The following is a 57,671-nucleotide window of genomic DNA, read 5'->3' on the forward strand; positions in this document are numbered from 1 at the left end:
ATGATAATTTAAGCTTTTCTCTCATTTCTAAGACTACTACTTTTCTCTTTCAAAACCTAACTTACCTTGATATTTTACTGATTTAATTTTAGTTATAATCCTAATTTTTTTCAATTAAATATTCTATCTTAAGTAATTACTCCTTTTTTGAGTGCAACCTCATTAGAAAAAATTACTTTTTTTATTAAGAATATTTTTTTTTGTTCATTAAATATATCGACTAACAATTTCCTTAAGGATATCCCACGGTAATATTGCTTAAAATACGATTTTTAGGTTGAAAAAAATCAATAATTAGTGTTTTCACTTAAGACAAAAATACTAACTTTTTGATATTACAAAATTACTCCCGGAACTTTACAAAGTTCCATGTAGAGCTAGATAGTAAATTAAATAATTGCTTGTTCTTAAAACACAAATCAAGTAGTTAAATTATTTCAATTAATTCTGAATTTTAACTACATGATTAGGCTAACTTTTCGAGCAATATTTAATTACTAAAAACTGGAGTTGACAAGGGAAATTATCCCTATTTTTCAACTACTGTCGTTTAAATTTACAACACAACAAACCATGGCTACTACACTTCCTTCTGCTCAAGACCAATATATGCTCGAATTGATCAACAGAGATCGAGCAGCTCCTCAAGCAGCAGCAGATCGTTATCTAGATGGAATAAATGGAAGAGATGGAGACCTAAATCAAGGAGTTCCCGAACAAGATACAATCTCCACTGATGCAAAACAACCTTTAGCATTTAATCTGAACCTGAATACTGCTGCTGAAGGTCACGCTCAATGGTTACTAGATGAGAACAAATTTCAACACTCAGGAGAAGGTGGTACAAACTCCAGACAACGTATGCAAGCTGCGGGGTATACATTCACAAACCCCTCTGGTAATGGGGAAAACCTTGCTTGGTTTGGAACAACAGGTTTTGTAGACTTCACCGGATTTGTGAGGAAAAACTACGAAAACTTGTTTATTGACAAAGACTACCCTAATAGAGGTCATCGTGTAAGTCTGATGAACCCTAACTTCCAGGAAATAGGAATTTCTTCACTACAAGGCCTGTTTACTTCTGGTGGCAGAACTTTTAACGCAGTGATGAGTGCCCAAAACTTTGCCTATTCTGACGCGGGCGGCCCATTTATTACAGGTGTTGCCTACACTGATGCAGTTAATAATGACGATTTCTATACAGTTGGTGAAGGAATAGGCGGCATAACAGTTACAGCAGTTGATACTGCCAATAGTGCTAATACTTTCACAACTACTACTTGGGATGCAGGTGGTTATAGTTTAGATGTAAGTCCAAATGCGACTTACGATGTTACCTTCTCTGGGGATCTTGATGGGGATGGTCAGGCAGATGATACAGCAACTTATCAAGTTACTGTTGGTTCCGAAAACGTTAAACAAGATGTAGTTAGCGACAACTTACCTCCATCTACTCCCACCAATAATCCTCCCACCGCAGTACAAATAGATAACAATTCTATTGCTGAAAATAGTGTTAATAATACAGTGGTAGGTAATTTAACTACTGATGACCCTGATGCTGGGGATACTCACAGTTATCAATTGTTAGATGATGCTGATGGTCGTTTTGGTTTAGATGGAGACCAAATAGTTGTTTCTGATAGTTCTGGATTGGATTTTGAAAGTGATGCGAATCATAATATTACTGTGCGAACTACTGATGCTGGGGGTGANTTGGTCGGTGGTCGGTGGTCGGTGGTAGGGGTTAAGTATTAGGTAAATTATTAATTGTTAGTTATTAATTATTAATTATTTACCGAAAAATTGTGGTTTAAAGCTTCCCCTTTTAAGGAGAAAATAAAGAAAAATTTTCCTTTGAGTCAATCCTATCCGTTTTGAAGGAAAGGTAATTATTAATTATTAATTATTATAGTTATTCTGAATAATATTGGGACACTAAGAGACGCAATAATCTCGAATAATATCATCAATGGATTTATCTTTTCCTTCGTACATTCTTTTCTTTTTTAATGCACCAAAGTCGTGTTCTATATCATTTAAATCTGGAGAGTATTTAGGGAGAAATATAACTTCATGTCCTTGGCTATTGACTAATTCCCTAATCAGCGTTTTTCTGTGAATTGGTGCATTGTCCATTATTAGGACTGATTTTTGCTCAAGTGATGGTAATAAATATTGTTCTAGCCATCCGGAGAATCCAACAGCATTTAAGCTTCCTTCAAAAATCATTGGGGCTATTTATACTTTTTTTATTTTTCTTCTTCCTGCCACCAAGTTTTCTCTTTTTTTTCTTTTGCCTTGTTTGTCCCCTCTGACTTTTTTCCCTCTTTTTGACCAGGCTTGCTAGACATTCTTGAACTGACTCAAATCCACTCTCGTCAATATATACAAGGCTTTATATACCATAATTTTTGATCGATTCTCTCAGTAATTTATAGTACTTTATTCTTTCAAGTCTATTTCTTTGTCGATACCTTAATTCTTTTTTTTTGTGTGATTTTCATTTGATGCAACGCATAACCAATTGAACTAATATTAACTCCAAACTTAACAGCGCGATCGCACAATCTAAAATCTGGATTTTCTTTCACATCTTGTTCTAATGCCTGCCAATCTAGTTTTCGCCGACGTCTTGTGACTTTTGTCGGTTTTAAATCCACTCTTGCTAGCCACCGATATATTGTAGAACGTCCCACTTTATAGATTCTGGCAGCCGATAAAATACTTCCTCCGTGTTCAATATAATCAATGACTCTTGTTCGTAAATCTAGACTGTAAGACATTCTTTAAATGATTTATTCTGGTTTATATTTTACTCTTTATATTGTACCACTCTTATTCATAATGACTATAATTATTAATTGTAGAAGAGCCAGTTTATTTGTAATATTCTTTTTTAAATTTGGTATGATACATTGAAATTGTGAATAATATTAATAGACATCTCCACCAAATGAGGGAGTAGGGAGTAAGGAATAGAGAGTAGGGGGAAATAATTGATTTTATTTTTTATTATTAGAGATGTCTAATGACTTTGGATAAATCTAGAATTTAATCTATCAAAAATAAAAGCGCGAACAAAAAACTTTTTCCTTCTACTACTGTTTGTTCTTCTTTCTTCCCTCCTGAGGACTGAGGAGTGAGGAGTGAGGACTCAATAATAATGACTTTGGATAAATCTAGAATTTAATCTATCAAAAATAAAAGCGCGAACAAAAAACTTTCTCCTTCTACTACTGTTTGTTCTTCTTTCTTCCCTCCTGAGGACTGAGGAGTGAGGAGTGAAGACTCAATAATTAAGATTAGTATCATATACTAATTCACCAATACCTAATTATTTTTGATGAAAAAACTGATTACTACACTAACACCTGAGCAAGAAGCTCTGATTCGAGTGTATCGAAAAAAGTGGCATACAATAGCACATTCTACCCAACCTATTAATCGTCAAAAAGCTACTAAAGCGATTCAGTTAGCCTACAATTTAATGGGCGATCCAAATCCAGAGATTCTTTTTTGTGAAAGCCCCTATGCAGCTTTTAACACTCTGCTTAGTGTAATTTGGCAGCGATGGGAAAGCAAAGATGACTATGGTCATCGTCACATTTTCGGAGATAGATGGCAACTTTTGAGAGAACAACTAAAGTTGCAAATTACCGATAAATTATGTGAAGAAATAGATAGCAAAATTCGGGAAGATACTGATAGTTCATTAACAGAAGAGTCATTAAAACCAGAGGAACTTTGGAGTCATATTCTTTACTCTCAAATAGAAGAAAAATGGCAAGAAATAATTTCTGAAATTTCCATTAAGTTGTTGTGCTTGTGGAGTTATCCTATTCCCACAGAATTATGGAGTAGTTATGTCGCTTGGATAGATTTTTGTATTTCTGTTATTAATTGTGATTATAATTCAAATGACTGGCAAGTATTAGAGTCTATTGTCAGAAACTGTGGTTGGATATATCCTTTGAGACATCTGTGTATTATTTGCGATCGCCCTAGAAAGTTATTCTTGGATGATGAATATCGCCCCCACGCTGAAGGCAAACCAGCAATTGAATTTGCTGATGGTTATAGTTTATATGCTAATCATGGTGTGAGACTACCAGAAGAATATGGAATATTATCTCCCCAAAAATGGGAAGCAAAATGGCTTTTGTCTACAAAAAATGCTGAACTCAGACGAGTCTTAATTCAAGAAATTGGTTATGAGAAAATTTGCCAAGATTTACAAACTTTAGAAATAGATACATGGCAAGAATATACTCTCTTAAGAATAGATGATGATGCCGATATTGAGCCAATATTAATCTTAAAAATGATTTGTCCAAGCACGGGAAATATTCATACTTTAAGGGTACCTCCTGATATACACTCGGCGAAAGAAGCTATTAGTTGGGTAAATTGGGGAATTTATCCAGAAGAATTTTATATACAAACTTAGCAATATCATCTAATTGACATCCTCTGCGGTCTGAAAGCACTCCCCTATAGATTATGCAACGCCTTTAATGTCTCCAGGGGTTAAAACACCCTGGATTCTAAGTGGATGTGATGGGTGCGGACGCTATTGCCACGCAAAACACTGCTTACGATATTTTTTAGTCAGATTATCCAACCCATATCGCTGTGGAAGCATCAACACTTCCCTAGCAACCTTGGCTAAATCTAAACTTAGCTGTGCTGCTACTTTTTCCGTCAGGCTATATGGCCATTTGCGTTCCGCAAAGCTCCGAATGGCGCCCCTACAATATAGACTCTTATCTTTAACACTGAATAATATCATGTCCGGTAGCATCGGTATTGTATAGCAAAGGTAGGCAACAGCTCCGGAAGGCAGGAAGGCTTAAGACAAGAAAAAAACTTAAATTCCCTGTAGATATCCACGCTAACTTTTACACAAACGATTGCCTTCGGACATGATATAACACCGATGCTACCGGGTTTGATATTAGGGCATGAGCAAAACTACGAAGCCCTATTATAACTGTTTTACCGTAAGCGTAGCTCCCCCGAAGGGGGCACATGATATAAAAATTGCACTGAGGTAAGTTGCTAACACTACATTAATTTTTTGCCGATCTATTTGATTTAAAATTAATTAAATTATTCAGAATTCCAAACCAAAAAGGCGCTCCCTGAGAAATCGCAATAATACTTATAATCCATCCTGTAACGGCTTTAATAATATAAGAAAAACTCAAGGGTGTAAACTGTTCTTTGAGTGGTTGTGAAAAATTCCATCCAATTGGCAAATTATCAATTCCATCCAAAGCCATAAAAGTTGTAGCGAATTGTTCTTGAATACAAGTTTGAAATTCGGTATCCTCATTGACCTGCGAACATGAATTTGATTCAGAATTTGAGACTATTACTTCCGTTATTTTATTACTTAGAGTTGAGGTAATTTCGCTTTTTGATAAATTATCGATAATGTTTACTGTGTCAATATTGAACATCAAAACAACTATTACAGATAATATAATAGAAATGTATTGCCTTTTTTGATCGTAAATTTCTAAAGCATATTCTATTGACATATCATACCAAGATTGAAGTTGTTGATCTAAATATTTAAGTTGCTCTCCTTTTTACAAATTGCAGGAGGTGTCCAATAGCTAAAAGTCTGATATTATCGTCAATTTATCAAGACTTACGCACGAGGTACGAAAAAGTAGCATTTGAGATTGCTTCCCTATGGGTCGCAATGACGGAAATAGGTTCTACTGTGTAAGTCCTAAACTTACTATTATAACTTAATTATTGGTCTTTATCAAACTACAAATTGTCAAACTAAAAGGCAGGCAAAATGCCTACCTCAAACAAGATTTTATTGTTTAATTACTGTTTAATTACAACTAAGATAATATTGCCATAGCACTACTAATCAAAGTCTGAAAATTATCCGCAACAACAGTAGTAATTCCACGAGTAAAAGGTAAACTGTCAATCACCATTACTAAACACAATAACATCATGTAGTAGATGGAATATTTGAATAGCGATCGCGCTACATCTCTATTAGAAGGCTCTTTTAATAATAGCCAAGCTTTCTGGATAAAGACTCCACCAAGGAGAGTTGCTAATATTGCATAAACAGCTCCACTCGCGTGCAACGGATAAACTAGCAACAAAGTCATCGGAACCAAAATCAGAGTGTAAACCCAAATTTGTTTGGCTGTTTCCTCATCTCCTTCAATCACAGGTAACATTGGCACGCCAACTTCTTTATATTCATCGCGAATATAGATTGCCAAAGCCCAAAAATGAGGTGGAGTCCAAATAAAGATGATGGCAAACAACAACCAAGCTGCCCAACTCAGCTCCCCTGTCACCGCGGCCCAACCTACTAATGGGGGAATAGCACCAGCAGCACCGCCAATTACAATATTTTGTACGCTGTGACGTTTTAACCAATGGGTGTAAATACCAACATAAAAAACTATTCCAGACATTGCCAACAGTGCTGCTAGTAAATTAGCAAATACTGTGAGCAAAGTAAATGATGTAGCTGCTAGAATGAATGCAAAAATTAAAGCATCGCGAGGTTTGACTCTCCCAGAAGGAATAGGACGCCAGCGAGTACGCTCCATAATATAGTCAATATCGCTGTCATAGATGCAGTTGATAGCGTTAGCTGAACCAGAAGCTAATGCACCACCTATTAATGTCACGAATAATAGAAGGGGAGAGACTTCTCCTTTTGCTCCCAACCACATTCCGGCTGCTGTTGTAATCAGTAGCAGTAGAATAATTCTAGGTTTTGTTAGTTGATAATAGCTTTTGAGTACTTGTAAGATATTATCATGGCGTCGTGGAAGACGATGAGAAATAACTTCTTGCATAGATTCTTAGTTTGTTAATTTTGTGTTTTAACTGATTTTTGTTTCCGTAGTCTAAAGTTTATGAGCAAATAAAAACGGATATTAGTACCAGTTAATTTGTGGTGTTAGTCAGTTTGAAAAATTTAGTCCGGTTGAATATTTATACAGCACATTTCGGGCAAACAATCTACAGCTCACAAATGGTAAAGTTATTGTAGGTCCGGCATCTTGCCCGCTAGTTATGTTCCTCACCGATAGCTGACAGTGTTGTAAACGGACACTAAATACAGTGAGGACACAATTCGGAGCTTGGCGCTAGCCAATGCCATTCGCCCCTACATAGTTTTCAAGGTGAATTTGCGTAAGTCCTGTAATCTAATAACTCATAAAAGAGGGGTATATTACTGTATCCATGTTAACAATTAACTAGCTTTTAGCATTTCCTGACGGAATGCTCCGCAAACAGCTATCAGCTTTTATAGGTCTGGGTTTAAATCCCCAGTCTATAAACCGTAAGGTTTAGAAAAGGGTTTCAATCCCCTTCTAAACGTTTACTCCTGACTGCTGAGTACTGAGTGCTGACCGCTTTTTTAAGCTTTTGCAAATTGTCGATCGCGTAAAGCAATAACAGTAAACGCTACTAAAGTTCCCAGTAATGCTGCTCCTACGGCTTGATGAGATACGGTTAATAACTCAATTTGTAGACGTAACCGGAAGGTCATAACTCCCAAACCTATCTGAGCTAATACTAATAAACCAGCCCAGTTTGCTAACTTTCGCAGCAGCGGATGTAAGGCAGAGGTGCGCCACGCCATTACTACCAATATTAATGTTGCTAAAGTCGGAGGAACAACACCAGCAATATGACTATTCATTATTTTACAAAGTTCCGCCACTCCAAAACATTGATGCAACGCCCACTGAGAAGCAACTAACCCACCGAGTAAACTTTGTAAATAAACTAAAATTGCAGCAGTTAATCCTATCCAAGGTAGTTTACCAACATTGCCCGTACCTGTGTATGGCATCATTGATATACCTATAACTAATAGAGTCATAAAATATAGCAAAGCAGTACCAAGGTGAGCGGTGACAATATCAAAGCGTAACAGTTCTGTAACAGTTAATCCACCGAGTACGCCTTGAAAAACTATTAGTCCTAGAGCAAAGGTGGATGCCCAAGGTAGCCAACCTGGTAATTCTTGTCTATGCCACCATGATAAGCCCATAAGAGCGATCGCGCCAAAGCCAATTAAGCTGGCATCTAGTCGATGAAACCACTCTAAAAATACTTGTAGATTCATCTGTGCCATTGGTACTAATTTACCATAACACAAGGGCCAGTCAGGACAGGCTAAACCAGCATTCATAACCCTGGTAGCACTGCCAATAGCCATTAGTAGTAGGGTCGCTATACATAGTTTCCAAACCAACCCACGAATGCGATCGCGTGCTGGAGACTGAGAGGGAATAATTGTATTGTTATTTAAAACAGAATTGGCCATAGGATTTTTATTGGCTTGAATCTAAAATCTTGCTAAATTATTGAAGTAGCAGTCAGCACTCAGCTATTAGCAATCAGCTTCTAGTTGCTTGTCTGATGGAGGATAAAATCCCTATTAACAGGCAGCACGGGCTTTTTAACATATAGTTAGGTAGTTAGGTGAATTAAACCCTCAAATTTTTAGCTGATAGCTGTTTGCGGAGCATTCCGGTACGGAAATGCTAAATGCTGATAGCTAGTTAACATCTGACAATTATTAATGCGTCTGATTTTTGTTACTATAAGGGATACTATCTGAAGATTTGTTGTGCTTTAGAAAGTTTTCTGATTTTAATTTTCTTTACAGTTTACTGTTCTATTTGTTACTAATTTTCCCGAAATTTCATTCTTAACTTTTTCTTTAATTTCTAATAAATTAATAAATTCAAAGTATGCAATTTAAGAGTACATATTCAATGTAACTTTATTTATACAAACTGTGGGGTAATTTTTGAGGAAAATAGTTAAAATAGTATAAACTTTCTCCAGAGAAATGTAGGAAAAACTAAGATAATCTATAATTTTTATAAACAGTAACAATTGTATCTAAATTATGAGTAGGCACTTAGTTTAACTTATATAGTTGAGTATGACAAAAAGTCAAACAATCCTCTAGGTAGACTAGGGTTTTTCAAGCTGACAGAGATTTTAACGCTGCTGTCAACTTCAAATAACTGTTTGTATCAGTAGCTTGAGTTTCAAGCGAATTTAAGCCTGCTCTTGAAGATAAGTTGCAGACTGCGGTCAGTGGTCTTCTGGGAAGCAGGAAGCTAGCTCCAAAGCTCATGCAATTCCGGTGTGGGTAAGTTTGGATAAGTTTAGTAGAACGGGAGAAAGACTAAGTTAAAGAGGTAATATATATATGGAAGAAAAAGAAAAAATACCAGTCTCAGTAATCACCCTAGTAGTTGGTATAATAGTTACCATAATTAGCGTGTGGTTAGGTCAAAATCATGGTCTATTACCAGAGCAAGCATCAGTACAAGCTCCTCTGGTGGATGGTTTTTTTGATGTCATGTTTACTATAGCAGCAGCTTTATTTCTAGTGGTAGAAGGAACAATCGTCTTCTCTGCAATTAAATTTCGTAGACGTGAAGGAGATGATAGTGATGGCGCTCCCTTTAGGGAAAATTTACCATTAGAAATATTTTGGACGGCAATTCCATCCATAATTGTGATTGGTCTTGGTATCTACAGTGTAGATGTATATAGACAGATGGGTGGATTCGACCCAGCAGGAACAAAAGTAGCTCATGTTTCTTCATCCGAACTTCAAACAGTGAAGCCAGGTTCAGCTCTGGCAGCTCCCCTAATAGCAGACGCTGAAGGAATGGAGTCAGAAGAAGTAGCTACAAAAGAAGGGAGCAAATATGGCTTTGGAGCAGCTCCTGAAGCAGGAGCAAACCCGGCAGATGTAGTCGTTGATATCACAGGAATTCAGTATGGATGGCTGATGACCTATCCCGAAAGTGGTGTTTTAGCAGGGGAACTCCATATTCCTGTCAACAAGGATATACAAATCAACCTTTCTGCTGATGATGTTATTCATGCTTTCTGGATACCTGCTTTCCGTTTGAAGCAAGATGCAATTCCTGGTAAAAAGACCCAACTCCGGTTCGTAGCTACTAAAACTGGAGAATATCCAGTATATTGTGCAGAACTTTGCGGTGCTTACCACGGAGCGATGAGAACACAAGTAATTGTTGAAACTCAAGAAGAGTATGAAGCTTGGATAAAAGAAAATACTTTTGCCGAGCAACCACAGTTGAATCAAGCTGTAGCAGTAAATACTGCTGATTTATCAGAATCGGAGTATCTTAGCCCTTATGCTAATGAAATGGGTATCGATTCCGAAACATTAAATCAAATTCACCCAAACTAGACTAGAACTACTATTAGCTATGGCGGGCAGTTTGCTCCGCAACGCTAGCGCGAACGTCCGTGACAGCCTGTGGACTGGATAACGCCGACGTTGCCAGGTTGAAGCAGGAATAGAACAGATTGTTTAGAGAAAATCATAGATTTATATAGATAATCGTAGGTTTCTAAGAACGGAAGAGTTGGGGAGGAGTCAGCTCCAAAGGTAAAAAAAAATGAGTTCAACCTCCCCAACTTTACAAAAAGGCGGTGGGTCTCATCGTCTCTGTCTGCAGAGGGTTAAGTGGTTGCACTCCCTATGTTTCGCTCCGCGACATGTAACGCGCAGCGTTGCGCCAGCAAAACAGAAAGCCCTATCCGTGAGGTTGGGAAACCTACATCATAATCTTTGATTTGATGTAGGAGAACTTCACTAATTAATTCGTAATTGTCAAAAGAATTTACAGATGACACAAACACAAATTCCTTTAGAAACCAAACCACAACCGGAAAAAGCACATCCGGAGGCATGGAAATGGTATCACTACTTCGGCTATAACATAGACCACAAGGTAATCGGCATTCAATATCTGGTTACCGCCTTCATCTTTTATCTCGTCGGTGGTCTCATGGCCATGGCTATGCGTGCGGAACTCTACACGCCAGATGCAGACTTTCTCGACCCAAATGTTTACAACTCCTTCCTGACAAATCACGGCACGATTATGATTTTCCTATGGATCGTGCCTGCTGCCATTGGAGGTTTTGGCAACTATCTGGTCCCCCTAATGGTGGGAGCTAGAGACATGGCATTTCCTAACCTCAATGCGATCGCCTTCTGGCTCAACCCAGTTGCTGGAGTATTCTTAATTGCTAGTTTGGCTTTTGGAGGGGCACAAAGCGGATGGACAGCTTATCCACCACTCAGCCTTATTACTAATAACATCGGACAAACTTTTTGGATTCTCTGCATCGTATTAGTGGGAACTTCCTCCATAATGGGTGCGCTAAACTTTATCGTCACCATCCTCAAAATGAAAGTTCCTAGTATGAAGTGGGAACAACTACCTCTATTCTGCTGGGCAATCTTAGCTACTTCCGTTTTGGCACTATGCTCAACTCCTGTCTTAGCAGCAGGTTTAGTACTTTTATTATTTGATATCAACTTTGGCACCGGCTTCTTTAAACCAGAGATGGGCGGTGATGTGGTCATCTACCAGCACTTATTCTGGTTCTATTCTCACCCTGCAGTTTATCTGATGATTCTGCCAATTTTTGGCATTCTTTCAGAGGTTATTCCCGTTCATGCACGCAAAGGCATATTTGGTTATAAAGCGATCGCCTACTCCAGTCTCGCTATTTGCGTAGTAGGTTTGTTTGTATGGGTACACCATATGTTCACCAGTGGAACTCCTCCTTGGATGCGGATGTTCTTCACCATCTCAACTCTAATTGTGGCAGTTCCCACCGGAGTCAAAATCTTTAGTTGGGTAGCCACTCTCTGGGGCGGAAAAATCCGCTATACAAGTGGGATGCTGTTTGCCATTGGTCTATTAGCAATGTTCGTTATGGGTGGACTAAGTGGTGTAACTATGGGAACAGCTCCCTTCGACGTTCATGTCCATGACAGTTATTATGTAGTAGCTCACTTCCATTACGTTTTATTTGGTGGTTCAGTATTTGGTCTATATGCAGGTATCTATCACTGGTTCCCCAAAATGACAGGTCGGATGTACAACGAAACCTGGGGTCGGGTTCACTTTGTCCTGACTTTAATTGGTACAAACCTCACTTTCTTACCCATGCACCAATTGGGTTTACAAGGAATGCCACGTCGTATTGCTATGTATGACCCTCAGTTTGAAGCTATTAACCACATCTGTACTTATGGATCAATTATTCTTGGCCTGTCTGTAATTCCATTCTTCATCAACATGGTTTGGAGTTGGATGTACGGACCAAAAGCTGATGGTAATCCTTGGGGCGGTTTATCCTTGGAGTGGACAACTAGCTCACCTCCTATAATCGAAAACTGGGAAGTGTTGCCAGTAGTTACTTATGGTCCTTATGATTTTGGCTCTAAGAAGACTCTTGGTATTCGAGAGCGCTTCAAGCTAATTTCACAAGGAAGTTCTAAAGTAAAGGAAACAGGGGTACCTGTATCTGAAGCTGAGTCTTCATCCTTTAACGATGATTCTCAGAATTAACTAGCTATCAGCTATCAGCTACGGAATTGAATATAAGTAGGTAGGTGAGAAAATTTACAACTATGTCATTGCGACGGTAACAGCGTGGAAGGAAGCAATCTCAAGGGTTTTGACGGCATAAACATTTTGTTACATAGTGACGTTTATTCACGCCTACCTACTTAAGGAAATATTATTTCTTTTCTCTTGGTCGATTAGATATGGCGAGGTCTCCTCGCCATCCCACCTCTAGTTGTGGTCATGTACAAGATATGCCATTAAATCTCAGAACTTTTGATTGCCCTGATTGTGGCATATCTATAGACCGCGTATGAGATGCAAGTATTAATTTAAGAAAGCGAGTGCTAATTGGCGAGGTTTCCTCAGAATGTAAGACGCACTCAAGACATGCGGTCGGCTTGACCGTTGATGCCTGTGGACGGAGTGCTGCCGACAGTTCCGGTGGAAGCAGGAAGTAAACATTAAAATATCACGCTATGTGACGTTTTATATCGGTTTTATGAAGCAGTTCATGGGCAATATCAAATCCGGATAATTACTATACCCAAGTCATTGCGACTGTAACGGAGTGGAAGGAAGCAATCTCCTCAACCCCTGAGATTGCTTCCTATCGTCGCAATGACGACTGTTCAACCGGATTTTATATAAGTCCTGAGATATAAACTTTCAGAAATTATTTTTGTTTATTTTAGGTACAAGAAATTATGCAAGGTTCAACAATTGAAACAACTAATAATTTAGTTGATACTTCCGTCCAATCTGCGTCAGCAGAGGCAGGCCATCACGAAGAACATCAGGATTTACGAGTTTTTGGATTAATCACATTTCTTGCTTCTGAATCTTTGATGTTTGGGGGACTATTTGCTGCTTATTTAATTTACCGAGCAAATGCCGGGGTTTGGCCTCCTGAAGAAACAGAGGTAGAGTTGTTACTGCCAACCATCAACACTATTATTCTGGTTTCTAGTAGTTTTGTGATTCACAAAGGCGATACTGCAATCAAAAAGAACGATCTCTCAGGAATGCGTCTATGGTATATAGTTACCGCCGCCATGGGTATTATCTTTTTAGGCGGTCAGGTTTATGAGTACATGACTCTAGGTTATGGCCTGACTACTAATGTGTTTTCCAATTGTTTTTATGTGATGACTGGTTTCCACGGTCTACACGTTTTTGTTGGCGTTCTACTTATTCTCGGTGTATTGTGGCGTTCTCGTCGTGCTGGTCATTACAATGGAGAAAAGCACGTTGGTATTGAGATGGCAGAAATATATTGGCACTTTGTTGATATTATCTGGATTGTTTTATTCACTTTGCTTTACATTTTGACTCAGATTTAAAGAAGCACCTCAGCGGTCAGCAATCAGCTATCGGCTTCTCTGGCGCGCCTTTTCAAATAAGCGTGGGGTACTTAAACCCTTGAAATTTTAGCGCTCCAGCTAAATGCTGTTTGCGGAACATTCCGGAACGGAAAAGCTAATAGCTAGTTAATGTCTACGCGAAGGAGTTTACTGTCGCTACACTTGCGTTGCATTTGAAAAATTATACACCATTTGTAGGGGTTAACGGCCGTTAACCCCTACTATATTTTGTGGTTATATAGAATCCGGGGTTATACAGTTTCTCTCAAGAATAATTCGACCTATTTTCCAAGTGTGTAAATAAATTATGAACTTTCCCAACATCAACAGAAAAACTATCACATTTTTTCTTTAAAAGTTTAGCTAAAGTAACACAACGGACGACTGTCATCTCCCCTGATTTTTCACTATCTATGCCTTCTTTCCCAACGTCTCTGAAGGCAACTCCCCAAACATGGTTTTGTAATCTCTAGTAAAATGACATGGACTGTAAAAGCCAAATTCACTGGCGAGGATAGCGATCGTACAACTTTCTGGATCGCTTGCCTTCAGGTGTCGTCGCACTGCATTGAGTCGTTGCACCTTGAGATAACGCATCGGACTCAAGCCAAATAAGTCCTGAAAACCATAAGATAAGGCACGACTGCTAGATCCTAAATTTTCAGCTAGTTGTTTTAAAGTCAAAGGTGTTTCCAAGTGTGCTAACATTTTTTGCTCTGCTTGGGCAATCAACTTTGCTCTTCGGGAAGGTTTGAGGAAAGACTTGGAATTTAACTTGATGGGAATGTGACTAATCAACAAAGGAACTAAATCATCAGTAATGAGTTTCTCAATATGAGGGTTTTGAAACCAAGTCGGTTGGTGTACTGCTAACCAAAATACTTGTTTCAGATAATCTTTAATTTCTTGAATCCCAGTTAGAGGTAAATTCACATGATTTTTTCTCCGGAAATTATCGTCTAGATCGTGGCGCTGTAGTTGGTCTGCATAAGTATGAAAAGTTTGAATAGGTATAGAAATTTGTGTCACCGTTCCACCTTGAGGAAATATTATGTCTGCTTCGATGTTATTCAAAGCAAAAACAGTCCTTTTAGGTTTTATAGGGTGACGGAAGGAGTAATATTCCTTTTCATTCTCAGACCAAACTATCGCAAAAGAGATGCATCCCTTTGTACCATCACCCGAAAATTGAATCCCTTGGTTCACCTGATTACATACGAAAAATATGTCACCAACCTGAATCGACAAAAACTCAGCTTGAACAGAACCGGGAGTGAGTTGTATTATTTCCTTATTTTTATAGTTAGAAAACTCTTTGAAATGCTCCACATATGTAAATGATTTGGAGATAATCTTCGGATTGCCTATCCCAGGATCATCTTGAGTCTGGGTAGTTTTACTATTTTTTATATTCATCAATCAACTTACTTTTACATCACTCCATCAAAAAAAAACAATCAAAGAAAATATAAGTAAAACTAATATCAACTTCAACTTAGTTATTTAATTTGTATAACTGAGAAAGTTTCAATTTTTGATTATCCACAGAGATAGACTACCACTAAACTAATCTTCAAGTCTTTGAATTACTCTGTTGTGCTACGGAGTGGGTATGAAATATCCTAATTAGATTTTCGATTAATAAATTCAAAGAAGTCCAATTCAGTCCAGGTGATAGGGTTCCGATGCAGCGATCGGGACTCTACAACCCCTCCCAAGGCCATCCAGATTGTGTTTTGGGAGGTGCTCAAAAGTGTTCAGGACTTACGCAGTGCCGCTATATATAGCTTATAAATTGGTAGTAACTCTGGATATACCCAATACATTTAGTGTAGCTGCCTAATTCCTGATGTTTCTAACCCCTTTTATGAGGTTTTATCGATGTTTTTCAACAGTATTTTTAACCAGATTTGCAGGATGTTTGCGGTGTTTGCGATCGCACTCTCCCTCTTCCTTAATACTGCCATTTCATCGGCAATAGCCCAAACTGCCGAACCAGAGACGTTCAACGTGTGGGTTGCCGGCGACGCACACATAACTACGGACAGCCTGTATGGCATTGAATCCCTGAAGCTGGCCTTACGACAGTCGGAAGGTTACTGGTCGCCCTTCTTTGTAGAAGAAGAGAAAGACGGGGTGTTTCTCCCGGTTCCCGCCATCAATTGGGACATCATGCTCAACCTTGGCGACTATAGTTCTTCGGGGTTCTTCCCCAACGATGAGGAGGGTCGCATGGTTGTAGACCAGTACAAGGCCTTGACAAAGCACTACCGTGAAGACGTTTATAGCGTCATCGGCAACCATGATGCCAACTATTACGACCAAGGCCCTGGTTCCTGGTTCAGCAAATGGATCGATCCCCTGGGTGAGAACACAGAATTTTCGGGTGTCAATCCTGAGCTGCGTCGCTTTCCAGTTACAGGAACTTGGGAACATTACAAGTTTGAAGCAGGTAATGTCCTGTTTCTGATGCTAGCTGACCGAAACGATGTGTCCAATCCAGTCGGTCGGGGCAACAGTGAAGACCATGAGTTTGGAGGATTCCCCTCTGGTGCTGTGACACGTGATACATTTAACTGGTGGAAGCAACAAATTGAAGATAACCCAGAAAAGATCATTATCACCGCGCACCATCACGCTCTCAAGGGCACAACCACGACATCAGGTTTCGATGACCCCAGTATTCACCCAGGCGATGGGATTGGAGGCTATCTGGCTTACATTATCGAGAACGAGAATCCAGAGGAATTCCAGTGTACGGTATACACTGACTCGCCTGGGCTTGAGGACCCCGACTACCCCTGTGAGGAAATCATCGGTCTCGGGCCTTTCGAGCAATATCTTGAGGATTATTATCAGGAGCACGGAGAACCCGCCATCGACCTGTGGCTGGGTGCTCATTCCCATAGCTATCCAGGAGAAGTTGTTAATGGCAAAGGGATGACTGCAAAACGTTGGGGTGTCACCTTCCTTCAGGTGGGGGGTCTGACTCATTACTATTCCGCAGGTGTGCCCTTGAGCCGATGGCTCGGCTTCACTGATGGCAGTCAGTCGTTGGATATCCGCATGTATATTCATCGGGCTCCTTATTACTCCTTCATTAATCCAGAGGTAGCGGAGGAGGAAGATATTCCTCTTCCCTATACCGATGTTCCCAAAGGAGCCATTAAGGAAAATGGCTGGTATGAGCAGCCGGAAACATACACGATCCAGTTGCGTCGTAAATTCGAGGCACCAGACCCAGATACCAGACCTGCAAAAACTTGAAGGTCTGATTTATAGAAAATCATAGATTTATATAGATAATCATAGGTTTATAAGAATGGCAAAGCCCGCCTCAACTGATGCAAGGAACTCACTAGCTGTTTTATACAGCCCAAATCTGAGGTTCTTGTTTGATCATTCCTAATAGCGAAGGAAGGAGTTAGGTGGGCAATACCCGTTCTAGGGATCTACCCAAGTACAAAGTTTTGTTTATGAGGTTTTATTGATTTGGAAAGGGATTGTGGGGGGTGCGATCGCAATCTCTCTCTTCCTCAGCACGACGATCCTGCGAGTCATGGCAGAAGAGGCCCCTTCTCGCCCCAACATCCTGTATTTCCAGGTTGACAACCTGGGGTTTGGCGAAATTGGTACCTACGGTGGTGGCATCCTGCGCGGCACTGCAACACCCCGTATCGATCAGTTTGCCACAGAAGGATTCAAGCTACTGAATTTTGCACCCGAGTCCCAATGCACGCCCTCGCGCTCGGCTATCATGACTGGTCGCTACTCCATTCGTTCTGGAACGCACACTGTTGCATTACCAGGATTGCCTAATGGAATCGTTGCCTGGGAAAAAACTATGGGCGACGTGCTGTCGGCAGCCGGATATAACAACTACATTGTAGGGAAGTGGCACATTGGTGACACACCAGGTCGGTTTCCCACAGATCACGGCTTCCTGCACTGGTATGGTATTCCCCGCAGCTATGACGAAAGTTTGTATTTTGAAGACCCCTTCTACGATCCCGAACGCGACCCCGGCTCTCATGTGGTAGAATCAGTCCAGGGAGGAGAGTTAACAGAACACGCTCTCCTGACTGTCGATGTCAAACGCAACCTGGATCTCGAATACATGACGCACGCCAAGAAATGGATGCAGGAAAGCAAGGATGCTGGTAAACCCTTCTTCATGTATTTCAACCACAGCCTGATGCACATGCCTATTGTTCCCCGAGAGGAGTTCAAAGGCGCGACAGGGTACGGCGACAACGCTGATAGTCTCATGGAGTTGGATAGCGATTTCGGTGAAATGCTCGACTATTTGGAGCAACTCGGCCTTGCCGATAATACAATCGTCGTGTTCGCAGGCGAAAACGGTCCGGAGGAAGCCATAGAGTGGCGTGGCAACCCGGGGTTCTTTGAAGGTTCTTACTTTGCTGGCAGCGAAGGGAATCTGCGTACCCCCTGCATCATTCGCTATCCAGGCAAAGTGCCGTCAAATCGTGAGAGTGATGAGATCGTTCATATCACCGATATGTTCACGACTTTAATTCGCTGGGCAGGGGCGGAAATCCCCGACGATCGGATAATTGATGGGCAAGATCAGCGAGATTTCTTCGAGGATAAGACAGAGGAGTCAGCCAGAGAGGGCTTCCCCTACTGGAACGGCCCCGACCTTTATGGTATCAAGTGGCATCACTATAAGGCTAAGTTCGTCGATCAGAAATACATGTTCGATCCGGCTTTGAAACTGCCAATTCCCAATCTGATCAATTTGAAAGAAGATCCCAAGGAACGCATCCCAAATAATCCTCGCTACTATTGGGCATCATATCACGTATTCAGCATATTGGGTGACTTCCAGGAAAGTGTGGAAAAGGAACCGTTGATTCCTGCAGGTGCTCCTCTGGACGCGACACCTGACGATTATTTGCCAGAATCATCGCCTCAACTGTCTCAAATCAATTTTCCTCCGTCTTAAAATAATAGCCTCCCAAGGGTTGTGATCCTCTCCCTTTGGGAGCTATCGATTACGCAAAAGTCCGTAGGATTTTTGCCAACAATGAGAATTCTCTGTTCAAAGCCATTCTGCACCTTGAACAGAGAATATTGTATTATCGAAATATCAAGCATTTTATGAAAACTTTTTGCTTAAAATCACTTATTATATTTTTCCTAACAATATCCCTTATTCTCCCTTTCTCCACACCAGCACAAGCATCTTCTACAAATAATAGTTGTCCAAGGGGAATGGTATTTATTCCTGGAGGCACTTTTAGAATGGGATCGGATTCTCATTATCCATCAGAAATTTCTGCTGAAGACGTCACTGTAGATAGTTTTTGCATTGATCGCCACGAAATCACCAACGCCGAATTCCGCAAATTTGTCAAGGCAACAGGCTATAAAACCATTGCCGAACGCCCCCTCTCAAAATCACAATTCCCCAATCTAACCGACAAGCAACGACAACCTGGTTCCCTCGTCTTTCAACCTCCCTCTGAAGGTATTCAACAAGTTGCTTACTTAAGCTGGTGGCATTGGACAGTGGGTGCTAATTGGCAACATCCCTACGGTCCTCATAGCAACATCAGAGGCAAAGATAATTATCCTGTGGTTCACATCGCTTATGAAGATGCTGTTGCTTATGCTAATTGGGCGGGTAAATCTCTCCCCACAGAAGCTCAATGGGAATATGCAGCGCGGGGTGGTCTTCAGGAACAAGAATTTACTTGGGGAAATCAATATTCTGCAAAGAAAGCCAACACTTGGCAAGGGATGTTTCCCTTTTTCAATACCAAAGAAGATAACTATTTAGGAACTGCACCAGTAGAATCTTTTCCTCCCAACGGTTACGGACTTTATGAAATGACCGGAAACGTTTGGGAACTGACATCAGACTGGTATCAAGTCGGACATTCTGGCAAAGACCATAGTGTAAACCCCCTCGGACCTGACAAAACCGCCAGTTTCGATCCCATCAAACCCCAGGAAGGAGCTTTGCACGTTATTAAAGGTGGTTCTTACCTCTGTGCTAAAAATTATTGTAGTCGTTATCGACCTGCTGCCAGAGAGTCTCAAGCTCCTGATACCGGAACAACTCATATTGGGTTTCGTTTAGTAGTTTCGTAGTGGACTGACACACCTTATTAGATGGGGGGATGAGGAGATGGGGAGATGGGGAGATGGGGGGATGGGGAGATGGGGGGATGGGTAAGAATCGTTACCCAAAACTTGCCCAACTTAACGAAACCTCAAGCAACAGTTCTAACAATGTGGAGCTTTAATATCATGTTCGGTAGAATAGTTATAATTAGGATCGTAGTTGGGCTTTAGCCCTAATAGTAAGTATTGTAAGGGCTAAAGCCCAACTACAAACAAAAATTTTATTATAAGTAATTATCCGCAATTCGTAGCTCCCCCGGAGGGGGAACATGATATAACCCATAGTTGTAGACTAACGACAGTTAGCGTATTTCTGTTTGACAGTTTGCTATTCCCTGTTCCCTATTCCCTGCCGCGTAGCGCTATAGTGAGAAAATATATAGATGTCTAATATTGAGAAATAGTCAGGATGCAAACTAAAGAAAAACTTATGCTACCAAAAATGGGCTGTGGTACATGGGCATGGGGCAACCGCCTCCTCTGGGGATATGATGAAAGTATGGATAATGAGTTGCAAAATGTCTTCAATCTTTGTGTTGCTAATGGTGTGACTTTATTTGATACAGGGGACTCCTACGGTACAGGTAAATTAAACGGACGTAGTGAAATGCTATTGGGACAGTTTTCCCAAGCATACACGGGGGCAAATCAAGAGAATATTTGCATTGCCACAAAACTTGCTGCTTATCCCTGGCGATGGGGTCGTCAAGCAATGATTTCTGCTGGGGAAGCATCGGCCCAACGCCTCGGAAAAAATGTCGATTTGGTACAGATGCACTGGTCTACAGCAAATTATCTACCCTGGCAGGAATGGGGGCTTTTAGATGGTTTGGCTGACTTATACGAACAAGGCAAGGTAAAAGGTGTGGGACTATCGAACTATGGGCCTAAACGGTTAATGAAAGTGTATGAAAGACTTCGTGATCGCCATATTCCTATAACTACTCTACAGGTTCAATATTCTCTATTATCAACCTATCCTGTTACAGAATTAGGAGTGAAAGAAATCTGTGATGAATTGGGAATTAAATTAATTGCATATAGTCCTTTAGCATTGGGAATATTAACAGGAAAATATTCAGAAAACGGCTCTCTTCCTCAAGGTATTCGAGGTTTTTTGTTTAAGCAAATATTATCAGGAGTTCGCCCCCTACTATCATGTTTAGAAGCAGTGGCAAAGTCAAGAAATAAAACGATGTCGCAAGTAGCAATTAACTGGTGTATTTGTAAAGGTACAATTCCTATTCCGGGGGCAAAAAATCTAGCACAGGCAGAACAAAATATTGGTGCATTGGGTTGGGAATTAGATTCTGGTGAAGTTACGGAATTAGATAATGCTGCGGCGAGAACAGATAAGAAAATGGTACAAAATATTTTTCAGACTAAGTGATATAGCAGAAGGAAGAAGGAAGAAGGAAGAAGGAAGAAGGCATCCCCCCTACCCCCCTTTGAAAGGGGGGAGTCAGAAGGAAAAGTTTTACGTTGTCTGAGTTTTAAACTTTTGAACTAGACATCTCCACCAAAAGAGGCAACAGCTCATCTGGCAACAGGGAGAAATAATTGATAATATCAAATCCGGTAGCATCGGTGTTATTCAGTATTTAAAGATAAGAGTAGGGGCGAATGGCATTCGCCCTATATTGTAGGGGCATTAGTAGCAGCTTTGCGATAGAAAAAATTTTGGGTTATAGCAATAGTCCTCTTGATTTATAATCTATAAATCTGTAATAATTAAAGTCTAGTTAGCGCAAGGTTAAGTTAAACGCTAATACCAATAACACTTGCTAATCTCGTTTTTATAACAGTTAATAACCACCCTAATATTGAGGTGGTTATTTGAGTTGTTCTACTCCTAAAGAATAATTGCGAATTTGCTTGATATTAATCCTTAACCCGATTTAATAAATTTTATAATTTGTACCAATAAACTAATAATCAAAACACTCAAAACCGAGTTTTTTTTCGATTTACCTGAAGAGGAGATTGACGTAAGGTTATTTGTTAAATTTGGAATCGGAACGCAACATTTCAGTATAAAAAAATTATCAAATAATTGAATGAATACTATCAACAACCTCTTCAATAAAGTCAACTGCATCGCCCACCATAATTTCGTCAATTCCCCATCTATTGCCTAAACTTAAAGTAGGGTCTATATCCGCCTCGTGAGCAATCTTATTTCGACGGTCAATAATAATTTTTAATTCTTGCTTAATATCCTTATCTGTTCTACCCATAATATTTCCAACTTCTTGCCACAATTTTTTATCTGAAATTAGCCTAATTGCATCTGCTATACTATCTGGTTGTTGAAAACTTTTATAACTATTTCGCTGTCGAATTTAATCTTCTAAATAAGATGCAAAATTTGGAGGATTTTTTAACCCCTCCCTTGCAGTACCTAAAGAAATTTGGGCATTGCTGAATTGAAGTATGAATGCGCGATTGTTTGGTTCTCGCCTTCGCCCCCGCGCATCCCCCACGCATTGGGGGACTTTTAGAGTTTTATTCCCCCCTTGCATTGGGGGGTTAGGGGGGCTTGCATCATACCCAGAATCAGCAACGTCGAAATTTGAAAACGAGAAAATGCAGGGGGTTCAGAACGCAAACCTTGATATATTTCTAGCATTCCTAGTTTAACAACTTCATGTATATAATAGTCTAAGGCACTTACAGCTAGAACCAAGGCAGCTCTTAATATATCAGAAAGATCGAGAGCTGGGGTAGACTGCGCTTTAACAGAGTTATGAACAGCTATCAAATCTCTAACACGATTAATACTGATATGAAACTGGTCAAGCGCAGACTGCATTTGAGGTTAAATTAATGATTCGATCAGCTAGGGTTGAAAAACGATCTCTGAAAGTATCTTGTGCTTTTAAGGTATTTTCTAACACTTGCCCACCTTGTCTAATTTGCTCTTTTGTCAATGCAAAAACAGGTGTTTTACAGTTCTGAGATATGGCAATAAGACTGCTAAAATCAGACATTTTTATCAAACAATAGTCATTCATATCTTGAGAAGAGTAAACTTTATTAGGTAATAACATATTTTGCTCTTTTAATGATGGAACTAATATGATGTCCGGTTGAATAGTTATAAATAAAAATGGAGGAGTAATGAGTTATGAGTAATGAGTTATGAGTAATGAGTTATGAGGAGGGAATTTTAAGCTATAAATGAAGAGAAAGTTTTTTGATCACGCTCTTATCCGGACATGATATAATTTATGAGTAATGAGTTATGAGTAATGAGTTATGAGTAATGAGTAATGAGTTATGAGGAGGGAATTTTAAGCTATAAATGAAGAGAAAGTTTTTTGATCACGCTCTTATCCGGACATGATATAATTCATCTGAAACAGCTTTTTGAATTCTATCTATCCATTCCTGAAAACTATCAGAAGGTTTTTGATTTATAATTTGATAGTTTTGGATAATTGTTCCTAGAAAAAGAGGTGTTACTTTCGGAAAAGGATAAGTAGCTTCTTTCAAAACTTTTAAGTCACTAGCTTTTTCTGCCCAAATATGCCATTTTGGCATTATTCTAGCTAGTGAATCAATTGCCATTATGGAAAAAAAGTCAGGAACAGTAGGCACAATAAAAAAATCGCTAGTCATCAGTAAGTTCTGATTTACTGAACTTAAGCTAGGATTCATATCAATTAAAATATAGTCGGCAGAAAATTTTTCTGCTGTTTTTTTCAATAGATAAGAAATTGAACCGGGAAGGTTTTGAAGAGTTTGAATAGAACCACTTAATTCTTGAGCTATTCCTAGAGTTACCTCATATTCTGCTAATCCCACATGACCGGGTAACAGAAACAAACCATCTTGTCATTCAATGGGAATACAATCAACTGCTTCTACTAATCTTGGCTGAGACTCGAATGCAGGTGCTAAAGCAGATTTAATATCTTGTTTTTTACTGTAAATTTCTTCTAATTCTTGTTTACTAGAAAACCCCAATACCATACCGGTTAAATCGCATTGTGGATCTGTATCTACTAGAATTACTCTTTTTCCCTTTGATGCTAACATCCAACCCAAATTAAATGTTGTTGTTGTTTTACTAACCCCACCTTTATGGTTGAAAAGTGCAATTTTCTGAACCATTTTTCTCAACCTAACCTGACACAATAAACTGTAAAATCTTCACCAATAAACTAATAACTAAAAAACCCAAAGTAGCAATAACAATAACAAATAAAATTAAACCGCCCAACAGCAAAAAAACAAACCCGCGATCGGCACTTTTACTAACTTTAGGAGACTCTAAATGAGCCTCCAAAATATCCATATTTTTAGAATTTGCCTTCCAAGCAACATCAAATAAATCTCCAAAAACAGGTACAATTCCTGCCAAAGAATCAAATACAATATTAGACGCCATTCGCATCAGAGTTTCCCTGGGCAAACCCATCATTGCTGCTGAAAATACAATATAAACAGAAATAAGTCCTCCTAAAAAATCACCACCCCCAGGAATCAATCCTAGAAGTGGGTCAATACCAACGCCATAAGAAGTACCAGGAACACAAATAGCATTATCCAGTAAATCGCTAATTTTACGCAGTTGTCTGACCTTAGCTGCTTGAGAGCGATCGCCAGAGGTAGTGGGAGATGGTTTTGCCATTGGAAGTTATGTGAGTAAAATTCAATAAATGTGTAAGTTCAGTAGGGTTTCAGCAATTAACAATTAACAATTAACAATTAATAATTACCTCTTTTTAAAACGGATAGGATTGATTAAAAGGATTTTTTTTAATTCTCTTGGTCGATTGGATATGGCGAGGAAACCTCGCCATCCCTCGACCGCTTTATCCCCTTAAAAGGGTCGGCTTCAAGGCGTTAATTGTTGAATGAATAATTATTAACTATCAACTCTTAATTATTAATTATTCATTATTAATTATTCATTATTCGGTCACATCACTCACACCCTACTGAACTTACACTTTATGCTTAAAGACTACAGCGTTGCTGATTTGAGGTGATCATGTTCGGATTCAGAGGGGGAGCATACTCCTCATTTATCTTCTTTCGGCGTTGCTGATTCTGGGTATGATGCAAGCCCCCCTAACCACCCAATTTGGGGGGGAATAAAACTCTAAAATTCCCCCAATGCGCGGGGGATGCGCGGGGGCGAAGGCGAGAACCAAACAATCGCGCATTCATACTTCAATTCAGCAACACCCTTCTTTCTTCCCTCCTGACTCCTGACTCCTGACGCCTGACTCCTGACTACTTACTTTTTAGTTTCAGTAAAGTCAGCATCAATTACATCATCTCCACTAGCAGAGCTTGAGGAAGATTCAGCAGAACCATCACCATTAGGAGGAGGAGTTGCTCCATCAGGAGAACCTTGTTGATAAATATTGCTGCTAACAGTGTAGAGAGCTTGTTGCAACTCAGTAGTCAGAGACTGAATACGTTCGTCATCTTCTTGAGAAACAGCATCACGCAAATCTTTAATCAACCCTTCAATCTTAGTTTTATCAGCTTCAGGAACTTTATCTCCCAACTCCTGAATTTGCTTCTCAGCTTGATATGCTAAAGAGTCTGCTTGGTTTTTGCGGTCAATTTTTTCACGACGCTCTTGGTCAGCAGCAGCATTAGCTTCTGCTTCTTTCACCATCCGATCTACTTCAGAATCTGGTAAAGTAGAAGCACCTGTAATACTGATAGACTGCTCCTTACCAGTACCTTTATCCTTCGCAGCTACATTCAGAATACCATTAGCATCAATATCGAAGGTAACTTCAATTTGAGGTACACCACGAGGTGCTGCGGGGATACCATCTAGGCGGAAAGTTCCTAAACTCTTGTTGTCATTAGACATTTCCCGCTCGCCCTGTAGTACATGAATTTCTACATTTGTCTGACCGTCTACAGCAGTTGAGAACACTTCTGACTTTTTCGTAGGGATAGTAGTGTTACGAGGAATAATTTTGGTCATTACGCCACCCAAAGTTTCTACACCTAGAGATAGAGGAGTAACGTCTAACAACAGAATGTCTTTAACTTCACCTGCTAATACACCTGCTTGAATTGCAGCACCAACAGCTACCACTTCATCAGGGTTAACACTTTGGTTTGGATCTTTACCGAGAACTTTCTTGACAATATCATGGACTGCGGGAATCCGAGTAGATCCACCAACTAATACCACTTCATCAATGGCGCTTTTATCTAACTTAGCATCTCTAATGGCGTTTTCTACAGGAATGCGACAGCGGTCAATCAGGTCAGCACAGAGTTCTTCAAATTTACCTCTAGTTAAGGTGGTATCTAAGTGCTTAGGTCCATCTTGGGTAGCGGTAATAAATGGCAGGTTAATCTCTGTCTGAGTAACACTAGAAAGTTCAATCTTAGCTTTTTCTGCTGCTTCTGTTAAACGTTGCAGTGCTTGCTTATCTTTCCGTAGGTCTATTCCTTCTGCTTTTTCAAATTCCTTAGCGAGGAAATCAACAATTTTCTTATCAAAGTCGTCACCACCAAGGTGTGTATCGCCGGAAGTAGCTAATACTTCAAATACACCATCACCTACTTCTAGGATGGAAACGTCAAATGTACCACCACCAAGGTCAAATACTAAGATAGTTTCGTTACTTTTCTTATCTAACCCATAAGCTAAAGAAGCTGCTGTCGGTTCGTTGATGATCCGCAATACTTCTACACCAGCGATTCTACCTGCATCTTTGGTTGCCTGTCTTTGGGAGTCGTTGAAATAAGCTGGTACGGTAATTACTGCTTGTGTTACTGTTTCGTTAAGATATTTACTAGCATCATCAACCAGTTTACGCAGAACCTGGGCTGAAATTTCTTCGGGGGCAAATTGTTTTTCTAATGCTGGGCAATCTAATTTAACGTTACCATTAACATTGAGAACTTTATAAGAAACTTCAGTAGTTTCATTGGTTACTTCATCAAATCTACGCCCAATGAACCTCTTTACTGAGTAAAAGGTGTTTTGGGTGTTCATCACAGCTTGACGTTTGGCGATTTGCCCTACGAGTTGCTCTCCTTTTTTACCGTAGGCAACTACAGAAGGGGTTGTACGGAAACCTTCTGCATTAGCAATTACTGTGGGTTTACCACCTTCCATAACTGCAACACAGGAGTTTGTTGTACCTAAGTCAATTCCGACTACTTTTGCCATAAGAGTTTTTTTGCTCCAAATTACTACAAAATTTTTTACTTTTTGTCAACCTTAGTTTTTGTTTTTTTCGGTTGACTTAAGGACTAATATTTAAGCCTTCTGGATTTAGTCCAGGGCTTGTCCATTTTTTATACAGTCTTTAAGATTAAGTTACTTATATCTATACTGCGATTATTTAGACAATTCCATGAAGGCGTGTTTACCGAACATCAGGGAATATTGGACTTTGAGGAACTTTTATAATTTTGCTCCTTTACTCTTTACTAATTTACGCTCCTTGAGGGCTTTGTTGCCATTGTGGCAAACCGTAAGTTATGTGTTGTGTTTGCCGTCTAGCGATCGCCTCTTCAATAGTTCAATAAAAAAAAGAAGGCTACAAAACGGAAACCTGTTCAACAATTAATAATTAACAATTAATAATTAATAATTAGGACTTGCTAGTTAAATCTAAAAGTATTTACAGATAAAGGTTTTAGTCTTTTTAAGTATCAAAATCTGTGAGGTTTTAGGTGGTAATGGTTCAATTAGGAGCGGATTTTAGTCAAGAGTTGAGCAGAAAAATCATTCTTACAATTCTTACTTCTACCTCCTCACTCATCCCCATTTCTCCTATCTCCTGTCTTCTCCTCCACGGTCGGGGGAGGGGCGAGGGGTGGGTTGTCTCCTGTCTCCTGTCTTCTATCCCTACTAAAAGACTTTTGAGCACAAACCCTCATTACTTCTCCTTGAAAAGAACTGGAGTTTAGACTACGAAAAAATTTCCCAAGATTGTTTTGGGTGAAAAAAGAAGGCAAATTAACCCAAAAATTGAGTCTATATTTTTATAATTTTTGGCTTTTTTGGGGGAAATTTTTCGTTTTTTTACTACAGGATAACAGGTTCTTTTACTTCTTAATTTTACCTAATTATTAATTATTAATTATTAATTATTAATTATTAATTATTAAATAATTCTGGTAAAAATCCTCCCCTTGATCGGGGAAAAAAAAGAAATAATATCTCCTTATATTCAATCAAGAAAGGTTTTAACCAGAGGTAATTATCCATTATCCATTATCCATTAATTAACTGTTTTCCCACCAGTGGATTTTCCACGGGATTTAGGAGTTTTAGCAGGAGTTCCTATCTCGACCAACAGTCCGAACATTAATTGTGAGACCCTTTTTCAATTTTCTCCCTGTTTCTGAAATTTGATTTATTAATATTTGTTAACCATCAACTTTGCTAGTATTCAGTAGTGATTGCACATGAGATTATACCAAATTGAAAAAAGAATGTTACAAATAAACTGGCTAGTAAATAACTAATAATCCACCTAACACCTAACACCTAACACCTATTATTTTGGGTTTAATACTCCACCGTCTACAGGGTGTTAACAATTGGTTGAGGTTATAAGACACGGAGTGGTCAGTCCTTGACTTATCCCGATCCATTTTTTCTTCCTTCTTCCTTCTTCCTTCTTCCTTCTTCCTTCTTTCTTCTTCCTTCTTCCTTCTTCAATACAGTTTAATATTTAATCACAGTTGCTCCCCAAGAAAACCCAGCAGCGCTACTGGCTAAAACTACTAAATTACCAGGTTTTATTTTCTCTAATTCTATAGTTTTAGCTAAACCAAATAAAGTATCTGCTGCTCCCAAATGACCGCTTTCTTTTAAAGAAATAAATGTATTTTTTTCGGTTAATTTCAGAGATTCAAAAATTGATGATAATAAGCTTTTTTTAATTTGATTAGTAAATAAAAAATCTATTTCTTCTATGGAAAAACCACTTTTTTGTAATGCAGTCATTATGACTTTTTTATAATTTTTTAAATAAATTTCCGATAAAATTTCGTCTAATTTTTCACGGTCTTCTACTTTGACATAATTAAGTTTTAAGTCTATATTTTCACCTTTTACAGGTAACTTAGTACCGCCCAAAGGTACTCGAATAAAATCAGCTAATTTCCCATCAGTCATGCCATGATAGGAGAGAATTCTGTTACTAGACTCTCCTTTTTTTAACAGCGCTGCAGCGGCACCGTCGGCGTAAAAAAGTAGGGAGTTTGTATTTTTATCCGAGTAATTAAGCAACTGGGATAATTTATCGCTACAAACAACTAAAGCATAATTTAAGCTCGAATCTGCCAACAACATATTCCGGCAAATATGAATGCCTAAATTGCCACTGTTGCAAAAATTTCTAACTTCAAAAGCATGAGCATTTTCAGCACCAATAGCAGCTTGAATTTTGGCTGCGGGAGACCAAAATCTGTAATCGTAATCTCCCCCACCACAATAAACAATTAAATCTATTTTTTCTGGTTGAATTTGAGCTTTCTCGATCGCCGATATTGCTGCTTTAATTCCCATATCGCTAGGATGCTCGTCTTCAGCAGCAATTGGTTTTTTTTCCATGCCTAATTTTTCTGTCAAAACCCACAGGGGAATATCTGCTAGTTTAGCGATCGCTTCGCTAGTCATAACTCCTGAAGGAATATAATAACCAATTGTTGCAATACCAACCGTTTCATTATTTTTTTCGTTTTCAATCATACAGTTTCTATTCTTTAGTCAAATATTTCACAATTATAGAGGGAGTAGGGAGTAGGGAGTAGGGAGTAGGGGAAAATAATTGATAGTTTCTGTGCGATAATTGAATAGAGGGAGTAGGGAGTAGGGAGTAGGGAGTAGGGGGAAATAATTGATAGTTTCTGTGTGATAATTGATTTGATTTTTTATTATTGGAGATGTCTATTAGACATCTCCTTTAAAGCCTTTTAATCACGCTTATTATTCGTAATATTCTTTTTTCAAAATGGTATTATAGTCCAATATGGTTCACAATAGTACCAAAACTCATAAGGTATGGAAGATGGAAGCATGATTGGTATCTCTTCAGATTACAGAACTGCAAAAAAATCCCTCTTCCCTCTTCCTTCTTCCTTCTTCCTTATTATAGAGGGAGTAGGGAGTAGGGAGTAGGGGGAAATAATTGATAGTTTCTGTGTGATAATTGATTTGATTTTTTATTATTGGAGATGTCTATTAGACATCTCCTTTAAAGCCTTTTAATCACGCTTATTATTCGTAATATTCTTTTTTCAAAATGGTATTATAGTCCAATATGGTTCACAATAGTACCAAAACTCATAAGGTATGGAAGATGGAAGCATGATTGGTATCTCTTCAGATTACAGAACTGCAAAAAAATCCCTCTTCCCTCTTCCTTCTTCCTTCTTCCTTATTATAGAGGGAGTAGGGAGTAGGGAGTAGGGGGAAATAATTGATAGTTTCTGTGTGATAATTGATTTGATTTTTTATTATTGGAGATGTCTATTAGACATCTCCTTTAAAGCCTTTTAATCACGCTTATTATTCGTAATATTCTTTTTTCAAAGTGGTATTATAGTCCAATATGGTTCACAATAGTACCAAAACTCATAAGGTATGGAAGATGGAAGCATGATTGGTATCTCTTCAGATTACAGAACTGCAAAAAAAATCCCTCTTCCTTCTTCCTTCTTCCTTCTTCCTTCTTCCTTCTTCATAAAAATTGATTAATTTGCTTACCGAAAAATTGTGGTTTAAAGCCTCCCCTTTTAAGGGGATAATAAGCGGTCGAGGGATGGCGAGGTCTCCTCGCCATATCCAATCGACCAAGAGAAGAAAAAATTTCATTATTAGTCAATCCTATCCTTGAAAAGAAGAGGTAATTATTAATTATTAATTATTCATTATTCATTATTAATTGTTGAATCATCCTCAGAATTTATAGAATTTATTTCTGTAGGAAGAGTTAAAGTCACAATGCTGAAAAGATTAAGACTGCGATAACCATCAGATATAATATCTGCATATTCTTTTGAATAAAATGGACCGTTATTATAAGCAAATCCTTCTCCTACTTGATATCTTGTTAATTCTGGTAGTGAAGTAGTCACTACTTGAATCTGCCGTTCGTTTTGTGGCGCTACTATTACATGATATCTAGCAGCATTTGACTCTTGACTAATGTATTCAGAAAGTAAGCCATCTAATTCTCCCATAATTAGCCTTTCTTTTTCAGAAACTTCTTCATCAATATTCACCAGAGCATTGATAATATCTTTTAATTCTGATACTTGCTTCTGTGGTGGAGAAGTTGTCAAATAATCATTTACATCCTGACGTAAACTTATCAAATTTACAGAACTATTTTCTGTTTGATTGTTTGTGAAATTTTCCCAGGAAAATGGATGTCCCAATGGTCAGCAAATGATTGAATAAACTCTTTTTCTCTGGGGTCAATTACTTCATCAATCATAGCTACCTGGCTTAAAATATTGATAATTTTTTTAGCTCCCGAAGGTTTTAAAAATGACTTGGCTAAATCTCCAGCTTCTTTTCTTTCAAAATTAAGAGTTTCTTTGATTAAAGTCCAGAAGCCTTTTTTTCTTTCTCCTGGTACCCATAATGACATTCCTACAAGAATATAGAAAAATGCCAAACCATTAAATAATATGTTGTCTATAAAACTTACATATTCTTTAGTGAAAAGAGAGTTAATTGCAAAAATAGTTCCAATAGTAAAAGAAAGTAGATTGCCAGTAACAGATTGACTTTCTGCAACTACACGCTCATGTTTTCTTTTCCAGATTGGATTCATTGTTAAGTAGACTTCTGCAAGAGAAAATCCTATGGATAAAAAAGCTAATACAGATATTACTTTCTGAAAAAATTCCATGATACTGCTCCAAAATGTAATAACAATTTAGAAATTTACAACCAGAGAATACATAACATACATATTACAATATGGTTGATATTTGCTTGTTCTATAGCTGCTATTAGGCTAGGCACAGACAAGTTATAGATAAAATTAATTTACCACAATTTCCAGAATCAATATAATATAATTAATTATCTTAAAAATTATCTGTAATTAACTATGACCGAAAAACTTTGGTCTCAAGTCTCGCTCTTTTAAGGGGATAAAAAGCGGTCGAGAGATGGCGAGGTTTCCTCGCCATCTCTAATCGACCAAGAGAAAGAGAATATTCGCCAAGGTCAAACCTCCTTATTATTGCAGAGGTACTGATAACTGATAACTGATAACTGATAACTGAAATGACTGTTCTATCTCCTGAATTAAAACAAAAATTAGCTACTCCACTCAAAATTGGTAATTTTGAAGTAAAAAGTCGCGTGCTTCAATCACCATTATCTGGTGTAACAGATTTAGTCTTTCGTCGTCTAGTACGTCGTCATGCTCCAGAGTCGATGATGTACACTGAAATGGTAAACGCCACAGGATTACATTATGTGAAAGAATTACCTCAAATAATGGAGGTTGATAATAATGAACGACCAATAAGTATTCAATTATTTGATTGTCGCCCAGATTTTTTGGCAGAAGCAGCAGAAATGGCTGTAAAAGAAGGAGCAGATACTGTTGATATTAATATGGGTTGTCCTGTTAATAAAATCACAAAAAATGGTGGGGGTTCTTCATTATTAAGACAGCCAGAATTAGCTGGAGAAATTGTTAGTAAAGTCGTAAAAGCTGTGCCTGTTCCTGTTACTGTAAAAACAAGAATTGGTTGGAGTAATAAAGAAATTAATATCCTTGAATTTGCTAAAAGAATGGAAGATGCTGGTGCACAAATGTTAACTTTACATGGTCGGACTCGTGCTCAAGGATATAATGGCCCGGCAAAATGGGAGTGGATTACAAAAGTAAAGGAAATACTTTCAATTCCAGTTATTGCTAATGGGGATATTTTTTCTGTGGATGCTGCAATACGTTGTTTGGAGGAAACTGGTGCTGATGGGGTAATGTGTTCCCGTGGTACTTTGGGTTATCCTTTTTTGGTGGGAGAAATTGATTATTTCTTGAAAAATGGAGCAGAAAAAGTAGCGCCTACTGCAGTAGAAAAACTCGAATGTGCTAAAGAACATTTACAAGCACTATGGGAATATAAAGGCGATCGCGGTATTCGTCAAGCTCGCAAACACATGACTTGGTATGCAAAGGGTTTTCCTGGAGCAGGGGAGTTGCGGGGTCAATTGGCAAAAGTGGAAACCGTGGAACAAGGTTGCGATTTGATTGACAAAGTAATTGAAAATTTGGTAGTCCTGCATAGTAATGGTAAATAGGCAGGACTTAGGCAGATTCAGCTTGAAAGCGCCATATGTAGGGGCGAATGGCAGGCTAGCGCAGAGCTGCCGCTAACGCCCTCAGTCAATATAGTTTTTATGCGTAATACCAATTTGAAAAAAGAATGTTATGAATAGTAAGAGCGATAAAAATACTTTACAGGAGCTGTTCCTTTGACAAAGCGGTGCGACCCCGCGACGACGCCAGCTCGCTTGCGGAACGCGCACCAAGAGAAAAAGATAATTTACGGCCTAAAAACTGGTATTGAAGCAATTCCCATACGACTCCTGACTCCTGACTCCTAATAAATAGCCTAACTATTTGTAGCAAACATTTATCAATTTGGTATAAGTCCTGATAGGAATAAGCTAGTGCGGGCATCCTTCCCGCGAGTTAGGGTATCCTCGAAGCAAGGGAGCAAGATGCTCCCACTGTGGGCTAAAACGCTCAAAAAGTTAGTATTTTAGGCGCATAGTTTGGCAGAATAATCACTCTTACAATTCTTACTCCTACTTCCTCGCTCATTCCCATTTCTTCTGTCTCCTGTCTTCCCCTCCCAGGAGGGGAGGGGCGAGGGGTGGGTTGTCTCCTGTATCCTCCCCCTACTAAAAGACTAGTGAAGCGCAAACCCTAATTACGAACCACAACTGCCAAAGTCTGGGCTACAATCTAACTCACAGCTACCACAATCTAATTCTGGAAAATCACAGCTATCACAATTACAGTCTGGCAAAGCAGACTCACAGCTTTCTTCCGCTACATCACCGCAACAATTAATGAACTCAGAACCTTGTTTTTTTTTGGATTTCTTTTCGTGACTAACTGCTTGTAACTTCAAAATCTGATTAGCCTCTTTGCAAGCTTTAAACCTTTGACGCGCAGCTTGAATAGCTGTCAAAAAATCTTGCTCCATAAACATACGCTTTATATATTGAGAACAAGATTCATCATCGTACAATATTCTATGGGCACAAGAAAATCCTTTTCTCGGCGAAATGTACTGTTGATATCCGTCAATCAAAGCAACAGCAATTTTATTCATAACAAAGAAGATATTAATTCAGGCCAATTTATACTACAAAAATTAAACCCTCATTTCCTAATACATATCTCTATTGCCTATTTTTATCTTTTTATTTTGGGTTTAATACTCCGCCGTCTACAGGGTGTTTACAATTGGTTGGGGTTTGAGTCCCTATCCATTTTTCTTCCTTCCTTCTTTCTTCTTCCTTCTTGCTTCTTCCTTCTTCAAAAATTACAGAAGTCCATTTTCAGAAAAAGTATCAAAGTATTAAGGTCTGTTGCAATTTCTTCACATACCCTCAGAGAATCAACCACGACACCCAAGTCCGTGATACCATCCCAACTTGTAAGTATAAAAAAAAGATTGGGAGAAGACCTTTGACTCTAAGAGTTGCTGTAGTTGGTTCTGGCCCAGCAGGTTCATCTGCTGCTGAAACTTTAGTAAAAGCAGGTATTGAAACTTATTTATTTGAACGTAAACTAGATAATGCTAAACCTTGCGGTGGAGCTATTCCTCTGTGCATGGTGAGTGAATTTGACCTACCAGCAGAAATTATCGATCGCCGCGTTAGAAATATGAAAATGATATCTCCCTCTAATGTTGAGGTGGATATCCATATACAAAAACAAGATGAATATATAGGTATGTGTCGTCGGGAAGTTTTAGATGGCTTCCTTAGAGACCGGGCAGCTTCTCTCGGAGCTAACCTGATTAATGGCACGGTTTATAAACTGGATATTCCTTCTAATGATAGAGACCCCTACACTCTTCATTACTCTGACCATTCAGAAGGTAATGTCCAAGGGACAGCTAAGACCTTAAAAGTAGATTTAGTTATTGGAGCTGATGGGGCCAACTCCCGTATAGCTAAGGCCATTGATGCTGGAGATTATAATTACGCGATCGCTTTCCAAGAGCGTATTCGTCTCCCCGAACATCTCATGGCATATTATGAAGACCTAGCAGAGATGTATGTAGGTGATGATGTTTCCCCAGACTTCTATGCTTGGGTATTCCCCAAACATGACCACGTTGCTGTGGGTACTGGCACAATGAAACCTAACCAGGCCAGAATTAAACAGTTACAAGCAGGTATTCGCGCTCGTGCTGCAAAGCGTCTGGAAGGTGGAGAAATTATTAAGGTAGAAGCTCACCCAATTCCTGAACATCCTCGTCCTCGTCGGGTTCGTGGTAGAGTTGCTCTCGTCGGAGATGCTGCTGGTACTGTAACTAAGTCTTCTGGTGAAGGTATTTATTTTGCGGCTAAGTCTGCTCGGATGTGTGCTGAAACTATTGTGGAGACTTCTAATAATGGTGCGACTATTCCTACTGAAGCAGATTTAAAACTTTATCTGAAGCGGTGGGATAAGAAGTATGGCATGACTTATACAGTATTAGATATTTTACAGAGAGTATTCTATCGTTCTGATGCTACTCGCGAAGCTTTTGTAGAAATGTGTGCTGACTTGGATGTGCAGAAGCTAACTTTTGATAGTTATTTGTACAAGACTGTCGTACCTGCTAATCCTTTAACGCAAATGAAGATTACTGCTAAAACTATTGGTAGTCTTCTCCGGGGCAATGCTTTAGCACCCTAGTGCCGCTACGCGGAAGTTAAAAGTCAGTAGGGGCGAATGCCATTCGCCCCTACAAAAGCGAGTGCGTAATTCTGAGGTTTCCTCAGAATGTAAGACAGACTCAAGAGAGTCAATCATTTTTGATTTGTAATTGTTTTAGGATTTTGTAACTGGTCAGTTATTTCCGCCATCCTGCGCTAGATGTGTTAAAGTACAAAGTTAATTAAGTTAATATTAAAATCCTGCGGAATATTGCTGCGGGATTTTAAGGTTTATATGTAGAGTGTTTTGCATAAAAGTTAAATATTCTACTAACAACTAAAAAATATGGGGCTGTGGCTCAGATGGATAGAGCAAGCGCCTCCTGAAGTATCGGGCACCATGTGAGGAAACTCCGTGAGTGAATGTGGTCAAACTCAAGGAAGCCTAAGTCTATTATTTTGTAGATATGGTAATCTTGAGCCAAGCTTTACCTAATTATTGGTAAAGAAGGTGCAGAGACTAGAGTTTTAAGGAGAAATAAAATTCTTTTTAAACTAGGCCACCACCTAAAGCTATTTTAGAGCTATGGTGAAGGGATAGTCCAGAGAGTGGGGAAACTTACACAAATCTGAAGCGCTAGGTCGCGCGTTCGAATCGCGCCAGTCCCGTTAGATAAGCGTTCGGCACTCAGCAGTCAGCAGTCAGGAGAAATGTTTAGAAGGGGATTTTAACCCCTCAGCTTCCGGTATAGAAACCGGGGGTTTTAACCCAAGTAGGGGCGAATGGCCATTCGCCCCTACAAGCTGAATGCTAAAAGCTAATAGCTAGTTAAAAAATTTAATCATTACCGAAAAATTGTGGTTTAAGGCATAGCCTTTGAAGGAGATAATAAAGAAAAATTTTGATGATTAGTCAATCCTCTTAATTTATCAGAAAAAGTAATTCTAAATTCTTAATTCTTGAACGAGGATAATAAAGAAAAATTTTGATGATTAGTCAATCCTCTTATTTGTAAGAAGAAGTAATTCTAAATTCTAAATTCTAAATTCTAAATTCTTGAACTATGACTTCTTTTAGCGATGCTCGGCAATATGCTCCCGCAACTGAGCGCAACCGCTCATTTATTTTGGAAGTGCTACAGCGAGTTTTGCCTCCAACGGGAAATATTCTAGAAATTGCTAGTGGTACGGGAGAACATTCTATTTTCTTTTCTCCCTACCTGAAACCTCGTCAGTGGTTTCCTTCTGACCCCAACCCAATGTTGCGCGATAGTATTGTAGCTTGGCAACAACATAGTCCGTCAGATAATCTGCATTCTCCTCTTGATATTGATGTGCGGGAGTCAGTTTGGGCGGTGGAAAAAGAAGGTATTGAGATTGCTGCTATTGTCAATATTAATATGATTCATATTAGTCCCTGGTCAACTTGTTTGGGATTAATGGCAGGTGCAGGGCGTTTGTTGCCGAAGGATGGGGTGCTATATTTGTATGGTCCATACAAACAAGGTGGGAAACATACTACACCAAGTAACCAGAGTTTTGATGAGTCTTTGCGTTCTCAAGATCCTGAGTGGGGAGTGAGAAATTTAGAGGATGTTATGGCAGTAGCGGAGAAGGAGGAGTTAAGGTTTGTGGAGATGGTAGAAATGCCTGCAAATAATTTGTCTTTGATTTTTCATAAAGACTAATATCATTTTCGGTTAAAGATTTGTATTTGAGTTTGCGTAGGTTGGGTTGAGGAACGAAACCTAACACATATCTATAGGTCTAGATCCAGTTCCAATTCGCCACTATTATCATCATTTTCTATAAAAATTAAGATAAATGTACTTAAGTAAAATTACTTGTCAAAATGTATGTAATTGAAATTTTTAATTAGTAAGATAATAATATATACGGAACAGAATGATGGCATTAGACATCTCCGACAATTCACTTGAACGCCTGTGTTAAATCTTAATTTCTGGAGAGGTCTATCGATACAGAGTGCATTGACTTTGAAACCTTTGAAGATTTGAGAGGTTTACCATGGCAAGTTTAGAGAAAGATATTTCAAGTTGAGAATAAACAATTAATAGACCAAAACTTACACTGGAGGCGATCGCTCAATCGGTTCTAAGTGAAATCGTTAAGCTAAGTTTTAAAAACCGATTACAGTCTTCCTCAAACTCAGTTTATTAATTTTTCTGTGTTGGTGTTTAAGCATAATTAATGTCAATGCTACACCCATAACGTTACCCTTGGACGGGATTAGGATATACCTGTGACTGGGGAGCAAAAGCTGAAAAAAAAGCGAAGTTGGATTGTGAATTTGTCATCTTCTTACCTTCTCAAGACTCATTATCTTCTTCTCTAGAAGTTAAACGAGTTTTCTCCACTGAAGAATATTGCAATTCTAGCCAATAAATGATGAACTATTTGGAGGACTTTAACCATGTCACAACTACCTATTATTCCTTCTGATTTTGAAACCAAAGTGATTCGCCACAGAGGGCCAGGAGGTGCTTGGCAAAGAACCGTAACCTTGCCCATACAAGGAAGATTTGTGGAAGAGAGTCATTATGCTACCAAGCAAGATAATTTTCCAGGCAATGGCAATCCCAACTTTCCCGAATCAGCCACCGAGGGAATTGACGAACATTTGAGACGATCGGCGCAACTTTATCAACAATATGACCAAAATAGTGATGTTGATACCTTGTATCAAACCAACTGGCAAACGGTTTGGACTCCCCCCGAAGGAGGACTTCATGGTCAAGGTTCAGTGGGTAATTTAAAACCAACTGTGGTAGAAGAGATGTGGTTTATGACTATGATGTGGGCGAATGCTAATGAAAAGCCCTCACCAGGCACAAAATTTCTCCTCAGTGCTAATAATCGACACATTGTCGTTGTCGCCGGATATGAAACTGGACCTGGAACTCAAGAATTTCTGGGTGGAGTTACCAGGGAGGTTCATGCTTGGTTAGGAACCGACAACAACTCTCACATAGAAATTTGTTATCTCAAAGATCAAAGGGTTCCCATCGGTCCAGTGGAACTCGCAGAAACTGCTATAGAATCTTATCAAGTCACGGCGGAACGTTTGAATATTCGAGAAGACCCTTCTTTGGATGCAGCTATTCTAGGGACTATAGTGAAGGATAAAATCATTCCCGATGCACCCAAACAATCAGATGGTGAGCGAACTTGGATGAAAGTAACTTTATCTAACCTGAGTGGATGGGTATCTATGCGGTTTCTTCGTCCTGTTCAACAGCAGAAACAACGTTATCGGGTTATAGCCGATTTGTTGAATGTTCGAGATCGTCCTTCTTTGCAAGATTCTACCATTCTCGGTACGTTAAAACGGGATGAAATTGTAGAACTTCGTGATCACAACTCAGAAGCTTACTGGCTGAATATAGCGCAAATTAATGGTGATTTAGCAGGTTATGCTTCTCGAAAATATCTAGACCCCATAGGTGCAGTATTAGAAGCGTTTCCTTGGTTTACCATTGCCTTAGCTGAAGAGGGGGTGCGAGAAAAAGATCCGGGTGAGAATACCAGAATTGTCGAATACCTCAAAAGCACCACTTTAGAAGAGCCTTACGCTTCTAGCGATGAAACCGCTTGGTGCAGTTGTTTTGTCAATTGGTGTGTGGAAAAAGCTGGTTATGCAGGAACCGATAGTGCCTGGGCTAAAAGTTGGCTGCATTGGGGAAAACCCATTGAACAACCTCAACGGGGCTGTATTGTGGTCTTTGATCGCCAAAGTCCTCAAAGTAGTGGTGGTCATGTTGGTTTTTATGCAGGGGAAAATGGGAATGAAGTCATAGTCTTTGGCGGTAACCAATCTGACTCTGTTAATTATTCCCTCTATCCTAAAGATGGATATCGAGGAAATACAAGGTATCGTCTTCTTGGATATCGCCTGGCATCCTGAAATAATGCCCTCAATATTCAAGCATAACCCTATTGATGTGAGGAGATTTCAAAATCACTATCAACTTATTTGGAGCGTTAATATCATGGTAAACACCATTGTACGTGCAGGTAATTTTTCCGCTCGTCTAAAACCCGGGCTAGATAATACGACGATTAAGTATTCTCCTGAATATCAAGCGTCTGAGATTAGCGATCCTAATCTTAAGTTTGAACTAGCTGAACCTCAACGCCTAGAAATTAATTGGTTTGATACTATTGAGTACCATTACAAGTTTGAACTTGAAGAACCCATTAATGATCGATATAACTGGTACGCCTTCCAAGATCACGTTGATATTTATGATGATGAGGGAGACGTAATTATTTCCCCAACCAGAATTCTTGATGTCCCTTACTTTCCTCAAAATGACAACATAATACGTTATCTTCAAACCTGCAATATGACCTGTGCGGCCATGGTTGTAGAATACTTCTATCCTGGTACTAATAGGAATACCCCAGGCCAACTAGAAGATAGTCTGACTGAATATTGTGTCAGGAATTATGGCTATAACTCCATTTATTATCACCATCGTATTGTCGATACCCTAAAACACTGGAACGTTAAGAGTACCTTTAGTACAACCACACGTTTCAGCAAAATTAAGCATCATCTTGATCGGGGAAATCCTGTCATTTATTCTGGCAAGTTTACTAAATCAGGCCATATCATTGTTTTGCGTGGATATGATGAAACAGGATTCTGGGTCAATGATCCCTATGGTGAATGGTATAACTGGGGTTATGACAGGAACACACCAAATAACATGAAAAAAGGAGAAAACCTACATTACTCCTACAATATGATGGGAGCTTTGAGCAACTCTGGAAGACAAGCAGGATGGGCTCATCTTTGTGAAAAAATGTAGTTGGTGAACCAGAAAGTTATATCATGTCCGGTTGAACAGTGATAAATAAATAACTACGGAGTCCTCAGGAGTCAACCCACCCCTCGCCCCTCTCCCTCCCAGGAGGGGAAGTCAGGAGTCAGGAGGAAAGAGGGAAGAAAGAAGAAGAACTGGAGTTGAAGGAGAAAGTTTTTTTATAACTAATTATCCGGACATGATATTATAGCAATTCCCAAGAAGAGTGAGGTACAAAATTCTGGGTTTTAGGGAACAGGGAATAGGGAATAGAAAAGAAATTAAAGATAGGTGTACCTCTGCTGTCTACTGTCTCCTACCCCTACTAAAAGACTAGTGAAGCGCAAACCCTAAATATAGGAAGGAATTCAGCCTCTTAATATTTACTTGATAAATCAGCTCTAATTCTATAATTACTCTAATCTCCCCCACTCCCCCCACTCCCCCATTCCCTATTTTCCGAAGAGGTCTAATGATGATTTTTTACCGGATGTCATTAATAAACCAACTTCTTCGACTGTAGCGGTGGCAGCGTCTAGAATATCCACAAACTTACCTTCATATATAATGGCAATATGATCGCTCATTGCCATGATTTCTTCTAATTCTGTGGAAATATATAAGATAGCTGCCCCTTGTTGTTTTTGAGCAAGTAAAGCTTGTTGTACATATTCGGTGGCACCGATATCTAAACCACGGGTAGGTTGCATAGCAACGATTAATTTTGGTTCCCCAGAAAGCTCCCGCGCTAGGATAATTTTTTGTTGATTTCCTCCAGAAAGTTGATTGACTTTTAACTGTGGATGACTGGTACGAATATCAAATTTTTCTATGGCATTTTTCCCGTGATTATTTATTACTTCGGACTGCAAAAACCATAACGACAAAAAGGCAAAAACCTAAATAATTTCAAAATCAAATTCCGAGCAATACTAAAATTCATAATTAACCCCATTTTCTGGCGGTCTTCGGGAATATATCCCACTTTTAAATTATCTACAAATTCGATCTTTCCTTTCTCCACAAAACGCAAACCGTTAATAGCATCAGCTAATTCTCTTTGACCATTGCCATCGACTCCTGCTACTCCTAAAATTTCACCACTATGTAATTGAAAAGATAAATCATTTACTGCGGATAAACCTCGGTCATTTTTGACTTCTATATTTTTCACTTCTAGAATAATTTTGCCTTTTTCGGCAGGAATTTTATGAGAAATTAAATTGACTTCTCGACCTACCATCATTTCAGCTAATTTATGGGTAGTAGTTGCTGCTGTTTTGATAGTATCTACTACTTTTCCCCGACGTAAAACTGTGACAGTATCACAAACATTTATTACTTCTTCTAGTTTATGACTGATAAAAATAATTTTGTGATTATTTGCTGCTAATTTTCGCAAAATATTCAGTAAGGAATGTACTTCTGCTGGAGTTAAAACTGCTGTAGGTTCATCTAAAATTAAAATTTTTGCTTGACGATAAAGTACCTTGAGAATTTCTACCCGCTGTTGAATACCTATTGGTAAATCTGCTACTTTGCTATTCACTGGTATTTCTAAATTATAGGCTTTTGCCATAGCGTTAATTTCTGCGGATTTTCTGTTGAAATTCAGATGAAATTTTCCACTATTTCCCAAGATAATATTTTCTGTTACTGTTAATGTTGGTACTAACATAAAATGCTGATGAATCATGCCAATACCATAATTTATTGCTACACCAGGCGAGGAAATTTTGATTGGTTTATCTTCTAGATAAATTTGACCATAATCTGGTTGATATAGTCCTGATAATATGTTCATTAATGTGGTTTTTCCTGCACCATTTTCTCCGATAATAGCGTGAATAGAGCCGGCCGCAATGGAAATATTAATATTATAGTTAGCGAAAAAATTTCTGAAACTTTTAGTAATATTTTCTAAATGTAAATATAGCAATATGATTTGAGTTGTGAGATATTGGAAACTTTTAGGCAACAGCTCATCTGGCAACAGGCAACAGAGAAGAAGAAAAAAACGTATCATATGAATGTAATAATTGCTATATTCTATACTTTTAAGGAACACTTGAATTCTCACAACTGATTCCTGATTGCTATATTTCATGAAGTATTAGATAATATTTTTTTTTGATTTTAATGTTGTAATTCAAATCATTATTAGTGCCAGTTATGAATAAAATTTTGTATCTGTATAAGGGTTGCGATCGCTACTTTTTAACTCCCTAATAATAAAGTTTTAGGTAAGCATTCAGCCGTCAGCTATCAGCTATCAGCTATTGTTTTTAGTTGACGATCAAAGCTTTATTAATTATCCTACTAGAAAAATTTGCTCCCTTGCCCTTAAAATCTATATTAATTTAAACACTGTCTTTAAGGAGAGAGTCTTGTTGCTGATAGCTGAAAGCTAATAGCTGAATGCTTACAGTTTTAGAGTATTTAAGCAATTGAAATATCTATTATTTTTACTTCAACAATAGGAAGATTAATTATAAAGATTAATCTTGATTTTTTACAGAATAATTAAGGCTTAAAGCTTCTTGTTTGAAGAAAAAATAAAGAAAATAAATCCTTTTATTTTCAGGAGAGATAATAATCAATAATTAATTATTGAAAGTAATACTTCCTTGAAGAGTTGCTTCAGACATCGACTGATGATGTACCTTAGACAAGGAAATATTTGGCGTTGGTAAATTAGTGTATGATATTAATCTTAAATTACTTAGGAGTCAATCCACCCCTCGCCCCTCCCCCTCCCAGGAGGGGGAGTCAGGAGTCAGGAGGGAATAAACAAGAAGAAACCCCAAATAGAAGGAGAAAGTTTTTTAGTCGCGTAAAGGTCACGGAGTTCTATAGCGCTCTTATCCGGACATGATATCATACCTCAAATTACCAACGCCGGAAATATTTTTCCCACTGTTGTCTTCTGGAGCTATTCCCGACTATAGCAAGATTTTTGATGCTATAAAGACGTTTATCTTTATTCTTTTGGGTTTAATACCCCGCCGTTTACCGAATAATTAAGGTTTAAAGCCTCTCATGAGCAAGGAGAAACAAGAAAAAAATTTCCCTACCACGTCAATCCTCTCCTTGAAAAGAAGAGGTAATTATTAATAATTAATTATTAATTGTTGAAACGGTGTTTACAATTTGTTAGGGTTTGTAGACACGGAGTGGAAGGTCGTTGACTATCCCCATCCACTTTTTCCTCCTTCCTTCTTCCTTCTTAAATGCTATACAGTTTAGTAAAACTTTGAAGAATATTATAACTATAAAAAAATATGAGTAACAGTCTTAACTCTAAGCTTAAATATCCACTACTTTATCACACTCAATTAGTTTATTGAAAGAATATTATTCAAAATACTAACATTATTGTAGGAGATTATACTTACTACATTTTCTTTAAGAATCCAGAAAATTTTAATGGCATTTTCTCTATAATTTTGATTTTGTTTGATATAGATTAATTATTTGTATAGCAAGAAACTAGTTAGTGTTTTACTTCTGCTGATGATGAACCAAATAAAGGAAAATGTTTTTCCCACTTTGAGCTCTCTTGGTGTGCTACCAGGTGTGTCTGTCACCAATGCGGGGTCGCACCGCTATTTATTGCTATAAATAATCTTCTATGTTTTTGAAGAAATATTATTTAAAGATCATGAGAAAAATTCGGTTATTTATTGCTGCTAGTCTGGATGGATATATTGCCAGAATATCGGGAGAAGTTGATTGGTTATTTACTGACCAAGATTACGGATATGATGATTTTTTTGCTGAGGTGGATACTGTATTAATGGGTAGAAAAACTTATGAGAAAGTTCTGGAATGTGGAGAATATCCATATATTGGAAAACAGGGTTTTGTCTTTTCCAAAACTCACCACGGTCAAAGAGATGAAAATGTAGAATTTATTGGAGAAAATTTGCTGGAGTTTGTTAATAATCTCCGTCAATCTAGTGGTAATGATATTTGGCTAGTTGGCGGTGCAGAGATAATTCAATATTCGATCAAGTATGGTTTTCTTGATGAATTAATTTTGGCGATTCATCCAATTATTTTAGGGGATGGTATTCCTTTGATTGTTAAAGATAAAAATCTGAAGACGAAACTAAAGTTTAAGAAAATAAAAAATTACAATTCGGGATTGTTACAGGTATTTTATGATTTGGTATAATAAAAATTTTACAACTGTTTGCTACAAATAGCTAGGCTATTTCTTAGGAGTCAGGTAGGGGAGCCGCCGGATTGGCGAGGTACAGGAATCAGGTAGTGGAGCCGTCAGGTCAGATTGGCGATGTACAAAATGAATAGCTTTGATGCCATTTTTTTAGTCGTAACTTATCTTTTTAGTCTAAGGAGCATCTCCTGTAGATTCTTTGAATCAGCCTTATTATTCATTCTTTTTTAAATTTGCTGTAAGGCATGTCTGAAAACTGCCTTTTGATCGACTTAATTCCATAACTAAAAAAACATAAAAATCATCAAATATAATTTGCGGTATAACTAATATTTTTTTAGAATAAAAGTAAGAATATGCTATCTATTACCAAGAAAGATTTTATCAAATCAGGCTGGCAGGATGTAGTTAATGCTAGTGAAAAAAAAGAGTGTTTTGCCTACATTAAAGGCTTCTGTCAAAAAGCGCAGGAGGCAGAAGAAGCAGAAGATATTAGGGAACAAACTATATTTAAAATATTAGCAAGAGTAACTCTAGTTGATATTCGGCGAACTCACCGACAATTAAACGAGGAGGACTTCGCTAAAATCGACTTGACAGAGGAACATTTAAACTTTCTGGTTGAAATTGCTCCTGAGATATCAGACCCCGAACTTCAGGCAAGAATTGCAAATATTCTGTGGAGCAAACAACGTAACTATTCGATGGCTAAACTTGCAGTTAATGCTTACATAAAATCTGCTATAGAATTAGAATATTTTACTGCCATAAAATTAGGAATACCTACAAAATGGATAGGTTGCTATGACCGAATAGAAAGAGCATTTCAACTAGCAAAAAAAATCAACTATCAAGTTGAAAAAGTAGTTGAACATATAGAAAAAGTTCTCGAACGCTACCAAGGAGAAGACCCTCTTTGGTTATCAGCAAAACTAATGGAACTTTTACAAAAAAATCAACTTGGCTGCCCCAAAAAATATGCTGCTCTAGCTGAAAAAGCTGCCCTTCTCTCAGAATCATCTTATGACTGGGATAGGGCAAGAAATTATTGGGAAATAAAAGCAAAATGGCATCAAATAGAAAAGGATAAAGAAAAGGAGCGTGCGACTTTAATGCTTGCTGCTGACACCTATTTTAAACAGGTTGACAAAGCCATAAAAAACAATCAAATTTTTTATTTAGCAGCATCAAAGAATCTTCAGAAAGCTATTGAAGCCTTTAGAAATATTCCTGGCACAAAGGAAGAGACTGTAGTGGCAAGAGCAAGAGCGGAAAAAGCTCATAAACTTCTACTTCAGTACCAAGAAAAATCTAGGAAGGAATGGATTACTAATTATTCCGATTCAGTTGACTTTACCGAAGCATTAGAGAAAGCTAGGGCAATTGTTAGAGGTGAAAAATTAGAAGATGCTCTTTTTTCCTTAGCTTTATCAACAAATTTTACAGAAGTCTCTCAACTTAAAAAACAAATAGAGCAGATAGTTTATGATTTTCCTGTGTTTCCTCTGATTAAAAAAGAGAAAATAAATCATACGGGTAAAGTTGTAGCTAGACAAAAAGTGGAAGCTACACAATTTGAGGAACTTAAAGCAGCAATGGAATTTGAAATGTATCATACAAGTGCATCCTACCAAAGTATTCAAGCCCAAGTATTAATAGATCCAGCCAGAGAACAAATAAATTTAGAACATTCTGTACAACTTAAAGACTTTTTTCCTATTGTTTCAAATAACCCTTTTGTACCACCAAAGCGAAAATATCTGTTTGCAAAAGGATTATATGCTGGTTTAACTGGAGATTTTTATACATCTACTCACATCCTCATTCCCCAAATTGAAAATGCCATCCGTTATCTACTTTGGAAACAAGGTGCATTACCTTCGAGTTATGAGGATAAAGGAATTCAAAACGAATATAACTTGAACAAAATTCTTTACCTCCCTGAGATGGCTGATATTTTCGACGAAGACACACTTTTTGACCTTAGAGGTTTACTTGTTGAAAATTCAGGCTCTAATTTGAGAAACCGTATGGCTCATGGTTTGCTGGATGATGAAGATTTTTTAAGTCCTCTGATGTCTTACCTATGGTGGGTGACATTGAGACTATGTTGTTTACCAGTCGTTATATATCAACATGAGGAAGGAAGAAGGAAGAAGGAACAAGTAAGAAGGAAGAGAGCAGAAGAACTGGATGGGGTTTCTGACTTCAACCAATTATAGGCAACGCGAGTGACGGTGGGGTTTTATGAGGAAGGAAGAAGGAAGAAGGAACAAGTAAGAAGGAAGAGAGCAGAAGAACTGGATGGGGTTTCTAACTTCAACCAATTATAGGCAACGCGAGTGACGGTGGGGTTTTATGAGGAAGGAAGAAGGAAGAAGGAACAAGTAAGAATTTAGGCTGTGGAAATTTTTTAATAGTGTACTAACTCATATCAAATCCGGTTGAATAGTTATTATAAAGTTGGGAAAGATGGGGAAATTGAAGTAATTATAGAGTTATAAACATACACTGTATAACCGGATTCTATATTATACCCTTGTTCCCTTCGGTCACGAGCAGACGGACATGAGATCAGACTGCACACTGCCCTAAATACAGCTACTGAACCGACACAGCTAAAATGGTGCATTAGATGGGGAGTGTGGGGAGGGTGGGAAGTGTGGGAAGTGTGGGGAGGGTAGGGAGAAAAAGACACCTAGAAACAAAAATAAGAGTGCACAGTTTTAGCTGTGTCAGTCTACTACACTTGTTGAAATAAGTCTTGAGGAGTCACGAAAATGCAAAGTCAGAATATAAATTTCATCCAAAATCTGTTCCAAAGCCGCTTAACTACTCTGGAGCATATCTTAAAGTCAGCTCAAACTCATTTCTGTGATGGCGAACAGTTCCTTCAGAAGCGCATTGTGGCTGATATGTTTCCTTTTGGTACACAAATTGCTTTCACCTGCAATCAACCACGCAACTTTGCTCTGTGGTGTGACAGCAAGTCTGCGAATAATCTAGACCCAGAAGTCACATCTCTAATTCAGGCATACGAACACATAACAAACACCAAGCAACTTCTTTTAGGCATTAACGTTGAAGACGCAAAGCTAGCTGAGATTACACGCGTTGATTTAAGCCAGGGTTTCTATTGAGTTAGGAGTAATGAGTAATGAGTTAGGAGTTAGGAGTAATGAGTAATGAGTAATGAGTAATGAGTTAGGAGTTAGGAGGAGGATTATTGAATGCGATTACTGTATAACCGGATTTTATATAACCCCTCCCAGGAGGGGAAAACCCACATTCCGCACTTCAATTTGTAATATCAAATCCGTTGGCTTCGGAGTAATATAATTCTGTTGATCGTCATACAATGTGTAAGGGCGAATGGCCATTCGCCCCTACAGTTCTTTAATACTGAATAACACCGATGCTACCGGATTTGATATAACATGAAAATTAGTATAAAATCAATCGCTTGTCCCTGTTGCCTGTTGCCTGCTATGTGCAAAAAGTCTATATCTTTTTCATGAGTCAATGTCTAGAGCGCTTTGCAGACAAGCCTTCATTTTTTCAGCTAAGATGCGCACACTGGGTTCTGAGAGAATCTTACTATGAGCGCCATGAATGTTATAAACCTCTAGTCCTTCTTCAGCTATACCTTCCCATCCATTTGTAGGATCGGAAGATGTTATAGTTGTATGTTTAGCTTTAAATAGAGTTATTTTACCCGGATATGAATGTGGTGTATAGCATTGAGGAGATACAGACGGAGAATTTATTTTGTGATGCTTTTTAGTAACATTAGAAGTTGATGACCTCATAGATAGATATAATTTTTTAGGAAATTTGGTAAACAACTTAGTTAACAATTTTTTGACCTTGTCAAATAAGTAAGGCAGTCTCTCTTGAGGTTCAAATAATAGAAAATTACCCCAATGAATATCGATATTTCGTATCACATTTAAAATTAATCTCTGGAAACGAGAAATATTGTTCCAGTTTGGGGGAAGCTTAACATTTGGATGTACAGTATCAAACAAAATTAACTTGGCAACCGTTTCACCCTGTGCATGAAGCTGTTTTGCCATTTCAAAAGCTACATTTCCTCCATTAGATACACCTAATAATATGTAAGGTCCTTGGGGTTGAAAAGCTTGCATTTCTTGAATGTAGTGAGCTGCTAAATCCTTCATAGGAGGTAGAGAAACTTTTTCTTCTTTCCCTTTTTTTGCCGCTAATCCATAATTTAACCCATAAAAGGGTTGTCTTTGACCCAAATAACTTGCCAAAGGTCGGTAAAAACTTAAACCTTCACCGAGAAGATGAATAGCGAATAAGGGTGTTTTATCCCCCAGTGGTTGAATAGGTACTAATGATTGCCAAGATGATGACCATTTCTCTTCAGATAAAATCTTCGCTAGTTTTTCAACTGTTGGAGCTTGAAACAGAGCAGCTAAAGGTAAATCTTTCTGAACAGTTTTTTCAATTTCAGCCAATAGTTTAACTGCCAAGATAGACTGTCCTCCTAAATCGAAGAAATTATTATAGATTCCGATAGGTTGGACTCCCAAAACTTTTTCCCAAATCTGAGTCAGTTGGCGTTCTAATTCGTTGCGAGGAGCAACATAGGTATGTTCTAACGTTTGCTGAATGAGTGCATCCATCCATTTGATGATGGCATCAAATTCACCATCTTCCAAACTCTGTTTAAGTTGTAAACGTTTAATTTTACCCGTTGCTGTTCTCGGAATCGCTGATTTTTCAGTTAAAACTATATAATTGGGATTTATACCCAAGGTTTGAGTTACTTTTCCCCGAATTTCTTTAGCTAATTTGGCTAATTGACTTTCTTCCGTAATTAGTGTATTGAAGAAAATAGCTAACTCATCAGTATCACTTTCTTGTTGTCGAATATTACAGGCAACAGTATAAGAAGGTTCAACCCCTTCAACTGCTTCGACTACTAATTCAATTTCCTGACAGGAATAATTCTTACCATTGATAATGAGGATATCTTTTTCTCGTCCTGTCACCGTGAGGTAATTCTGATTGAGAAATCCTAAATCTCCTGTATTGAACCAACCATCTTCTGTAAAAAGTGTTCTATTCAATGTTGGATTATTGTAATATACACCAGTTCTGTTTACACCCCAAATCTGAATACGACCAACCTCACCCTCATTGAGTAAATTATTCTGATCATCAACAATACGAATTCCACAACCCGGTAAAGGTTTACCAATTTGTACAAATTGTTCGCCACGCTGGTTATAACCCATTGCTATCCACTCACGGTTACTGGCAACAACCCCCGTTTCAGAAAGACCATAACCAACATTCAGGACATCCGCACCCAATCCCAATGGTTGTAACGTCTGTAAAAAAGAACGGCAAGTTTGAGGCACAATTTTTTCTGCCCCTAAACCAATGGTTTCGATTGAAGTCAAATCCCAGTGAGGTTCGGAAATTTGCTGAATTTGCTCCATAATCTGTGTCATGGCAAAGTTTGTTAATACGCTGCCATTCACTTTGTATCGATCGACAATACCTAACCAAAGCAGAGGGTTTCGGAAAAAGCGTTCTGCAGGAAGATAAAGGGTTTGACCTGATTTCGGGTTAACTATACCAAATCCTGAAGCATTATCAAAAGGAACCCAAGTCAAGGAGCAATAAGACGGATCGGATTTTTCATTTCCTGACAAAAATTGGCTAATAACTGTGACAGCATCAAAAGAAATCAGTTTTGGAGTACCTGTTGTACCGGAACTGGTGAGCAATAGAGCTAAATCTTCAGGTTGGTTGGAATGGAAATTCTGACTGGGAGCAAATTCTTGAGATTTTTCGATAGTTAGTAGGTTAGGGGTAGAATCTTTGAGAATATCGTTAATTGTTTCTGTCAGATTCTTGGTGGTCAAAATTACAGGATCATCTAACCCTTGCCAAACCTGTTGCAGTTTAGCATTTTGAGAAGTTGCGTTAGAACTATTGGGAGAAATTGCCGCAGGTACAGCGACAAAACCACCTAAAAAACAACTCCAAACCGCTGCTACAAAATCATGACAATGTTCAAGATGAATGAGAACAAAGTCTCCAGGAGATAAACCTTGTTCTTGTAAGTAACCGAGTAAGGTTGTAGACTGTTGCCAAAGCTCACCATAAGTTCGGGTTAATCCTTGATTTTCCCTCAAATCAATAAGTTTACTTTCAGAAAAGCGGTCGATTTTTTGTTTTAAGGTTTCTGCTAGGGAGGATACGAACTCAACAGTTCCCGTCACTTTTTCCCCGTAGGCGATCGCTGCTGCTTTTTCTTCTATTCCATTCTTAGAGAACCCATCTAAACCTAAACTGGTTTGTAATTGAGTGTCAATTTGTTTAAAATAATCACAACGCTTGATGTGATTTAACGTTGCTTCTTTAACTGTCAAAAATTGAGCAGTTCCTGGTCGTAGATTATAAAGAAAAGACCCATTTCGTTGAAAGTCTAGGTCAGGAACATCTTTAGGAATTTGCAGTTGAGCAATTTCTTGGTTAATTTCAGCAAGTTGTCTTGCTAATTCATTAAAAAGATCCTGACCTACAGGGGTGAATTTGGCATATTTGCGCAATTGCTCAAGTCCGATTTGCAGTTGCAAAGGAATCTTAATAAGTTGACTTTTGGTAAAGTCTAAAAGTTCGCCTGTAGGATTTGCTCGATAAACATTTAACCAGAACTGAGCAACGGGTGTATAAACATATATGGCATGGAAAATCCCTCGTAGGGGACGCAAATCCAAACGCCAAGGCGAATAATACAAATTGTTAGCTTGAGCATCTTCGACTGAATCTAACAAAAGAGGGCTATTTTGTTCAATTAAGAATAAGCGGTTGTGGTGAAACTCGTGAATAAAGTTATCAGCTAATCTATAGGGATTTTCAATCACGCTACAAATTAGAGCGCCAGAAAAATCTGAGCTACTGAGGTTGGTGAAATTTCCTACATCTATTGGTTTGAGAGCTAATACCTGCATAAAATAATGCAATTGCTCGAAAGTCTGAGGATGATATTGCTCAATCAATGCTAATCCGTCTTTAACCAGGGTGACATATTGCCCCTGATACTTCATTCCTGCCTCAACAACTGCTTGACCATCTGGAAAAGCTGGAGAATTAAAACAATAAGGTTGAAATCGTAATTCCCGACTGGAAAGTTGAATGGTTGGGCATTTGCCTACTTTCAAATTCTCATCAGCTAATGTGGTATTTGGGGTTAATTCTAGGGTTTGTTTGTTGTTTGCAACTACAACTTCTAATTTTTCTGAATTAATACCGTAAATTTCTATTGTTCCATTCCCTTCTAGGTAAAGAGATGTACCTGGAATCGCTACTGGTAAATGACAAATTAAAGGGGTTTTAAATTGATAGCTTTGCTGAGACAGAAAACCGTAGGCGATCGCAAAGAGCTTAAATTGATTGAGGTGAAGGATTAGTGCTTGAAGAGGTATTTTTTGTTGAATTGCCTGACAATATTCCTGAGTAACGAGGGGTAAAGGTTTCTTAGTTATGGTTGCTGTAACTAAATCGAATGCTAATAGACACCAATGATTGGCAAAAGGATCGGACCAGATTAAGCTAAACTTTTCTGATGCTTCTGTAGCGATTTTATGATAAACTTCTAAAAATTCTTTAATCTCTGAAGTGTCTTCCTGAGAATCCGCAAATTTAGGGTGACGCATCAGGACTTGTTGTATGGCGATCAGGGTATTAATATTTTGCTGTTGGCGATCATCAAAAAGTTTAGGGTCAGTCCAAAAAAAACTTGATTGATCAAATTTATATTGTTCTTCACTTATTTTTAGGTCTAGCTCTGTGTTGATTGACATTACAGCTCCATAAAATTGATAGAATGACTTTACTTTTACATTTTAATATTATAGGAACGTTGTATACAACGTCCCTATTGGATGATATATAATCCGGCTAAAAAGTTGTCATTGCGACGGTTACTCCGTGGAAGGTTTGCGGAGCATTCCGGAATGGATAGCAATCTCGTCAACCCCTGAGATTGCTTCCTATCGTCGCAATGACTTAATCACTAAAGTTGTCATTGCGACTGGAACGGAGTGGAAGGAAGCAATCTCGTCAACCCCTGAGATTGCTTCCTATCGTCGCAATGACTTAATCACTAAAGTTGTCATTGCGACTGGAACGGAGTGGAAGGAAGCAATCTCGTCAACACCTGAGATTGCTTCCTATCGTCGCAATGACGAGTGTTCAACCGGATTCTATATTAATCACTAATCATCCGGATTTGATCCGAGATTTTAATAAGCGACTTTGTATACAACGTCCCTACTCTTTGAGTGGATTACTTATCCATAGTTATTCATGGTTGAAGCAACTTCATTTGTCAAATTAATTGAGCCATTTTAATCTCGGTCTATTTGGGAGAAGTCTAATCCTAAGAATAGCTACCCATCTCACCACCATAGCTGTAACCAGCCAGGCCACCACCACCGCGAGCAACGAAGCGAACAGCAGAGTTGCTATTTTGTTGTTGCCCTTCCATCTGCGCAATTAAATTACTGACTTGCTCTTTTTGCTCTTGGTTGAGTTGGCTATAGTTAATGCTGTTGATCATTATTTCCTTTGATTTGGGTATTTTTAATGACGACTATAATCTCAGAAAAATACAAAAGCAATAGGAAATGAGAATCTTCACCCAATCTTCATAAAACTAGCTTACTATATCCGAAAATTTACTGATATTCATGGTAGGAATTTAGAGATCAAATTTTAATATGGGACGTTGTATACAACGTCCCTATTGTTTGACTGGGTTACTTATTCATAGGTATTAATGGTTGAACCAGCGACATTTCTTAAATTATAAATTATCGGCCGCCAAACTCACCGCCCATAGAACCGCCAGAACCCGGGTTCACGATAGTCTCACCGCGAGCAACGAAGCGAACAGCAGAGTTGCTATTTTGTTGTTGCCCTTCGATCTGCGCAATTAAATTGCTGACTTGTTGTTTTTGCTCTGGGTTGAGTTGGCTATAGTTAAGACTTTTCATGGTTGTTTCTTTTTATTGGAGTATCTTTAATCACAACGATAATCTTAAAAAAAAATAAAAGCAATAGGAAATTAGAATTTTAATCAAATATTCATCAAAGCTTCATTAAACTAGGCTATATCTTCATCAAATCTTCATCAAACTAGGCTACTTTTCTCGGCGTTGCTGAAGCACGTGTATGATATTAATCCTAATTACTTAGGAGTCAACCCACCCGCGCGCCCCTCCCAGGAGGGGGAGGACTGAGTCAGGAGGAGAGAGAATTACAAAGATGAGTGTAGTTATGACGATTGGAGAATTTTTTTATCTCCAATAAAACGGATTTGATATTACAGCGGTTTTCATTTGGGTAGACCACAGTAGGGACGTTCCATGGAACGTCCCTACAAAGTTTTGCTTGTGAAGATGTGGTTCATCAATTTGAAAAGCGCTGTAGGAGGGAAGAAATAAGAAGGAACAGTAGTAGAAGAGAAAGTTTTTTGCTCGCCCTCTGATCCTGAATGATATCATACCTCAAATCAGCAACGCCTGAAAATCAACTATATTAGCGTGTCTTTATAGAACCCATTTGAGATCTATATAATTATGCTAGTCAAGTCTTTTCGTGCATCAATTTTGACCGAAAATCATCTGAAAGAGTGTTGAATTTTTTTTTATTATTTCTCCCCACATCTTCCCTCTTTCCTCTTACCTCCTGTCTCCTGATCTCCTGTCTCCTGTCTCCTGTCTCCTGACTCCTAGCTAACGCGTATATTTATGAAGATACGCTTAGGGGTTCTATATAAGTTATGATAATTTTTTCATTCAGGCGATCGCTATAAATTTTCAAGCGTTAGCAGAGCTTTGCGTCAGCAATCGCCTGAATTAGTAGGCGCTATATATAGTGTATTTGCGTAAGTCATATCATGTCCGGTAGCATCGGTCTTGTATAGTAAATAGGCAACAGGCAACAGGCAACAGGCAACAGGCAAGAAAAAAACTTAAATTTCCTGCAAATATCCACGCCAACTTTTACACAAACGATACCAACGGACATGATATCATGATAAATTTAGGCGCAAAACCCTCCCTGTTAGCTGTTCGCATCCATTCAGTTTCCTAGAAGATGTGTTACGGTCGCACTCCCCTCTTCAAGAATTTAGAATTAAGAATGCGCGAATTTAGAATTACCTCTCCTTGAAAAGAAGAGGATTGGATTAAAAGGAATTTTTTTCTTCTCTTGGTCGAGGGATGGCGAGGTCTCGGAGCCATATCCAATCGACTCCTGTGAAGAAAAATTTTCATCTCTTTGTCAATCCTCTCCTTGAAAAGGAGAGGTAATTATTCATTATTCATTATTCATTATTAATTGTTGAAACCTACCACCTAAGAACTTGATGAACGCACTACCCGATCGGGCGTGATACTAAGTGCAATTTCTACTCAACTTTTCATCCCTTTAAATCTCTCCTTCGCTGACTCAAACGCTTCCTGCATCACACCTTGAATTTTCTCTGGGTCTGGCTTTTTCCCTCCCATCAAATCTCCGAAATAAACACAAGCACTTTCACCTAACGCCCAAGTATATGCAGCGGCCCAAGAAGCTGCGATCGCGCTACCAAATCCTGGTATAAATTTCACTAACTCTCTCCCCACTGCTTGAGCAACAAAACCGCCACCAATAACACTAACAACTCCTCCTGCTTGAGATGGCGATATTGTTTGCCCATACAAATTTCCTAATAAACCTACCATGGACACTTGCAAAGCTGTTAATACTGGCATTGTGGCAAAAGGTAGAGGTACTGCTGCCGCGGTGGCTGCCATAATAGTAAATGATAAAATATAACGTCGCCCCACGTCTCGATAAATATTGCCCAGTTGTTTGCTTGCTTGTTCGTCTAATAATTGATAAATTGTTTGTGCTTCTGCTTCTGGAAGTAATTCTGCTAAACTATCTCGAAAGGCTTCTAAACCATAAAATACAGGATTATAGTCATCCTCTTCTAGGGTAAAATCGATAAGTGTAGAGCGATCGCTCAATTTCTCAAAATTTTCCTGAATAGCAGTAAAAGCACGGTTAATTTCTTCATATTCTGGAGGGTATTCGGGATGGTTATCAGTAGGGTTTGGATAAAGTTCATGGAGACAAGTTATTGCTAAAAGACAGGGAATATTTGGATATTCTTGTCGCAACTGTTCTGCTATCTGTCGTAATGTATCGGTAGCAAAATCATTGATTTTTACGGTCAAAATCAAGATTCTGGCGCGGTTACTTTCTTGCTGTAACTCTCCGAGGAGTTCGTCAATAATAACTGGTGTTTCCTGTTTGACATCTCCCAACCCCACAGTATCAGTGAAAATCAATAAGGGCAAATCGTCGGAGGGATAAGCATAACGTTGGGTATGTTGGGTATGAGGGCGAAATCCTTGACCGACTATTTCTGGGGAAACTCCTGTTAAAGCACGCACGATGGAACTTTTACCTGCTTGGGGTTTACCTATTAATAGTGCTTCAGTGGTGGGAAGTTCTGCGCGTACTTTTGCCAATATTTCAGCAACTTGAGCTTCATCGACCATAAACCATTGCTTTATTGTTTGTGCTGCCCGATCTACAGGAAAAAATTTAGTTAAACGGTTACTGGTATCATGCCAAATTCCACCAATACGATGTTGCCAAGAGTCTGTTTTTGATTCTGTTTTTACATCTTCAGTCGGTTGAGCGGACTGTTCAGAATTAGGTGTTGGGGAGTTAGTATCAGATTGTTCAGTCATTATAATTATCACTTATTATTAAAGCTCGTAGCAGAGCTTCAACTCTACTACAAAGGACTATTGAGTGTTTGTATCAGTACAACAAGCATCGCAACTGCTATTATCACTGCTGGCAAAACCAGAAAATATTTCCTTAAAGTCTTTAGCCTTCTTGAAAGTGCCATGATATAAATTTCTCCTTTACTATTTTTGTCTCTACCATTAGTAGTCCAGTAGGGTGTGTTAGCGTTTGCGCAGCATTCCGCAGAAAAGCGTAACGCACCGAAGCATTAAACAAAGCAATGGGAGCAGAAATATACTTTTGTTGGGTAAGATTGTCGTTGATGAAATTGCCATTGGGTAAACCATCTAGTAATTTATAATCAGAAGCATAAAGCCGCCCCTCTGTTAAAGCTTTAGATAAAGAATCTGTGACTCCAAATTTTTTGGCGATCGCTTGATACTGTTCTGGAGTAATTGGTAAACGAGAATCCATTTGAGTAAATTGCTCTAAAACAAGAGGGTTGGGTCCAGCAACTTGTAAATAGGCAAAAATCAGGTCTTCGGTAAAGCGATCGGAAATAGCAGGTTTTTTGATAATCTGGTACAACTTATTGTAGTCATCAAGAGTGAGAGATTCTGATGTCTCTGTATTTTTTTCCTCATATATTTTCGCAACGAACTTGACGATATTTTCTAGACGGTTAATAATTGATGTCTCATCAAAAGCAATTGATTTTTCCGGTTGCTTAATTCCAAATAATTGAGTAATTGTACTATCAAAGTTTTGCAAAGATTCTTGTACATCTTGATCATATTTGCTGTGTTTTTCCTTCAAAGTAGGGAAAGTTTTTTGTAAATTTGCTTCTAATTTTTCAACTAAAGCTTGAAGACTTTCTTGAGTTTTCGGTTGACTAATATCACTGTCCAGAGATTCTATATCTCGACTGAGTTCAGCCCAATCATTCTGGAATTGCTTCCAAGAATTTTCCCGCTTATAAAGATAGTTATTAATAACAATTATAATCAGGTAATATAGAACCTTAGAGCTGATTTGTAAACTGAGCTGAAATCC

General features: G+C 38.5%; 37 protein-coding genes and 2 pseudogenes. 18 read left to right on the forward strand and 21 right to left on the reverse strand.

What is annotated here, in order from left to right:
- Positions 1–573 precede the first annotated feature (573 nt).
- Complete coding sequence (locus F6K23_RS13520; RefSeq protein ID WP_293155924.1) at positions 574–1,758, forward strand: CAP domain-containing protein; 1,185 nt, start codon at positions 574–576, stop codon at positions 1,756–1,758.
- 180 nt (positions 1,759–1,938) lie between these two features.
- Here F6K23_RS13520 and F6K23_RS13525 read toward each other — a convergent pair.
- Positions 1,939–2,786, reverse strand: a pseudogene (locus tag F6K23_RS13525) (IS630 family transposase).
- A gap of 560 nt (positions 2,787–3,346) precedes the next feature.
- On the opposite strand from F6K23_RS13525, the gene F6K23_RS13530 reads away from it, so the two are divergent.
- Positions 3,347–4,450: a DUF6745 domain-containing protein gene (locus F6K23_RS13530; RefSeq protein ID WP_293155927.1), complete on the forward strand. Its 1,104-nt coding sequence runs from the start codon at positions 3,347–3,349 to the stop codon at positions 4,448–4,450.
- 622 nt (positions 4,451–5,072) lie between these two features.
- Here F6K23_RS13530 and F6K23_RS13535 read toward each other — a convergent pair.
- From F6K23_RS13535 to F6K23_RS13545, 3 genes are all read right to left on the reverse strand, one after another.
- Entirely contained in the window at positions 5,073–5,546 is a 474-nt protein-coding gene (locus tag F6K23_RS13535; RefSeq protein WP_293155930.1) for a hypothetical protein, read from the reverse strand.
- Positions 5,547–5,864: 318 nt separating this feature from the next.
- Positions 5,865–6,851, reverse strand: coding sequence for a heme o synthase (locus F6K23_RS13540; protein ID WP_293155933.1), 987 nt, complete (start codon positions 6,849–6,851; stop codon positions 5,865–5,867).
- Between the two features lie 569 nt (positions 6,852–7,420).
- On the reverse strand, positions 7,421–8,335 hold the full coding sequence (locus tag F6K23_RS13545) for a heme A synthase (RefSeq protein WP_293155936.1): 915 nt from the start codon (positions 8,333–8,335) through the stop codon (positions 7,421–7,423).
- 900 nt (positions 8,336–9,235) lie between these two features.
- On the opposite strand from F6K23_RS13545, the gene F6K23_RS13550 reads away from it, so the two are divergent.
- The 3 genes from F6K23_RS13550 to F6K23_RS13560 all read left to right on the forward strand — a co-directional run bounded on the left by F6K23_RS13550 (position 9,236) and on the right by F6K23_RS13560 (position 13,777).
- Positions 9,236–10,255 (forward strand): cytochrome c oxidase subunit II, encoded by a 1,020-nt coding sequence (locus tag F6K23_RS13550; RefSeq protein WP_293155939.1) that lies wholly within the window; start codon positions 9,236–9,238, stop codon positions 10,253–10,255.
- A 442-nt stretch (positions 10,256–10,697) separates the two neighbouring features.
- Positions 10,698–12,437 carry a cytochrome c oxidase subunit I gene (gene ctaD / locus F6K23_RS13555; protein ID WP_293155942.1) on the forward strand — a complete coding sequence of 580 codons (1,740 nt, stop codon included), beginning with the start codon at positions 10,698–10,700 and terminating at the stop codon, positions 12,435–12,437.
- Positions 12,438–13,141: 704 nt separating this feature from the next.
- Positions 13,142–13,777 carry a heme-copper oxidase subunit III gene (locus tag F6K23_RS13560; RefSeq protein ID WP_293155944.1) on the forward strand — a complete coding sequence of 212 codons (636 nt, stop codon included), beginning with the start codon at positions 13,142–13,144 and terminating at the stop codon, positions 13,775–13,777.
- Between the two features lie 432 nt (positions 13,778–14,209).
- Here F6K23_RS13560 and F6K23_RS13565 read toward each other — a convergent pair whose 3' ends face one another.
- A complete protein-coding gene (locus tag F6K23_RS13565; RefSeq protein WP_293155947.1) occupies positions 14,210–15,214 on the reverse strand; it encodes an AraC family transcriptional regulator in 1,005 nt (334 codons plus the stop codon).
- A 465-nt stretch (positions 15,215–15,679) separates the two neighbouring features.
- Between F6K23_RS13565 and F6K23_RS13570 the strand changes: the two genes are divergently transcribed.
- From F6K23_RS13570 to F6K23_RS13590, 5 genes are all read left to right on the forward strand, one after another.
- Positions 15,680–17,065, forward strand: coding sequence for a metallophosphoesterase (locus tag F6K23_RS13570; protein WP_293155950.1), 1,386 nt, complete (start codon positions 15,680–15,682; stop codon positions 17,063–17,065).
- A 238-nt stretch (positions 17,066–17,303) separates the two neighbouring features.
- Entirely contained in the window at positions 17,304–18,764 is a 1,461-nt protein-coding gene (locus F6K23_RS13575) for a sulfatase-like hydrolase/transferase (protein WP_293155953.1), read from the forward strand.
- A gap of 269 nt (positions 18,765–19,033) precedes the next feature.
- Complete coding sequence (locus F6K23_RS13580; protein ID WP_293155956.1) at positions 19,034–19,915, forward strand: formylglycine-generating enzyme family protein; 882 nt, start codon at positions 19,034–19,036, stop codon at positions 19,913–19,915.
- 29 nt (positions 19,916–19,944) lie between these two features.
- Entirely contained in the window at positions 19,945–20,070 is a 126-nt protein-coding gene (locus F6K23_RS13585; RefSeq protein ID WP_293155959.1) for a hypothetical protein, read from the forward strand.
- Positions 20,071–20,357: 287 nt separating this feature from the next.
- Complete coding sequence (locus F6K23_RS13590; RefSeq protein WP_293155962.1) at positions 20,358–21,338, forward strand: aldo/keto reductase; 981 nt, start codon at positions 20,358–20,360, stop codon at positions 21,336–21,338.
- Positions 21,339–21,993: 655 nt separating this feature from the next.
- On the opposite strand, the gene F6K23_RS13595 is transcribed toward F6K23_RS13590, so the two are convergent.
- The 8 genes and pseudogenes from F6K23_RS13595 to F6K23_RS13630 form a co-directional block, all read right to left on the reverse strand.
- Complete coding sequence (locus F6K23_RS13595; RefSeq protein WP_293155965.1) at positions 21,994–22,209, reverse strand: HEPN domain-containing protein; 216 nt, start codon at positions 22,207–22,209, stop codon at positions 21,994–21,996.
- Between the two features lie 534 nt (positions 22,210–22,743).
- Positions 22,744–22,998: a hypothetical protein gene (locus F6K23_RS13600; RefSeq protein WP_293155968.1), complete on the reverse strand. Its 255-nt coding sequence runs from the start codon at positions 22,996–22,998 to the stop codon at positions 22,744–22,746.
- A 274-nt stretch (positions 22,999–23,272) separates the two neighbouring features.
- Positions 23,273–24,064 (reverse strand): annotated as a pseudogene (locus F6K23_RS13605) (ParA family protein).
- Between the two features lie 10 nt (positions 24,065–24,074).
- A complete protein-coding gene (locus F6K23_RS13610) occupies positions 24,075–24,584 on the reverse strand; it encodes a DUF4112 domain-containing protein (RefSeq protein WP_293155971.1) in 510 nt (169 codons plus the stop codon).
- A 612-nt stretch (positions 24,585–25,196) separates the two neighbouring features.
- The gene (dnaK, locus tag F6K23_RS13615) at positions 25,197–27,110 is read right to left on the reverse strand and encodes a molecular chaperone DnaK (protein WP_293155974.1); all 1,914 of its coding nucleotides are present in this window, start codon (positions 27,108–27,110) and stop codon (positions 25,197–25,199) included.
- A 1,509-nt stretch (positions 27,111–28,619) separates the two neighbouring features.
- Positions 28,620–29,648 (reverse strand): 3-oxoacyl-[acyl-carrier-protein] synthase III C-terminal domain-containing protein, encoded by a 1,029-nt coding sequence (locus F6K23_RS13620; RefSeq protein WP_293155977.1) that lies wholly within the window; start codon positions 29,646–29,648, stop codon positions 28,620–28,622.
- Between the two features lie 1,181 nt (positions 29,649–30,829).
- Positions 30,830–31,276: a hypothetical protein gene (locus F6K23_RS13625; protein ID WP_293155980.1), complete on the reverse strand. Its 447-nt coding sequence runs from the start codon at positions 31,274–31,276 to the stop codon at positions 30,830–30,832.
- 2 nt (positions 31,277–31,278) lie between these two features.
- Positions 31,279–31,818, reverse strand: coding sequence for a hypothetical protein (locus tag F6K23_RS13630; protein WP_293155983.1), 540 nt, complete (start codon positions 31,816–31,818; stop codon positions 31,279–31,281).
- 383 nt (positions 31,819–32,201) lie between these two features.
- On the opposite strand from F6K23_RS13630, the gene dusB reads away from it, so the two are divergent.
- Complete coding sequence (gene dusB, locus F6K23_RS13635) at positions 32,202–33,230, forward strand: tRNA dihydrouridine synthase DusB (RefSeq protein ID WP_293155986.1); 1,029 nt, start codon at positions 32,202–32,204, stop codon at positions 33,228–33,230.
- Positions 33,231–33,865: 635 nt separating this feature from the next.
- On the opposite strand, the gene yidD is transcribed toward dusB, so the two are convergent.
- Entirely contained in the window at positions 33,866–34,273 is a 408-nt protein-coding gene (gene yidD, locus F6K23_RS13640; RefSeq protein WP_293155989.1) for a membrane protein insertion efficiency factor YidD, read from the reverse strand.
- A 359-nt stretch (positions 34,274–34,632) separates the two neighbouring features.
- On the opposite strand from yidD, the gene chlP reads away from it, so the two are divergent.
- The 4 genes from chlP (at position 34,633) to F6K23_RS13660 (ending at position 40,648) form a co-directional block, all read left to right on the forward strand.
- Positions 34,633–35,853 (forward strand): geranylgeranyl reductase, encoded by a 1,221-nt coding sequence (chlP, locus tag F6K23_RS13645; protein ID WP_293155992.1) that lies wholly within the window; start codon positions 34,633–34,635, stop codon positions 35,851–35,853.
- Between the two features lie 1,024 nt (positions 35,854–36,877).
- Positions 36,878–37,501 (forward strand): DUF938 domain-containing protein, encoded by a 624-nt coding sequence (locus tag F6K23_RS13650; protein WP_293155995.1) that lies wholly within the window; start codon positions 36,878–36,880, stop codon positions 37,499–37,501.
- Positions 37,502–38,247: 746 nt separating this feature from the next.
- Positions 38,248–39,738 carry a TIGR02594 family protein gene (locus F6K23_RS13655; protein WP_293155998.1) on the forward strand — a complete coding sequence of 497 codons (1,491 nt, stop codon included), beginning with the start codon at positions 38,248–38,250 and terminating at the stop codon, positions 39,736–39,738.
- A gap of 85 nt (positions 39,739–39,823) precedes the next feature.
- The gene (locus F6K23_RS13660) at positions 39,824–40,648 is read left to right on the forward strand and encodes a C39 family peptidase (RefSeq protein ID WP_293156001.1); all 825 of its coding nucleotides are present in this window, start codon (positions 39,824–39,826) and stop codon (positions 40,646–40,648) included.
- A gap of 446 nt (positions 40,649–41,094) precedes the next feature.
- Here F6K23_RS13660 and F6K23_RS13665 read toward each other — a convergent pair whose 3' ends face one another.
- Both F6K23_RS13665 and F6K23_RS13670 read right to left on the reverse strand, forming a co-directional pair.
- Positions 41,095–41,529 (reverse strand): hypothetical protein, encoded by a 435-nt coding sequence (locus tag F6K23_RS13665; protein ID WP_293156004.1) that lies wholly within the window; start codon positions 41,527–41,529, stop codon positions 41,095–41,097.
- Positions 41,499–42,620: an ABC transporter ATP-binding protein gene (locus tag F6K23_RS13670; protein WP_293156007.1), complete on the reverse strand. Its 1,122-nt coding sequence runs from the start codon at positions 42,618–42,620 to the stop codon at positions 41,499–41,501. Before F6K23_RS13670 ends, F6K23_RS13665 begins: the two co-directional genes overlap by 31 nt.
- A 1,683-nt stretch (positions 42,621–44,303) precedes the next feature.
- On the opposite strand from F6K23_RS13670, the gene F6K23_RS13675 reads away from it, so the two are divergent.
- The 3 genes from F6K23_RS13675 (at position 44,304) to F6K23_RS13685 (ending at position 47,962) form a co-directional block, all read left to right on the forward strand.
- Positions 44,304–44,819, forward strand: a complete 516-nt coding sequence (locus F6K23_RS13675) for a dihydrofolate reductase family protein (protein ID WP_293156010.1) — start codon at positions 44,304–44,306, stop codon at positions 44,817–44,819.
- Positions 44,820–45,178: 359 nt separating this feature from the next.
- Positions 45,179–47,044 (forward strand): DUF4209 domain-containing protein, encoded by a 1,866-nt coding sequence (locus F6K23_RS13680; RefSeq protein WP_293156013.1) that lies wholly within the window; start codon positions 45,179–45,181, stop codon positions 47,042–47,044.
- A gap of 558 nt (positions 47,045–47,602) precedes the next feature.
- Positions 47,603–47,962, forward strand: a complete 360-nt coding sequence (locus F6K23_RS13685; protein WP_293156016.1) for a DUF1993 family protein — start codon at positions 47,603–47,605, stop codon at positions 47,960–47,962.
- A gap of 372 nt (positions 47,963–48,334) precedes the next feature.
- On the opposite strand, the gene F6K23_RS13690 is transcribed toward F6K23_RS13685, so the two are convergent.
- The 5 genes from F6K23_RS13690 to F6K23_RS13710 all read right to left on the reverse strand — a co-directional run bounded on the left by F6K23_RS13690 (position 48,335) and on the right by F6K23_RS13710 (position 57,434).
- Positions 48,335–52,669: an AMP-binding protein gene (locus F6K23_RS13690; protein ID WP_293156019.1), complete on the reverse strand. Its 4,335-nt coding sequence runs from the start codon at positions 52,667–52,669 to the stop codon at positions 48,335–48,337.
- Positions 52,670–53,247: 578 nt separating this feature from the next.
- Positions 53,248–53,427: a hypothetical protein gene (locus F6K23_RS13695; protein ID WP_293156022.1), complete on the reverse strand. Its 180-nt coding sequence runs from the start codon at positions 53,425–53,427 to the stop codon at positions 53,248–53,250.
- Positions 53,428–53,680: 253 nt separating this feature from the next.
- Positions 53,681–53,863 carry a hypothetical protein gene (locus tag F6K23_RS13700; protein ID WP_293156025.1) on the reverse strand — a complete coding sequence of 61 codons (183 nt, stop codon included), beginning with the start codon at positions 53,861–53,863 and terminating at the stop codon, positions 53,681–53,683.
- Between the two features lie 1,422 nt (positions 53,864–55,285).
- Positions 55,286–56,617: a GTPase family protein gene (locus tag F6K23_RS13705; RefSeq protein WP_293156028.1), complete on the reverse strand. Its 1,332-nt coding sequence runs from the start codon at positions 56,615–56,617 to the stop codon at positions 55,286–55,288.
- 142 nt (positions 56,618–56,759) lie between these two features.
- Positions 56,760–57,434, reverse strand: coding sequence for a hypothetical protein (locus F6K23_RS13710; protein WP_293156031.1), 675 nt, complete (start codon positions 57,432–57,434; stop codon positions 56,760–56,762).
- Positions 57,435–57,671: the final 237 nt, after the last annotated feature.

The organism is Okeania sp. SIO2C9 (assembly GCF_010672455.1).
Lineage (GTDB): Bacteria > Cyanobacteriota > Cyanobacteriia > Cyanobacteriales > Microcoleaceae > Okeania.

Coding starts and splice junctions, on each gene's coding strand:
- F6K23_RS13530 (WP_293155927.1), top strand. CDS start 3,347: ATGAAAAAACTGATTACTACACTAACACCTGAGCAAGAAGCTCTGATT.
- F6K23_RS13535 (WP_293155930.1), bottom strand. CDS start 5,546: ATGTCAATAGAATATGCTTTAGAAATTTACGATCAAAAAAGGCAATAC.
- F6K23_RS13540 (WP_293155933.1), bottom strand. CDS start 6,851: ATGCAAGAAGTTATTTCTCATCGTCTTCCACGACGCCATGATAATATC.
- F6K23_RS13545 (WP_293155936.1), bottom strand. CDS start 8,335: ATGGCCAATTCTGTTTTAAATAACAATACAATTATTCCCTCTCAGTCT.
- F6K23_RS13550 (WP_293155939.1), top strand. CDS start 9,236: ATGGAAGAAAAAGAAAAAATACCAGTCTCAGTAATCACCCTAGTAGTT.
- ctaD (WP_293155942.1), top strand. CDS start 10,698: ATGACACAAACACAAATTCCTTTAGAAACCAAACCACAACCGGAAAAA.
- F6K23_RS13560 (WP_293155944.1), top strand. CDS start 13,142: ATGCAAGGTTCAACAATTGAAACAACTAATAATTTAGTTGATACTTCC.
- F6K23_RS13565 (WP_293155947.1), bottom strand. CDS start 15,214: ATGAATATAAAAAATAGTAAAACTACCCAGACTCAAGATGATCCTGGG.
- F6K23_RS13570 (WP_293155950.1), top strand. CDS start 15,680: ATGTTTTTCAACAGTATTTTTAACCAGATTTGCAGGATGTTTGCGGTG.
- F6K23_RS13580 (WP_293155956.1), top strand. CDS start 19,034: ATGGTATTTATTCCTGGAGGCACTTTTAGAATGGGATCGGATTCTCAT.
- F6K23_RS13585 (WP_293155959.1), top strand. CDS start 19,945: ATGAGGAGATGGGGAGATGGGGAGATGGGGGGATGGGGAGATGGGGGG.
- F6K23_RS13590 (WP_293155962.1), top strand. CDS start 20,358: ATGCAAACTAAAGAAAAACTTATGCTACCAAAAATGGGCTGTGGTACA.
- F6K23_RS13600 (WP_293155968.1), bottom strand. CDS start 22,998: ATGTTATTACCTAATAAAGTTTACTCTTCTCAAGATATGAATGACTAT.
- F6K23_RS13610 (WP_293155971.1), bottom strand. CDS start 24,584: ATGGCAAAACCATCTCCCACTACCTCTGGCGATCGCTCTCAAGCAGCT.
- dnaK (WP_293155974.1), bottom strand. CDS start 27,110: ATGGCAAAAGTAGTCGGAATTGACTTAGGTACAACAAACTCCTGTGTT.
- F6K23_RS13620 (WP_293155977.1), bottom strand. CDS start 29,648: ATGATTGAAAACGAAAAAAATAATGAAACGGTTGGTATTGCAACAATT.
- F6K23_RS13630 (WP_293155983.1), bottom strand. CDS start 31,818: ATGGAATTTTTTCAGAAAGTAATATCTGTATTAGCTTTTTTATCCATA.
- dusB (WP_293155986.1), top strand. CDS start 32,202: ATGACTGTTCTATCTCCTGAATTAAAACAAAAATTAGCTACTCCACTC.
- yidD (WP_293155989.1), bottom strand. CDS start 34,273: ATGAATAAAATTGCTGTTGCTTTGATTGACGGATATCAACAGTACATT.
- F6K23_RS13650 (WP_293155995.1), top strand. CDS start 36,878: ATGACTTCTTTTAGCGATGCTCGGCAATATGCTCCCGCAACTGAGCGC.
- F6K23_RS13655 (WP_293155998.1), top strand. CDS start 38,248: ATGTCACAACTACCTATTATTCCTTCTGATTTTGAAACCAAAGTGATT.
- F6K23_RS13660 (WP_293156001.1), top strand. CDS start 39,824: ATGGTAAACACCATTGTACGTGCAGGTAATTTTTCCGCTCGTCTAAAA.
- F6K23_RS13675 (WP_293156010.1), top strand. CDS start 44,304: ATGAGAAAAATTCGGTTATTTATTGCTGCTAGTCTGGATGGATATATT.
- F6K23_RS13680 (WP_293156013.1), top strand. CDS start 45,179: ATGCTATCTATTACCAAGAAAGATTTTATCAAATCAGGCTGGCAGGAT.
- F6K23_RS13685 (WP_293156016.1), top strand. CDS start 47,603: ATGCAAAGTCAGAATATAAATTTCATCCAAAATCTGTTCCAAAGCCGC.
- F6K23_RS13690 (WP_293156019.1), bottom strand. CDS start 52,669: ATGTCAATCAACACAGAGCTAGACCTAAAAATAAGTGAAGAACAATAT.
- F6K23_RS13695 (WP_293156022.1), bottom strand. CDS start 53,427: ATGATCAACAGCATTAACTATAGCCAACTCAACCAAGAGCAAAAAGAG.
- F6K23_RS13700 (WP_293156025.1), bottom strand. CDS start 53,863: ATGAAAAGTCTTAACTATAGCCAACTCAACCCAGAGCAAAAACAACAA.
- F6K23_RS13705 (WP_293156028.1), bottom strand. CDS start 56,617: ATGACTGAACAATCTGATACTAACTCCCCAACACCTAATTCTGAACAG.